The following is a 54,064-nucleotide window of genomic DNA, read 5'->3' as shown; positions in this document are numbered from 1 at the left end:
CGATGGCGAGCGCATTGGCCGCCGTGGCGCTGTCCGCAGGCCCCACGATCGCCGCCACGGCTCCGGCCGCCGCCGCGCCCGCGACCACGGCCAGCCTGCTGCCCGTCAAGACCGACGCGGCCAAGGGCGCGGTGCTGGTCACCCTGCCGGCGCCGGACGCCGACGGGATCTCCGGCCGCTTCCTCTATCAGCCCAGCCTCAGCGGCGGTCTCGGCGCCACGCCGGTCGGGCTCGACCGCGCCGCCACGGGCGACACCCAGGTGCTGGTCTTCCGCCGCGTCGGCAAGCGCGTGCTGGCCGAGTTCGAGAACTTCGGCTTCCGCGCCCTCGGCGGCACGGTCGAGGAGCAGCGCACGGTGCGCGACAGCTTCCCCGGCTCGGTGGTCTGGTCGGGCGAGGTGGCCGGCGAGACGCCCGACGGCGGCTTCACCGTCGACCTGGCCGGTTTCCTGCTGCGCGACGCCTTCAACATCACCGGCTCGCTGAAGGACGCCAAACAGGGCGGCTTCAAGGCCGCGCCGACGCTCAGCTATGTCGATCTTGGCCATGTCGGCGTGTTCCCCGACAACCTCGAGTTCGAGACCCGCCAGACCTTCACCGCCGACGATCCGGGCGGCGAGGTCTCGGGCATCGTTCCCGACGCCCGGGCGGTGACCTTCGGCGTCCATCACAGCTTCATTCGCCTGCCGGGACCGGGCTTCACGCCGCGCGCCTTCGATCCGCGCACCGGCACCTCGGCCCAGGTCCTGTTCGCCGACTACGCCGTCGGTCTCGACCAGCCGACCGTTCAGCGCCTGGTGCGCCGCTTCCGGCTGGAGAAGACCGACCCGACAGCGGCGAAATCGCCGGTCAAGAAGCCGATCATCTTCTACGTCGACCGTGGCGCGCCCGAGCCGGTGCGCGGCGCCCTGGTCGAGGGCGGCCGCTGGTGGAACCAGGCCTTCGAGGCCGCCGGCTATATCGACGCCTTCCGCGTGGAGCCGCTGCCCGAGGGCGTCGACCCGATGGACGCGCGCTACAATGTCGTCAACTGGATCCACCGCCAGACGCGCGGCTGGTCCACCGGCACGACGGTGGTCGACCCCCGCACCGGCGAGATCGTGCGCGGCGTGGTCCAGCTGGGCTCGCTGCGCATCCGCCAGGATCGGATGATCTTCGAGGGGCTGCTGGGCGCGGACAAGACTGGGAAGGGCGGTCAGGATGATCCGATCCAGATCGCGCTGAATCGCATCCGCCAGCTTTCCGCCCACGAGATCGGCCACGCCATCGGCCTGTCGCACAATTTCGCCGGCAGCGTCTACGGCCGCGCCTCGGTGATGGACTACCCCGCGCCGCTGGTGAAGATCGACGGCGACCGCCTGGACCTGTCGGACGCCTACGCCAAGGGCGTGGGGGCCTGGGACGCCTTCGCCATCGACTGGCTCTACTCGGAAGGCGCGCCGGGAAGCGACGAGGCCGCGCGCCTCGACAGGCTGGCCCGCGACGCCCAGGCCAAGGGCTATCGCTATGTCTCGGACGCCGACGCCCGGGGCGCGGCCTCGGCCCAGCCCTATGGCGCGCTGTGGGACAACGGCGCCGATCCGGTGGTCGAGCTCGACAACGTCATGGCCGTGCGTCGTATCGCCCTGTCGCGCTTCGGCCTGGGCAGCGTGCCGGCCGGTTCGCCGGCCGCCGACCTGCGTCGGGCGCTCGTGCCGATCTATCTCTTCCATCGCTACCAGGTCGAAGCGGCGGTGAAGTTCGTCGGCGGGGTCGACTACGGCTATGCGGTGGTCGGCGATGGTCGCGAGGTCTCGCCAGCCACGCCGGCCCCTGACCAGCGCCGCGCCCTGGCGGCCCTGGTCCGCACGCTGGACCCGGCGGCGCTGGACCTGCCCGATCCGCTGTTGTCGCTGCTGTCGTCGGGCATGTCCGGCTCGCGCGACAAGGCCTACGCCATCGAGATCTTCCCGACCTCGGGCGCGTCGGTCTTCGACCTGCCGACGGCCGCCGAGACCGCCGCCGACCTGCCGCTGTCGCTGCTGCTGACACCTGCGCGCCTGAATCGCCTGGTCGAGCAGAAGCGCCGCGATGCGCGGCAGCTGGACGTCACCGAGACGGTCGACGCCCTCCTGGCCGCCGTGGCGCCCGGCGGTGCGCAGGCCGAGGGGCGCACAGGCGAGCTGCGCCGTCGGGTGCGTGCGCGCCTGGTCGGCGATCTTGTCGCCGTGCTCGACGACAAGACCCTGTCGCCCACCGCCGCCGCCCAGATCGACGCGGCCCTGCTGCGCTACGCCAAGGCCCTGGCCGGCTGGAAGGGGCAGGGGGCGGAAGCCGACCAGGCCGCCCGCATCTCGCGCCTGCTGACCTCCGGCGATCGCAAGGCGCTGGCGGCTCCGCGCGCCGGGGCGGTGGAAACCTTGCCGCCCGGCATGCCGATCGGCGGGGAGGACTGCTGGTTTTGCGCGCCTGGTTCGTCATGAGGAACGGGCGCGTCTGAAAGCGCCCGTTTCGAACGAGGACGACCGCTCATGACCCGCGCCCGCATCCTGCTCGGCGGCCTCTGCGCCGCCGCGCTTTCCACGTCCTTGGCGGCCGCCCAGCCGCTGGCGGTGGTCAACGCCGAGATCTTCGACGCCACGGGCGCGGCGCCGTATCGCGGGACGCTGGTGGTCGACAATGGGCGGATCCTGGCGGTCGGCCCGAAGGTGAAGGCGCCCAAGGGGGCGACGATCGTCGACGCCAGGGGCGAGGCGCTGATCCCCGGCCTGTTCGACGTCCACACCCACTGGACGCCCAACGGCGTTCCCGACGTCACGCCCAAGATCGCCGACGCCTATGTGGCCGCCGGCGTCACCTCGGTGAACGACTTCCACCAGCAGCCCGAGAGCTTCGCGCCGCGCCGGGCGTGGCTGGGGACCCTGACCGCGCCGCACGTCAATTTCGTCGCCCGCATCAGTACGCCGGGCGGCCACGGCGCCGACTGGGCCGACCAGGCCACCACCCGCTGGGTCGACACGCCGGAAGGCGCCCGCGCCGCCGTCGAGGCGATCGCCGCTTACAAACCCGACGCCATCAAGGCCTTCACCGACGGCTGGCGCTATGGCAGCGCGCCCGACAACACCACCATGGACGCCTGGACCCTGAAGGCGCTGACCGAGACGGCCCACAAGTACGGCCTGAAGGTGCTGACCCACACGGTGACGGTCGAGCAGGGCAAGGTGGCGGCGAGCAGCGGTGTCGACGTCATCGCTCACAGCCTTCAAGACGAGCCGCTGGATGCCGGCACGATTGCTTCCATCAAGGCCTCGGGCCTGTTCTACGCCCCGACCCTGGCGGTCTATGAGCCGGTGAAGCCCGGCGCCAAGCCGCCGGCCGATCCCGACAGCCCGCGCGCGCGCCAGAGCCGCCTGAAGTTCGGCTACGCCCTGTCCAACACCAAGGCGCTGTTCGACGCCGGCGTGCCGCTGGCCCTGGGCACGGATGCGGGCATGACCGGCACGCCGCACGGCTCCTCGACCCTGCGCGAGCTGGAGCTGCTGGTGCAGGCCGGCCTGACGCCGAGCCAGGCCCTGACCATCGGCACCGCCGGCAGCGCCAGGGCCATGAACCAGCTGGCCGACCGCGGCACGCTGGAGGCCGGCAAGCGGGCCGACTTCGTGCTGGTGTCCGGCAAGCCGTGGGAGACCATCTCCGACGTCCGCAAGGTCGAGCGCGTCTTCATCGACGGCAAGCTATCCTACGGCCCGGGCGCCAAGCGCTCGGCCGCCAACGACCGTATCGCTCCGCCGGCGGTGAAGGCCCAGGCCCTGGTCGACGACTTCGAGCGCGCCGACGGCCGCACCAGCCTCGACACGCTGCGCCTGGACGATTTCGACGGCGGTCGCGACCGCAGCCTGGAGGTGTCGCAGATCATCGAGCGGGAGGGCGGCGGCAAGATCCTGAGCGTCGGCGCGCGCATGGCCAGCAAGGACGACGCCTCGGCCGGCGTCCTGCTGCCCCTGACCCGGGGCTCGGTGGTTCCGACCGACGCCACGGCCTTCAAGGGTCTCAAGCTCGCCGTGCGCGGCGATGGCGGCGCCTATGTCGTCAGCCTGGTGGGCGCCACCGGCCGCTGGACGACCAAGGTCGAAGCGGGCCCGCAATGGAAGACCATCGAGCTGCCGTTCTCGGGGTTCAAGCCGGCGGGGCGGGAGAAGACCGCCTTCACCGGGACCGACCTGCTGCAGGTCGGCGTCGAGGGCGAGCGCCCGGCCGGCGCCAAGCTGTGGTTCGAGCTCGACGACGTGACTTTCTACTAGCCGGGGAGGGCGTGGCGGTTTGACGCGGCGGGCGCTGGAAGGCTAAGGCCAACAAGCGTTTGGCGGGCGACGGGGATCCCGAATCCCCGTCATTACCGCGATTTAAGTGGTCTAGCGGCGGTGCGGGGCTCAAACCGTTACCAAGCAAGGTCGCTTATCGACCGAACGGAGACCGCCGATGGCCCGCATGGGCATGACACTCGCCGCCGCCCTGGTCATGGGTCTGACGACCCTGGCCGGCCAGGCCCAGGCCAAGGCCTCGATCGAGGACAAGGACGTGGCGCGCCTGGTGTCTCTGGGCGGGGTGTGCGTCAGCTGCGATCTGGCCGGCCGCAAGATGACCGGCGCCAAGTTCAATGGCGCCAACTTCGCCAGGGCCAACCTGATCGGCGCCGACCTGCGCGGCGCGGTGTTCTACGGCTCCAATTTCGCGGCGGCCGACCTGACCCGCGCCGACCTGCGCGGCGCCGAGATGCGCGCCGCCAATTTCCAGGGTGCCAACTTCAACGGCGCCCGCCTGTCGGGCGTGGAATCGGCCGGCGCCAACTTCCAGAACGCCAACCTGTCGCGCGCCGACATGACCTCGTCGGAGATGCATGGCGCCAACATGGAAGCCGCCACGATGATCGACGCCCGGCTGGCCAATGCCGAGCTGAACGGTTCGAACCTGTCGTCCGTGAACGCCCGCGGCGCCGACTTCTCGAACGCCGAGATCAACGGCTCCAACCTCAGCGGCGGCCGCTTCGACCGCGCCCAGTTCCGCAACGCCTCGCTGACGGCTTCGCACCTGCGCGGCGGCAGCTTCGCCGGCGCCGATTTCAAGGGTGCGGACTTCACGGCCGTGCGCTTCCAGGGCGTCGACCTCAGCGGCGCGCGCGGCCTGACCCAGGACCAGCTGGACGAGGCCTGCGGCGAGGCTCGCCTGCCGCCGGGCCTGTCGCTGAAGAGCTGCACAGGCCGGGTCAAGCGGATCACCGTCATGCGCGGCATGCCCGCCCCGCCGGCGCCGCCGGCCCCTCCCGCCGCGCCGTCTCCGCCCCGCCGCTGATATTCGCGCGTGAGGGGTCTTTCTCGCCTGCGGAACGTGCGGACGAGACAGGCGTTTCGCGACATGGTGAACGCTATGCGGGCTAGGGGCCTCGTGGCGATTGCGCGACAGCAGAGGTTGTGAGATCAAGGCGCACGGCGCGGGGGGACACCATGCCTGAGCATGACTTGAGGGAGGGGCAATCCATGCCCCTGCCCAGCTATTTGAGCTATTTGATGTACCAGACCGAGCAACATCGGCGGGCGATGGCCGCCGACCATGTTGCGCGTCACGGTCTGTCGTTTCCGAAGTGGGTGGCGATGCTGTCGCTGGCCCGGTTCGGCGAGTGTTCGATGACGCGGCTTTCCAAGCTTTCGGCGGCCGACCGCACGACCCTTACCCGGTCGATCGACGGCCTGATCCGCGACGGCCTGGTCGAACGCGGCGGGGCGCCGAATGATCGCCGCAAGGTGGTCGTGCGTCTCACGGACGCCGGGGCGGCGTTGCTGCAACGGATCCGCGACGAGCTGACGCCGCTGCACCAGGAAGCCTGCTCCGAACTGAGCGCGGACGAGCAGTCGGCCCTGGCCTTCTATCTGAAGAAGATGCTGGGCGGCCTGATCCCCGAACCCGACTGGAAGGACGAAATCCTCTCGTTCGGGCCGCCGATTCCGCGTCTGGCCTGAAGAAGCCTCGACAACATCCAGGGCGCAATCTCCGGTTAAGGGGCTTGCGCCTTAAGGTGGCGCCCTGCGGTTGCTAGGGCCGCGCGAGGAGAGCTTCACAACATGAACGTCAGACAGGTCGCCGAGCACATCCAGTCTTACGCCGATGGCGGCACGGGCTTCGCCGTGCAGGCCTCTGGTTCCACCTATCGGATGATGCACTGGGAGGCGATGGTCCAGGATGGCGGCCAGGGCTCGGCCGACATCGTTCTGGCCAATCTTTTCGGAACCATCGTCGCCGGTCAGCTCACCCAGTTGAACCAGGGCGAGGGCGTCTTTGTGGTCGAGCAACAGGCCGACGGGGCCCGCTTGGGCGTAGGCGTCGTCCAGCCCGACTAGACGCTGCGCGCGGTCAGTCGTCGTGACGGACGCGGCCGCGCATCGACTTCACGCCCGACCGCTTCGTCTTCGTCTCAAGCCGCTTGAGCTTGCTGGAGTAGGTCGGCTTGGTCGGGCGGCGGGGCTTGGGCTTTTCGGTGGCGCGGCGGATCAGCTCGACCAGCCGCTCGCGGGCGTCCTGGCGGTTCAGCTCCTGCGAGCGATGGCCTTGGGCGAACAGCACCAGCACGCCGTCCTGGGTCATGCGGCTGCCGCCCAGCGCGGTGAGGCGGGCCTTGATATCGTCGGTCAGGGACGGGGAGTTGGCGACGTCGAAGCGCAGCTCGATCGCCGTCGAGGTCTTGTTGACGTGCTGGCCGCCGGGGCCCGAGGCGCGGGCGGCCTTCTCGACCAGCTCGTCCTCGTCGATGCGCAGCCAGGAGGTGATCTCGATCATCGGACGACCACGCGCCTTGCCTTGACCACGGCCTGGTCGAGCGCCTGGAGGAACTTGCTGCGGTCCTGAGGGCCGAAGGCCTTGGGGCCGCTGGTGACCTCGCCCATCGAGCGCAGGTGCTCGCCGATGGAGCGGCTGGCCAGGGCCGAGCCGATCATGTCGCTCGTGAACACCCGGCCGTTGGGCGCGATCGCCTGGCCGCCGGCCTTCAGCACGCGGTCGGCCAGGGGAATGTCGTTGGTCACCACCACGTCGCCGGGACCGGCGCGCTCGGCGATCCAGTCGTCGGCCACGTCGGGGCCGGCGTCGACCACGATCTGCTCGATGGCGGGGGTGGCGGGGACGCGGATCCAGCTGTTGGAGACGACATAGGTCTTCAGGCCGTTGCGGGCCGCGACCTTGTAGGTCTCGTCCTTCACGGGGCAGGCGTCGGCGTCGATGTAGATCGTCGTCATCCGCGCCCTATAGCACGGGTTGCAGATTGTCAGGCCAGAGCCAGTAGTGCGGGAATGACCTCGTCCTTCAGCAGCGGGGCCAGGGCCATGCCTGCCGGCGGGAAGGCCGGGTCGATCCAGGCCAGTTCCTCGATCTCGGCCTGGGCGGCGATGCCGCCCTCGACTACGGCGAGGTAGGTCGCCGACTGCACCGTGTACCCCGCCTCGTTGGCGGCGGGGGCGCGGAACCGGCCCAGCAAGGTCGCCGAGACCAGCCGGCAACCCAGTTCCTCGTCGAGCTCGCGGGCCAGGACCGTCAGGTCGTCCTCGCCGCCGTCGCGCTTGCCGCCCGGCTTCATGAAAATCGCCGTGCCGCGCTTGCGCACCAGCAGCATGCGGCCGTCCTGGTCGCGGATGACGGCGGTGACGATGTCGAGGACCTTGCTCATGCCCGCCAGACTAGCGGATTCGGGACCCTCAGGGCTCGACGGCCGCCAGGATGTGCTCGGTCAGCAGGCGCTCGGTGATGGCGTGCGGCTGGCGGACGTCGAAGTTCACCGTGGTGACCACCGCGACGATTCCAAGGTCGGGCACGATGGCTACCTTGTTGCCGCCCGTGCCGCTCATCGCCCAGACCTTGTGGCCGCCCAAGGTCTGCAGCCAGATCAGGTAGCCGTAGTCGGTGTCGGGCCGCGCGTTGGCGTGCGGTGAGGTGGCGGCCTGGACGAAGGACGCAGGCAGCACCTGCCGACCGTTCCACTTGCCGCCGTCGAGATAGAGCTGACCCAGCTTCAGCAGGTCGCGACTGCGCAGGCCAAGCCCGCCGCCGCCCTGCGCCAGGCCCAGCGGCGAGACCTGCCAGCGCTCGCCTTCGATGCCCAGCGGACCAAACAGCGCCTCGCGGGCGAAGACGGGCAGGGGCTTGCCGACTGCGCCCTGGACCACCGCCCCCAGCGTCGTCACCCCCGCCGTGCAGTAGGAGAAGCTGCGGCCGTAAGGCGCGTCGGCGGGCTTCTGCACCCATTCGGGAAAGCCGCGCACCGGCAGGTCGAGATAGAAGCCGACCCAGTCCTCGATCAGGTACATCCGCTCTTCGTTGCCACGCGAGAACTGGTTGTCGTCGTCGCATTCGGCGATGGAGCTCATGGTCATCAGGTCCTTGACCGTGACCTTGTCCTTGCGCGGATCGGGCGCGGCGGCGGGCGGACGGCTTTTCAGGTAGGGCTTGATCGGCGCGTCGACGCCAGGGATCGCGCCGCGATCGATCGCCGCGCCGGCCAGCATGGCGGTGACGGTCTTGGTCACCGAGCGGGTGTTGCGTCGCGCTTCCGCGCCGCCGTCGGGCTTGCCGTCGTCGTAGTAGGCCTCGAACACCAGCTTGCCGTGGCGGGCGACCAGCACGCTGGTGATCTTCTGGAACTGGCCGGCCTTGATGGCGACCGACATGGCCTCGAGCTTGGAGGCCGACAGTCCTTCGGCAGTGGGAGTGGTGGTAGGGGTGTCGGGAGCGGCCGAGGCGGTCGACAGCGGCGCCAGGGCCAGGGCGGCGGCGAACAGGAAGCGTTTCACGACAGGCGACTCCGACGGCTTACGCAGTCAAGCTAGGGCGTGGTCGCGGCCGCGTCTTGGACGCCTGAAACATCGGGCCGTCTGGCGGCGCGGGGGCTGCAAAGGCGTGCGAACTCCCCGGGTGTCACGCCATAGGCCTGGCGGAACTGCCTGTTGAGGTGGCTCTGATCGCAGAAGCCCGCCGCCAGGGCGATCTCGCCGATCGGCAGGCGGCCTCGCATCAGCAGGTCGGCGGCGCGTTCGAGCCTCCGCGCGCGCAACCGCTCGCCCGGCGCGGCGCCCAGCCAGCGGCGATAGCCGCGGGCTAGATGCACGGGATGCACTCCGGCGGCGCGGGCGAGGTCGGCGACGCCGATCGGCTGGTCGAAGGCGTCGGCCAGATAGCTTTCGGCCAGGTCCAGCCAGGGCGGCCGGTGATCGCCGTCGCGAGGCGGCGCCAGAGCCTCTGCGGCCAGTTCGAGGCTCAGCCCTTCCAGCGACAGCGGCTCGGCGTAGGCCGAGAGCAGCGAACGGGTGAGGCGCAGCGCCGCGCGGCGGGCGACGGGGCCGGTCAGTCGCAGGGCGTCGATCGCCGCGCCGCCGTCGGCCAGGGTTCGCCAGTCGCCGGCGGCGAAGCTGACGGCCAGGAAATAGCCGCCGGCTTCGACGAACCGGTCGCGATGGACCACGCCGGGCGGATTGTAGACGAGGACCGGCCCCTCGGTTTCCGGGCCCCAGGCCGTGGTTTCATAGCGGCCGTGGGTGGCCAGCACGAAATGGGCGTCGTCGTGGCTGTGCTCGTCGACGTGCTCGGCGCTCATGGTGGCGGCCAGATGGGCCAGCCGCACGCCGGGCAGCCGACGCTCGATCGTCGGCGCGCCGTAGAACCGTCCTGGTGCGAAGGCGGTTCTCGGCGCGGCCATCTCAGCCCAGCTTCTCGGCCGCCCAGGGCGCGAAATAGGTGATGATCCCGGCCGCGCCGGCGCGCTTGAAGGCGGCCAGGCTTTCAAGGATCGCGCGGTCCTCGTCGATCCAGCCATTGGCGCCGGCGGCCTTGATCATCGCGTACTCGCCCGACACCTGGAAGGCGTAGGTGGGCATGCGGAACTCGTCGACCAGTCGGCGCAGGATATCGAGATACGGCAGGCCCGGCTTGACCATGACCATGTCGGCGCCCTCGGCGATGTCGAGGGCGACCTCGCGGATGGCTTCCTCGATGTTGGAGGGATCCATCTGGTAGGTCTTCTTGTCGCCCTGGCCCGCCGAGAGTTTCGCCGAGCCGATGGCGTCGCGGTACGGGCCGTAGAAGGCCGAGGCGTACTTGGCGGCGTAGGACATGATCATCGTGTCCTGCCAGCCGTCGGCCTCCAGCGCGCCGCGCAGACGGCCGATGCGGCCGTCCATCATGTCGGATGGCGCCAGGATGTCGGCGCCGGCGGCGGCCTGCATCAGGCCCTGTTCGATCAGCCGCTCGATGGTGGCGTCGTTGAGGATCTTGCCGCCCTCGACCACGCCGTCGTGGCCGTGGTCGGTGAAGGGGTCCAGCGCTACGTCGCACATGATGCCGACCTCGGGGGCGGCGTCCTTCATGGCCTTCACGGCGCGGGGGATCACCCCGTCGGGATCGGCGGCGATCGAGCCGGTCGCGTCCTTCCGCGACGGGTCGATGTGGGGGAAGATGGCGATGGCCGGGATGCCCAGGTCGCGGGCGCGGACGGCGGCCTTGGCGGCTTCCTTGACGCTGAGGCGCTCGACGCCGGGCATGGAGGCCACCGGGACGGTTCCTTCGCCCTCGTGCACCACCATCGACCAGATCAGGTCGGACGGACGTACTTCCGTCTCGCGGACGAGGCGGCGGGTCCAGTCGGCCTGGCGCAGGCGGCGCAGGCGCGTGGCGGGGTAGGGGGCGAGCGGCGGAACGGTCATGCGAAGGGTTTCGCGCGCGACGCCGGTCGAGGCAAGGCGTTAAGGCCCTTAAGGGGCTATTCGCCGGTCTTGCTGGCGCGCACCTGCTGCACGCCGTCGACGCGGGTCCAGACCTGGGACTTGCAGAACAGGCCGCCCAGGACGCAGCCCTTGGCGCGCATGGTGCGGGCGTCGATGAACTCGGCGGTCCCGTTCAGGGTCACCTTCAGCGTCGGAACGAAAACCCGGCCGCGCATGTTTCCGTTGCCGGTGGGCGCGAAGTCGCGCAGCACCTGCTGGCCCACCAGGGTGTCGTAACCGCTCTTCTTGGCGTCGGCCTCGGCCTTGCGGCTGGCATAGACGACCCAACCGCACATGCTCGGACCGCAGTCGGTGATGTGCAGGCGGATGTTGTCCTTCGGGTTGCGCCACACGCCAAGATTCTCGGCGTGAGCCGGCGCGGACACGAACGTGAACAGGGCCGCGACCGCGGCCAGAGCGGTAATGAACTTAGACATGGGAACCGAGACGACGCCTCCGATGGGCGTGATCTGATACCGACGAGGTGTCGGATCAAGGGAGGTGCGACCTTTCGCACCCGTTTTCGCTGCGGCGCCGCATTCAAATTCGCCAACTGAGATATGATTGACACACTTGGCTGCTCAGGGCAGGTCAGCGGTCAAGAAGGTGAGGGCGGATATGCCCCGCATGGGAGGAAGTGGCGCATGGATTTCGCGCTGAACGACGATCAACGCGCCATTCAGGATATGGCCTCGGGCTTCGCCGCAGAACGGCTTGCCCCGCATTCGGCCCAGTGGGACGAGCACAAGCACTTTCCCGTCGACGTGCTGCGCGAGGCCGCGGGCCTGGGTTTCGCGGGCATCTACGTCAATGACGACGTCGGCGGCAGCGGGCTGTCGCGCCTGGACGCCTCGATCATCTTCGAGGCCCTCAGCTACGGCGACGTGCCGGTGGCGGCCTACCTGACCATCCACAACATGGCCTCGTGGATGATCGACCGCTTCGGCTCGGAGAGCTTGCGCCAGCGCTATCTGCCGCGCCTGACCACCATGGAGCTGATCGCCAGCTACTGCCTGACCGAGCCCGGCTCGGGTTCGGACGCGGCGGGCATGCGCACCACCGCCCGCCTTGAAGGCGACCACTACGTCCTGAACGGCGGCAAGGCCTTCATCTCCGGCGGCGGCGTGTCGGACGTCTATGTGGTCATGGCCCGCACCGGCGGTGACGGTCCCAAGGGCGTCTCGGCCTTCGTGGTCGAGAAGGGAACGCCGGGCCTCTCCTTCGGCGCCAACGAGCGCAAGATGGGCTGGAACGCCCAGCCCACCGCCCAGGTCAATTTCGACGACTGCCGCGTGCCGGTCGCCAACCGCATCGGCGGGGAGGGCGAGGGCTTCCGCTTCGCGATGATGGGTCTGGATGGCGGGCGCCTGAACATCGCCTCGTGCTCGCTGGGCGGCGCGCAGTTCGCGCTCGACACGGCCAAGGCGTACCTCGAGACCCGCAACCAGTTCGGCCGGCCGCTGAAGGACTTCCAGGCCCTGCAATTCAAGCTGGCCGACATGGCCACCGAGCTGGAGGCCGCCCGCCTGATGGTGCGCCGCGCCGCCCATGCGCTCGACAACAGGGATCCGCAGGCCACCAAGCTGTGCGCCATGGCCAAGCGCTTCGCCACCGACGCCGGCTTCCAGGTCGCCAACGACGCCTTGCAGCTGCACGGCGGCTACGGCTACCTGCAGGACTATCCGCTGGAGCGCATCGTCCGCGACCTGCGCGTCCACCAGATCCTGGAAGGCACCAACGAGATCATGCGCGTCATCATCGCCCGCGAGATGTTCCGGCAGTGACGGCCGTTCCCGAGACAGGGAGCAAGAGGGCCGGGGAGCCGGCTTGGTCCTGGCCCGCCTTGGCGGCGTCGGCGGGGACCTACGGCGGATGCATTGTTCTAATGGCCCTGGTCATCGCGCCGTTCCGGCAGGGGCTGGACGGCGACACGATCGCGGCGACGGCGTCCGCGCCGTTCGCGGACATCCTGGCGGACGCGCTCGTGCTGGCCTTGTTGTTCGGCGTTCCGGTGATGGCGCTTGGGTGGTGGCTGAACCGTCGCTGGGGCGGCGGCCGCCTCGCGTTCGGTTTCTTCGTCGCGGCCACGCCGACCCTGCTGGTGGTCGCCGCGAAGGTTCTGATGGCTGCGTCGGCCGGCATGGAGCAGCCGTCGAACCTGATCCCGTTCCAGCCTTCGGCCTGGACCTATCTGCCCAACTGGCTTGAGGTGGCGGGGACGGCGCTATCGTGTCTTTTCGCCGCCCTGGTCTATACGACGCTCGCGCAAGCGAAGCGGAGTTCCAGGGCCCCATGATCTATCTTTGCCGCCACGGCCAGACGCAGTTCAACCGCGAGGGTCGCTTCCAGGGGCAGACCGAGTCGGACCTGACCGCCTTGGGCCGCGCCCAGGCCCGCGCCATGGGCGAGCTGCTGGCCGACCTGATCGCGCGCGAGCCGTCCGACGACTGGCGGATCGTCGCCAGTCCGCTGCGCCGCGCGCGCAACACCGCCGAGGCCATCGCCGAGCGCACCGGCCTGTCGTTGTCGTTTGACGATCGCCTGCTGGAAATCAGCGTCGGCGAATGGTCGGGCCGCCTGCGCGAGGACATCCGCCGTGACAATCCCGAGCTGTTCGCCAGCTACGAGTGGGCGTTCCGGGCGCCGGGCGGCGAGACCTTCGAGGACGTCACCGCTCGCGTCGCCGGCTGGCTGGCCGACCAGGCCCCGGAAGCCGAGCGCCGGCTGATCGTGGTCAGCCACGGGGTCGCCGGCCGCCTGCTGCGCGGCGCCTATGCCGGCCTGTCGCGCGCCGACACCCTGGCCCAGGAGGTGCCGCAGGACGCGGTCTACCGCCTGCTGGCCGGCCAGATCGACCGCTTCGACTGCGCGCCCGTCGAAGACCCCGAATTCGCCTGAGAACCCAGATGACCGAAGCCCGCGAAGTCCTCGTCAGCGTCAAGAAGAACGTCGGCCGGATCACCCTGAACCGGCCCAAGGCGCTGCACGCCCTGACGCTGTCCATGTGCGAGACGATGATCGAAACCTTGCTGGCGTGGCAGGCCGATCCCGAGATCGACATGGTGATGATCGACCATTCGGGCGAGCGCGGCTTCTGCGCCGGCGGCGACATCCGCATGCTGGCCGAAAGCGGGGCGGGCGACGGCGTCGAGGCGCGGAAGTTCTTCCACACCGAGTATCGGCTGAACCATCTGCTGTTCCACTACGACCGGCCGGTCGTGGCGATCATGGACGGCGTGGTCATGGGCGGGGGCGTCGGCATCTCGATGCCGGCCCACTACCGGATCGCCACCGAGCGCACGACCTTCGCCATGCCCGAAACCGGCATCGGCCTGTTCCCCGACGTTGGCGGCGGCTGGTATCTGCCGCGGCTGCCGGGCAAGGCGGGGCTTTGGCTGGCCCTGACCGGCGCGCGGATCAAGGGCTCGGACTGCATGCGCCTTGGCATCGCCACCCACTTCGTCGAGTTCGGCGCGGTCGAGGGGTTGAAGAAGGCGATCCTGGCTGACCACCGCCGCATCGACGAGACCCTGCGCATGTACCGCGCCGACGCCGGCAAGGCGCCGCTGGTCGGCTTCGAGCAGGACCTCAACCGCCTGTTCGTCGGCGACAGCGTCGAAGAGATCTTCGAGTTCCTGGAGGCCGACTCCTGTGACTGGGGAAAGGCCCAGCTAGCGGTGCTGAAGACCAAGTCGCCGCAGACGCTGAAGGTCGCCTTCGAGCAACTGAAGCGCGGCGAGGCCATGACCGACTTCGCCGACAACATGGCCATGGAGTACCGGATAGGCTCGCGCGTCGTGCGCCGCCACGACTTCATCGAGGGCGTGCGGGCGGTGATCGTCGACAAGGACAACGCACCCCGCTGGGACCCGCCGAGCATCGAGGCCGTGAACGACGCCGATATCCAGGCGATCTTCGCGCCCCTCCCGCCGGAGGAGGAGTGGACTCCTCTCGCGGACGCCTGACAGCGTTCTGCCGTAGCGGCATTGAAGCTGTCGCTTGGCCTCGCTAGCTTGCCGCCAGCCAAAGAAGAAAGTCCGCCGGAAGGAAGACCATGCGTAAGCCGCTTCTCAGCCTCGTCGCCGCGCTCGCCGTGACCGCGTGCGCCACGACTCCGATGGGGCCCGCCGAGCCGCCGCCTCCGCCGCCCGCCGACGCCCCGGTCTCCATTCCGGCCAACATCATCGCCGCGGTCGACAATCCGCTGCGCCCCGAGGTCGACACCAGGCGCGACGCCGACCGCCTGCCGGCCCAGGTGCTGGCCTTCGCCGGCGTGCGCAGCGGGGCCAAGGTCGCCGACCTGATTCCCGGCACCGGCTACTTCACCCGCATCCTGTCGAAGGCCGTCGGCCCGCGCGGCCACGTCTACGCCTATGTGCCCGACGAGTTGACCAAGCTGGCCAATCGCGAGCCGGCCGTGAACGCCATCGCCGCCGACCCCGCCTACAAGAACGTCTCGGTGGTCCTGAACCTGCTGCCCAACTTCGGCGCGCCCGAGAAGCTGGACCTGGTGTTCACCGCCCAGAACTACCACGACATGCACACCCCGCTGATGGGCAAGCCCGACATGGCGGTGGTCAACCGCAAGGTCTTCCAGTCGCTGAAGCCGGGCGGTGTCTACCTGGTGCTCGACCACTCGGCCCAGCCGGGCTCGGGCCTACGCGACGCCGAGAAGCTGCACCGCATCGACCCCGAGACCGTGAAGGCCGAGGTCACCGCCGCCGGCTTCGTGTTCGAGGGCGAAAGCCGCGTGCTGCGCGACGCCGCCGACAAGCGCAACGTCTCGGTCTTCGACCCGTCGATCCGCGGCAAGACCGACCAGTTCATCTACAAGTTCCGCAAGCCGGCCGGGGCGCGGTAGCGGCATTGCGTCCTTCGAGGCTCGGCTGCGCCTCGCACCTCAGGATGAGGAAGTCATTGCTCTGATTTCCTCATCCTGAGGCGCCCGCGTAGCGGGCCTCGAAGGACGCACGGCCTCGAAGATACAAATCACAAGGACCGCGCCCACGTAGGCGCGGTTCGCATTTAGGGAGCGTAACGATGACCCGCATCGCCTTCATCGGCCTGGGCAACATGGGCGGCGGCATGGCCGCCAACCAGGTCAGGGCCGGCCACGCCGTGGCGGCCTTCGACCTTTCGGCCAAGGCGCTGGAAAAGGCGGTCGGCGCGGGCTGCGTCGCCGCCGCCTCGGTGGCAGAGGCTGCAAAGGACGCCGAGATCGTCATCACCATGCTTCCCGCCGGTCCGCACGTGCGCTCGGTCTATGGCGAGCAGGTGCTGGCCAATGCGCCGAAATCGGCCCTGCTGATCGACTGCTCGACCATCGATGTCGACAGCGCCCGGGCGGTTGCTCAGCAAGCGAGGACGGCGGGGTTCCGCTTCGCCGACGCGCCGGTGTCGGGCGGCATCATGGCCGCTGAAGCTGGCAGCCTCGCCTTCATGGTCGGCTGCGACGACGCCGATTTCGCCGCCGTCGAGGCGGCGCTGAAGCCGATGGCGCGGGCGGTGATCCACGCCGGCGGCCACGGGGCGGGGCAGGCGGCCAAGATATGCAACAACATGCTGCTGGGCGTCTCGATGCTGGGAACCTGCGAGGCCTTCGCCCTGGCCGAGAAGCTGGGCCTGGCCGCCGACCGCTTCTTCGAGATCGCCAGCCAGTCGTCGGGCCAGTGCTGGTCGGTGTCGACCTACTGCCCGGTTCCGGGGGTGGGGCCCAGCACGCCGGCCGATCGCGGCTACGAGGGCGGATTCGCCACGGCCATGATGCTGAAGGACCTGAAGCTGGCCCAGGAGGCGGCCGCGCGCGCCGGCGCCAGCACGCCGATGGGGGCGCAGGCCGAGGCGATGTATGCGCTGTTCGACGCCAACGGCTTCGGCGGCAAGGACTTTTCCGCCGTCCTGCAACTGCTGCGCGGGCGTATCGCGGAGCTGGTTTGAACAAGGCAGGGTTGCGATCGGCGGTTATAGAACCAATCGATGCGACACCACGCCCAATTCCAATTTGTAGGTAGAGGCCCTTAGGTGGACACTATGCCTGCGTGGTGCGAAAAGCCGTGCCAGAAGAAAAGGACCGTAGAGCTTCGGTTCGACGGGTAGAGACCAGCATGGACTACAAAGCCGCGTTCACCGCCGCTGTCTCCCAGATCCGCGACGAGGGTCGCTATCGGGTCTTCGCCGACCTGAAGCGCCATCGCGGCGCTTTTCCGCGCGCCACCTGGACGCGCGCCGACGGCGGCGAGAGCGAAGTCGTGGTCTGGTGCTCGAACGACTATCTCGGCCAGGGCCAGAACCCCGTCGTGCTGGACGCCATGCACCAGGCGATCGACGACCACGGTTCGGGCTCGGGCGGCACCCGCAACATCTCGGGCACCAACCACCACCACGTTGAGCTGGAAGCTGAGCTCGCCGACCTGCACGGCAAGCAGGCCGCGCTGCTGTTCACCTCGGGCTACGTCTCCAACGAAGCCACGCTCAGCGTCCTGCAGAAGATCCTGCCGGGCCTGATCATCTTCTCCGACGCCCAGAACCACGCCTCGATGATCGCCGGCATCCGCAACGGCGGCGGCCCGCGCCACATCTTCCGCCACAACGACCTGGCGCACCTCGAGGAACTGCTGGCGACCGCCCCGGCCGACGCGCCCAAGCTGGTGGCGTTCGAGAGCGTCTATTCGATGGACGGCGACATCGCCGACATCGGCGCCACGGCCGCCCTGGCCAAGAAGTACGGCGCCATGACCTATCTGGACGAGGTCCACGCGGTCGGCATGTACGGCCCGCGTGGCGGCGGCGTCGCCGAGCGCGATGGCGTGATGGACCAGATCGACATCATCGAGGGCACGCTGGGCAAGGCGTTCGGCGTCATGGGCGGCTACATCACCGGCGACGCCGAGGTGATCGACGCCGTGCGCCTGATGGCCTCGGGTTTCATCTTCACCACCTCGCTGCCGCCGGCCCTGACCGCCGGCGCCCTGGCCAGCGTGAAGTGGCTCAAGCAGCACCCCGAAGTGCGCGACGCCCACCAGGAGCGCGCCGCCACCCTGAAGAAGATGTTCCAGGACGCCGGCCTGCCGGTGATGGAGAACGACAGCCACATCGTTCCGGTGCTGGTCGGCGATCCGGTCCACACCAAGCTGATCAGCGACATGCTGCTGGCCGACCACGGCGTCTACGTGCAGCCGATCAACTATCCGACCGTGCCGCGCGGCACCGAGCGCCTGCGCTTCACGCCCACCCCGTTCCACACCGACGACATGATGCGCAAGCTGGTCGGCGCGATGGAAAAGCTCTGGGCGCACTGCAACGTCGCTCGCATGGGCGGCCACGCGGCTTAAAGCACGCGCCTTGGGTTTCGATCTGGGTTACCTGCGCGAGTTGGCCGAGGATGCGTGCGAGCATCCCGGCTGGTCGGGCGCGGCCGACTACTTCCGTCTTCGTCACCAGGGCCTGCGCCGCGAGGCGCTGGAAGCGCTCGACGCCTTCGTCGCCGGGGCTGTGAGCTGGCCGCTGGCCGACCGCGTCGCCTTCGCCGCCTGGATCGGCGAGAAGCGCCTTGCCTATCGCGGCCAGCCTGAAGCCGTGCTGCCCGTTCCGCTGTTTCGCCTGCTGGTCCGCCCGACCCTGGAAGAGTGGGCCCAGGCCAAGCCGGCCGATCCCTGGCCGCTGGTCTGGCTGGCCCGGCTGTCGAGCGGCGGCTCGACCTGGCACGCGTCGCCCGCGCCGTTCTTGCGCGAGGCCTTGGCTCGCGATCCGCTATGCGTTGCGGCGAGGGTGGATCTGGTCCGCGCCATCCTGGCCGACATCGCCTTCCACCAGCACGAATTGCCCGGCGCCTATCTGGGCGACGCCGCCCTCGACCTCTCGGCCCTCGACGAGGTCGAGGACCTGCTATCGGCGGCCGACGAGGACGCACGGTTCGATATCGGGCCGGAGATCGCCTGGGCTCGGGCCGAAGCGAGGGGGTGGCTGGAGCGGGAAGGGGCGGGCTAAAGCCTCTCCGCGTGGCGGTTTCCCGCCACGTCGCCGCTGCGCGCGAAGGCGGCTTGGGGCTGGATGCGCCCTCGTGCGCAGGAGAGTCGCCCCGTGAAGACCATCGTGATCACCGGCAGCAGCCGCGGCATCGGCTTTGGCCTCGCCGAAGCCTTTCTCGAACGCGGCTGCCAGGTCGTGATCTCGGGCCGCAATCCGCAGGTGCTGGCCGAGGCCCTGGCCAAGCTGGAAGCCACCGGCGGCGCGGTCGCCGCCCAGTCCTGCGACGTCAGCAAGGTGGCCGACCTGGAAGCGCTGTGGAACACGGCCGTCGAGCGGTTCGGCTCGGTCGACATCTGGATCAACAACGCCGGCTCGGTGTCGCCGCGCGTGCGCCTCGACCAGGTCGAGGAAGCCGAGATCGACGCGGTGGTCGCCACCAACCTGCTGGGCGTCATCAAGGCCTCCAAGCTGGCCATGATCCGCATGCTGGCCCAGCCGGGCGGCGGGGCGATCTACAATTTCGAGGGCTTCGGCAGCGACGGCATGACCGCCTCCGGCTTGACGCTCTACGGCGCCACCAAGCGTGCAGTGACCTATTTCACCAAGTCGATGGGCAAGGAGCTGGACGGCACCAACGTGCGCATGGGGACGATCAGCCCCGGCATCGTCGCCACCGACCTCTTGCAGTCGGAGATGCGCGACGCCTCGGACGCCGACCGGGCCAAGTCGATGAAGCTCTACAACATCCTCGGCGATCGCGTGGAGACGGTGGCGCCGTTCATCGCCGACGGCGTGCTCAAGGGCGAGGCCACGGCCGCGCCGGTGCGCTGGCTGACCATGCCCAAGGCCATGGGGCGGTTCATGACCGCCGGCTTCAAGAAGCGCGATATCTTCTCGGCGGCGTGAGGCTTCGGGCTTCACACCCATGCCCCCAAATTTCGTCATCCCGGAAAGTCCGCAGGGCTTATCCGGGACCCAGGGGGACTGGGCGTCGCGCTTGCAACGGCCTCTTCAGAGGTCGGTGGCCCCCTGGGTCCCGGCTCTACGCTGCGCTTCGGCCGGGATGGCGACCACTGGGGCAAGAAGGAATGAAGAAGGAAGGCTTTAGGCCCTCCGGCGCACGCCCTTGCCCAGGCCGATCTGCTTGGCGAAGTCCGAGCGGCGCGCCGCGTAGGCCGGCGCGACCATCGGATAGTCCGACGGCAGGCCCCACTTGCGGCGATAGTCCTCGGGGCTCATGTCGTAGTGCGAGCGCAGGTAGCGCTTGAGCATCTTCAACTTCTTGCCGTCCTCGAGGCAGACGATGTAGTCGTGCTGCACCGAGCGCGAGACGGGCACGGCGGGCTTCTGCTTCTCGGCCGGCTTGGCGGCGGCCGGTTCGCCATGCAGGCCCAGCAGGGTGCCGTGCACGGTGCGGATCAGGTCGGGGACGGCCGTCTGGGAAATCTTGTTCTGGCCGACATAGGCCGCGACGATGCTCGCGCTCAAGGCCAGCAGTTCGGTGTCGTCCGAGAAATCCGACCCCGTTTCGTCGTGTGAAGCCGCCATACGCATCCCGCCCGTTCTGTTCGTTTGCACTCAAAAACGCTCGGCGCGGCGGCAACACCCCGCCGAGGTTCGTCACCAACGCATGGTTATCGTCGCGGTTCCGTCATTGATCGCGGCGCGAAGGACGCTAAAGAGAGCGCCGTCGACTCCCGCTTGCGGGAGCGCGCCGCCCAAAGCCCAGCCGCCCGCCCCAAGGAGCTGCCGATGACGACCACCACCGACCTGACCAAGTTCTTCGGCGCCGATCTCGCGACCGCCGACCGCGACATCTTCGATCGCATTGGTCGGGAGCTGGGTCGTCAGCAGAACCAGATCGAGCTGATCGCCTCGGAAAACATCGTCTCGAAGGCGGTGCTCGAAGCCCAGGGCTCGATCCTGACCAACAAGTACGCCGAAGGCTATCCGGGCAAGCGCTACTACGGCGGCTGCGAATGGGTCGACGAGATCGAGACCATCGCCATCGAGCGCGCCAAGCAGCTGTTCGGCGCGGCCTTCGCCAACGTCCAGCCGCACTCGGGCTCGCAGGCCAACCAGTCGGTGTTCATGTCGCTGCTCCAGCCGGGCGACACCTTCATGGGCATGGACCTGGCCGCCGGCGGCCACCTGACCCATGGCTCGCCCGCCAACCAGTCGGGCAAGTGGTTCAAGCCGGTGTCCTACACCGTGCGCCAGCAGGACCAGCTGATCGACTACGACAACGTCGCCGAAGTGGCCCAGCGCGAGAAGCCCAAGCTGATCATCGCCGGCGGTTCGGCTTATAGCCGCGAGATCGACTTCGCCCGCTTCCGCGAGATCGCCGACAGCGTCGGCGCCTACCTGATGGTCGACATGGCCCACTTCGCGGGCCTGGTGGCCGGCGGCGTGTTCCCCAATCCCGTCCCGCACGCCCACGTCGTCACCACCACCACCCACAAGACCCTGCGCGGCCCGCGCGGCGGCATGGTGCTGACCAACGACGAAGCCATCATCAAGAAGGTCAATTCGGCCGTGTTCCCCGGCCTGCAAGGTGGCCCGCTGGAGCACGTCATCGCCGCCAAGGCCGTGGCCTTCGGCGAGGCGCTGCAGCCCTCGTTCAAGGAATACGCCGCCCAGATCATCGCCAACGCCAAGGCCCTGGCCGACGCGCTGGGCAAGTCGGGTGTCAACATCGTCTCGGGCGGCACCGACAGCCACCTGATGCTGGTCGACCTGCGTCCCAAGGGCGTGACCGGCCGCGACGCCGAGCACAGCCTCGAGCGCGCCCACATGACCTGCAACAAGAACGGCGTGCCGTTCGACACCGCGCCGTTCACGATCACCTCGGGCATCCGCCTGGGCACGCCGGCCGGCACCACCCGCGGCTTCAAGGAAGCCGAGTTCACCCGCGTGGGCGAGCTGATCGGCGAGGTCGTCAACGGCCTGGCCGCCAACGGTCCGGAAGGCAACGCCGCGGTCGAGGCCAAGGTGCGCGAGGAAGTCCTGGCCTTGACGGCCCGGTTCCCGATCTACAACTAATGGCCTAAGGCCGCAGGGGAGGGCCCAAGATCATGCGCTGCCCATTCTGCGGCCACGCCGAAAGCCAGGTGAAGGACAGCCGCCCGTCGGAAGACGGCGCGGCCATCCGCCGTCGCCGCCTCTGTCCGGAGTGCGGCGGCCGCTTCACGACCTTCGAACGCGTCCAGCTTCGCGAGCTGATCATCGTCAAGCGGTCGGGTCGTCGCTCGCCGTTCGACCGCGACAAGCTGATGCGCTCGATCTCGCTGGCCACCCGCAAGCGTCCGATCGAGGGCGAGCGGGTCGAGCGGATGGTCAACGGCATCGTCCGCCAGCTGGAAAGCCAGGGCGAGACCGAGCTCCAGTCGTCGGTCGTTGGCGAAATGGTGATGAAGGCCCTGAAGTCGCTCGATGACGTGGCCTACGTCCGCTACGCCTCGGTTTATCGCGATTTCCGGGAGACCAGTGATTTCGCGAAGTTTTTGGGCGAAGAAGGCTTGAGCGACGTCGCCGAAGACGAGCTATAGGCGCATCCTACGATTCGATTTTTCGGGTCGGCGTGTGACGGCCCTGTGAGGCCTCCCGTCCGCCCAGGAGTTCAGAGGCATATGGTGGAAGACAGGATTCGTCTGCTGATCGTCGAGGGGCGCCGTTATTCGGGCCTGTCGGACGCGCTGCTGGCCGGCGCCGTGCAGGCGATCGAGGCCCAGGGGGCGGAGTACGAGGTCGTCACCGTTTCCGACGCCCTGCAGATCCCGGCCGCCATCGCCATCGCCGAAGAGGCCGGCAAGGGCCCGTCGGGCGTGCGTTACGACGGCTACATCGCGCTGGGCGCCGTCGTGCGCGGCGAGACCTACCACTTCGAGATCGTGTCCAACGAGACCGCTCGCGGCCTGCAGGACCTGGCCGTCGGAAAAAGGTTGGCCATTGGTTACGGCGTGTTGACGGTTGATGACGAGGATCAGGCCTGGAATCGCGCACGCCTCTCGCAGGGCGACCGCGGGGGCCAAGCCGCTCGGGAATGCCTGGAGATCGTGGGTTTGAAGCGTCAGCTGTCGGGACAAGCGCGATGAGCAAGCGCATCCAGCCCCGTTCCGTTTCGCGTCTGGCGGCCGTGCAGGCCCTCTACCAGATGGAAGTCTCCGGCGCCGGCGTCGACGCCGTGGTCCGCGAGTTCTCCGAGCACCGCTTCGACCGCGCCGTCGAGGACACCGAGGGCGCCCAGCTGGCCCAGGCCGACGAGTCCTTCTTCGCCGACCTGGTGAAGGGCGTCGTCTCCAAGCAGGCGATCATCGACCCGGCCATCGTGCGCCGCCTGGCCTCGGGCTGGAAGCTCGAGCGCCTGGACGCTACCGCCCGCGCCGTGCTGCGCGCCGGCGCCTACGAGCTGATGAACCGCCCGGACGTTCCGACCGAGGTGGTGATCGACGAGTACGTCGAGATCGCCAAGTCGTTCTTCGAGGGGCCGGAAGCCGGCTTCATCAACGGCGCCCTGGACGCCATCGCGCGTGACGCCCGAGTCTGACGACGACTGGTTCGACGATCCCGCCCCGGCCGTGGCGCCGGCGGCGGAGGACGACGAGTCGTGGTTCGACGACGTCCCTCCGGCGGCCGCGCCGTCGGGCCCGGACGAGTTCGAGCTGATCGCGACCCACCTGCGTCCTCTGACCAACGGCGACCCCGTCGCGCTCGACCTGCTGGACGACGCGGCGGTGCTGCCCTCGCGCCCCGGCTACGACCTGGTGATCACCAAGGACGCCATGGTCGCGGGCGTGCACTTCCTGGCCGGCGAGGATCTCGACATCGTCGCCCGGCGCCTGCTGCGCACCAATCTGTCCGATCTCGCCGCCAAGGGCGCCGAGCCCTACGGCTATTTCCTGGCTGTCGGCTGGCCTTCAGGCACGACGGTCGAGGACCGCGAAACCTTCGCCCGCGGCCTGGCCGAGGACGGCCAGGCCTACGGCGTCAATCTTCTGGGCGGCGACACCGTCACCACCTCCGGCGCCATGGTCGTCTCGGCGACCCTGCTGGGCTGGGTGCCGCAAGGGGCGGCCGTCCTGCGGCGCGGCGCCAAGGCCGGCGACCGCCTGATGGTTTCCGGCAGCATCGGCGACGGCTGGCTTGGCCTGCTGGCCCACTGGGGCGAGGTCGAGGATCCCGACGGCGGCCTCGTGCGCCGCTATCGCACGCCCGCGCCGCGCCTGGCGCTGCGCGAGGCCTTGCGCCAGTTCGCCCACGCCGCCGCCGACGTCTCCGACGGCCTGTTGGCCGACGCGGGCCACATCGCCAAGGCCAGCGGCCTGCAGGTCAAGGTCGACCTCGACCGCCTGCCGCTGTCGACCGGCGCCCGCAAGTGGCTGGAAGCCCAGCCCGAGCGCGGCGAGGCCCGCATGTCCCTGGCTTCGGGCGGCGACGACTACGAGGTCGTCTGCGCCGTTCCCGCCGCCGACGTCGCCGCCTTCCAGGCCGCCGCCTTCGCCGCCGGCCTGCCGGTGCGCGACATCGGCGAGTTCGTCGAGGGCGAGGGGGTCTGCGCCCTGTTCAAGGGCAAGGACATCACGCCCCAGCGGCTAGGCTGGCTGCACGGCTGACGTCGCCTCGGTAGCGAAACCTCAAGCCTTCTCGGTTAACAGGCGGGCATGACCTCGACCGCTCTGTCCCGTCGCGCCCTGCTGGCGCTTGCCGCGCCGCTCGCGCTGTGCGCCGCGCCCGCCTTCGCCTCCGGCAAGGAGAAGAAGAAGGAAGGCGGGGAGGGCGAGAAGGAGAAGGAAGATCCGGTGATCAAGCTGGGCTCCATGGCCCTGCCGATCGTCGCCGAGGGGCGCCTGATCAACTACATCTTCGTCGAGTTGTCGCTGACCTTGCCGCCGGCGGGCGACGTCACCGCCTTCGCCGGCAAGGAGCCGCTGCTGCGCGACGCGCTGGTGCGCGCGGCGCACAAGCAGCCGCTCAACAAGCCCGGCAGCTACGTCCTGCTCGACGATGGCAAGGTGAAGGCCATCGTCATGCGCGAGGCCGTCGCCCTGGTCGGCAAGGGCAAGGTCGCCGCCGTGACCATCGGCAAGCAGACGCCGCGCAACTTCGTGCCGTTCCCCAAGGCGGCGCCGAAGGCCGCGGCCAAGCCGGCGTCGCCGCCCGCCGATTCGGCTCCGATCATCCCCTGAAGCTTCGCGAACGCCGTTCTCGCAAGCGGTTGCGCGCTAGGCTTGTGGATGTCAGTGTTTCCCCCTGGCGCCGATGTCGGGGCCAGATCAGGGAGCTTCGAGGGGGAATGAGGCCCTAAGGCCCGCCCGCCGCTCCTGGCCTGGGGCGCTTGTCGATCCTCCATGCCGGGAACCGCGACCCCTCGTGATTGAAACACGAAGGGGCACAACACCCATGAGTTCTTGGCTTTACGTAGCCATCGGCGCCGGGCTTCTGGCGGTGCTGTATGGCGCGGTTCAGACCGCCAGGCTTTTGAAGGCCTCGCCGGGCGATGCGAAGATGCAGGAAATCGCCGCGGCCATTCAGGAAGGCGCCCAGGCCTATCTGAACCGTCAGTACACGACCATCGCCATCGTCGGCGTCGTGGTCGTGGCTTTGCTCGCGTTCTTCTTCAAGGGCTGGGAGCAGCCCGTCGGCTTCGCGCTGGGCGCGATCCTCTCGGGCCTGGCGGGGTTCGCCGGCATGCTGATCTCGGTGCGGGCCAACGTGCGCACCGCCCAGGCCTCGTCCGAGAGCCTGGCCAAGGGCCTGTCGATGGCCTTCACCTCGGGCGCGGTCACCGGCATGCTGGTGGCGGGCTTCGCGCTGCTGGGCGTGGCCGGATACTACACCCTGCTGCTGTCGGTCGGGCATGAGGGCGCCGATCGGGTCGTGATCGACTCGCTGGTGGCGCTGGGCTTCGGCGCCAGCTTGATCTCGATCTTCGCCCGCCTGGGCGGCGGCATCTTCACCAAGGGCGCCGACGTGGGCGGCGACCTCGTCGGCAAGGTCGAGGCCGGCATTCCCGAGGACGACCCCCGCAACGCCGCGACCATCGCCGACAACGTGGGCGACAACGTCGGCGACTGCGCAGGCATGGCCGCCGACCTGTTCGAGACCTATGCGGTGACCACGGTCGCAACCATGGTGCTGGCGGCGATCTTCTTCACCGGCACCGACGTCGTCGGCTCGATGATGATCCTGCCGCTGGCCATCTGCGCGGTGTGCATCGTCACCTCGATCGTCGGCGCCTTCTTCGTCCGCCTGGGCAAGAAGAACAACATCATGGGGGCCCTCTATCAGGGCCTGATCGTCACCGGTCTGCTGTCGATCCCGGCGGTGTGGTGGGTGATCCACCAGCTCGTCCCGGACGCCATCGACCTGGACGGCCGTCTCTTCACCGCCGACAACCTGTTCTACTGCGGTCTCGTGGGCCTGGCGGTGACGGCGCTGATCGTGGTGATCACCGAATACTACACCGGCACGGGCTTCCGGCCGGTGAAGTCGGTGGCCCAGGCCTCGGTGTCCGGTCACGGCACCAACGTCATCCAGGGCCTGGCCATGTCGCTGGAGTCCACGGCCCTGCCGGCCCTGACCATCATTGTCGGCATCGTCGTGACCTATAACCTGGCGGGCCTCTTCGGCATCGCCATCGCCACCACCACCATGCTGTCCCTGGCCGGCTTCATCGTCGCTCTGGACGCCTTCGGTCCGGTCACCGACAACGCTGGCGGCATCGCCGAGATGGCCGGCCTTCCTCCGGAAGTCCGCGTCACCACCGACGCCCTGGACGCGGTCGGCAACACCACCAAGGCCGTCACCAAGGGCTACGCCATCGGTTCGGCGGGCCTGGGGGCGCTGGTGCTGTTCGCGGCCTATACCGAGGACCTGAAGTTCTTCTCCGAGAACGCCGCCCCCGGCAGCTTCTTCGACGGCATGGGGGCGGTCAGCTTCGACCTGTCCAATCCCTATGTCGTGGTCGGCCTGCTGTTCGGCGGCCTGCTGCCGTTCCTGTTCGGGGGTCTGTCGATGACCGCCGTGGGGCGCGCGGCCGAGTCGGTGGTGGCCGAGGTCCGTCGCCAGTTCCGCGAAAACCCGGGCATCATGACCTACGAGACCAAGCCCGAGTACGGCAAGGCCGTCGACATCCTGACCAAGGCCGCCATCCGCGAGATGATCGTGCCAAGCCTTCTGCCGGTGGTCTCGCCGGTGGTGCTGTTCTTCGTCATCAACGCCATCGCCGGCAAGGTCGACGCCTTTGCCTGTCTCGGCGCCATGCTGATGGGGGTGATCGTCACCGGCCTGTTCGTCGCCATCTCGATGACCAGCGGCGGCGGCGCCTGGGACAACGCCAAGAAGGTGATCGAGGAAGGCTTCACCGACAAGGACGGCGTCCTGCACAAGAAGGGCGGCGAAACCCACAAGGCCGCCGTCACCGGCGACACCGTCGGCGATCCCTACAAGGACACCTCGGGTCCCGCCGTGAACCCGATGATCAAGATCACCAACATCGTGGCCCTGCTGCTGCTGGCGGTGCTGGCCCACGGCTGATCTCGATACCGGCCTGAACGAGAACACCCCGGAGCCGCCGCTCCGGGGTGTTTTTCGTCTGGGGAGCTTCAGTAGACCTCTTCGGGATCGAAGTCGTAGACAGGGTCGGCCCCGCCGCCCGGGGCGTTCGGAGCGGGCTGGGCGCCGCGTCGCTCGTCGCCGGCGAAGTCGTGGTCGATGCGGCGTCGGCGGCAGGGGCCGAAATAGGCCTCCGTGCGGACGAAATCGCGGGGGTTGTTGATGACCTCGTTGATGCGATGCATGACCCCGCGCGCCGTCAGCGGCTTGGCCAGGAACTCGGTCACCCCGGCCATCCGCGCCTCGTCGAGGCTGCGGCGGGTGGCGTGGCCGGTCATCATGATGATCGGCGCGTACGGGTTGGGGCTGGCCTGCGAATTGCGGATCCAGTGCACGAATGACAACCCGTCCACCGGCTGCATCATCAGGTCGGTGAACACGATGTCGACCTCGCGTTCGGAAAACAGCTTCAGCCCCTCGACGCCGTCGCCGGCCTCGAGAATGCGCCGCACCCCAGCGGACTTCAGGATCGCGGCCAGGATGCCGCGCATGTTGGCGTTGTCGTCGACGATGAGCATCGTCAACGCCCGCAGATCGAGCGCGCTCACGACCATCTCCCCCAGAGCAACCGACGCCAGGGTTGGGGCCCCGCGTCGATCAGACGGGAAGGTTGTGACGGGCGTGCTTGAGGAAACGTTGATACGGCGACAAAAAGTCGCACGAAATCACGCGCTTATAGTCAAGCTTTGGTAAGGTTGAAGTGTCGGTTAACCGACTTGATCGTCAGTCTAGCGACGGTCGCCGGGGCGGGTGCCGGGAACGCCCTCGTCGTCCTGAGGCAGCATGCCGCCGCGACCGACGGTGCCGAGCAGCTGCTCGAGCACGGTCATCTCGCGACCGCGGGTCGGGGTCTCGCGGCCGTTGTAGGCGATGACCTTGCCGTCCTTCAGGGTGAAGGTGTCGACCGAGGCGACCTTCTCGTCGGCCGTGTTGAACTTGATGGCCACGACGTCGCGCTTGATCACGCGCGGCTTGTAGAAGGCCACGCGGTCGGTGGTCTGCGAGATGTAGTACCAGGCGTCGCTGTCGAAGGTGGAGACCGCCGACGGCGTGCCCAGCTTCTCGCGGACGGTGGACTTGCTGTCCTCGCCAATCTTCATGTCGGCCGGCTTGGCCTCGATGGCCTGGAAGCCGGAATAGCTCGTCAGCGGCGTGCAGCCTCCGACGACGGCGGCGAGGCCGATGGCGGCGGCGGCGAAAACGGCGGGGCGAGACATTGAGGCTCCGGAACCGGAAGAAGGCTGGACTTTGACCTATCGCCCGCGCGGGCTTAGTTCAATGGCCCGCGTGGATGCTCAGGCCATCTAGTGGCGGCTCGCGGCGAAATAGAGGCGTGGAATGTTTCTGGATTGGCTAATCAAGCCCAGGCCCGCGACGCTGGCGGGGGAAAAACTCTATGCATCGGCGACGGCCCAGGCCCGATCGTCACGATTCTACGCGCAGCTGGGCGTTCGCGACTCGATGGAGGGCCGGTTCGAGCTCTTCACCCTGCACGTTGTGCTGGTGATCGAGCGGCTGAAAGGGCAGGGCGAGGCTGCGGCCGAGACCTCGCAGGCGGCTTTCGACTCCTACGTCCGCGGTCTCGACGACGCCTTCCGTGAAATCGGCGTGTCCGACACCGCCGTCGGCAAGAAGATGAAGAAGCTGGCCGGCGCCTTCTACGGCCGGCTGAAGACCTATGACGAGGCCTTCGCGACGTTGCCGGACTGCGCCGAACTGGACGCCGCCCTGGCCCGCACCGTGTTCGAGGAGCGCGGCGAGGGTGACGTCGCGGCCGTTAGCGCCTATGTGCGGTCGGCGCGCGAAGCTCTGGCGGAGCAGTCGCTGGACGCCCTGCTGAACGGAGAAGTGCAATGGCCGAACGTCTGATTGATCCCTGGCCGAGCACCGTCACCCTGGCCCGCGTCGACCGCGGCGGGGTGGACCTGAAGCTCGCGCCCGACGAAACCGTGCGCAAGGCCATCGCCAAGCAGCTGGGCCTGGTGTCGCTCGACCTGCTGGAGGCCCAGGTCTATCTGCGCTCGTGGATGGACGGCGCCGAGGTGTCGGGCGTGCTGCGCGCCCGCGTCGTACAGACCTGCGGCGTCACCAGCGAGGACTTCGAGACCCCCATCGACGCTCGCTTCAGCCTGCGCGTGCTGCCGGCCAACAGCGAGCACGCCCCACAGGACGAGGGCGGCGAGCTGGGCCTCGAACCCGACGGCGACGATCCGCCCGACGTGCTGGAAGGCGAGGCGATCGACGTCTCGGGCTATGTCATCGAACATCTGGCGCTGGAGCTGGACCCGTTCCCGCGCAAGCCGGGCGCGGTGTTCGTGCAACCGCCCGAACCGGTTGAGCTTTCTCCCTTCGCGGCGTTGAAGGGGCTTAAAACGAAGGGCGACGAGGGCTGAGTTGGCCCTTACGCCTTCCGGCGTGATATCACGCCGGGGAATCATCGGCCGCGTCGCGACCGTCTAAGGAGTCGATAGCGCCTCGTGCCCAAGCCTGTAGTCATCTCGATCGACGCCATGGGCGGGGATCACGGTCCGTCCGTGGTCGTTCCGGCGCTGGAGATCGCGGCCAAGACCCTGCCCGACGTGCGCTTCCTGGTGCACGGCGACGAGGTCGCGCTGAACGCCGAACTGGCGCGCGCGCCCGCCGCGCGGGCGGTCTGCACCGTCGTCCATACCGACAAGTCCATCGCCATGGACGAAAAGCCCGCCCAGGCCATGCGCCGGGGCAAGGGCTCCAGCCTTTGGAACGCCGTCGAGGCGATCCGTTCGGGCGAGGCGGCCGCCTGCGTCTCGGCCGGCAACACCGGCGCCCTGATGGCGATCTCCAAGCTGATCCTGCGCATGAGCGCGGATCTGGAGCGCCCGGCCATCGTCGCCTCCTGGCCGACGATGAAGGGCATCTCGGCGGTGCTGGACGTCGGCGCCAATGTCGAGAGCGACGCCGAGCAGCTGGTCGAGTTCGCCATTATGGGCGCGGCCTTCCATCACGCCGTGCATGGCTCGGAACGTCCGACCGTTGGCCTGCTCAATGTCGGCTCCGAGGAGCAGAAGGGCCATGAGGAGGTGCGCGAGGCGCATCGCATCCTGCAGGACAGCCCGCACTTCGACTTCGACTATCGCGGCTTCGTCGAGGGCACCGACATCGCCTACGGCACGGTGGACGTGGTCGTCACCGACGGCTTCACCGGCAATGTCGCCCTGAAGACAGCCGAGGGCCTGGCGCGGTTCTTTGGCAATGAGATCAAGCAGACCCTGACGGCCGGCCCGCTGGCCATGCTGGGCGCGCTGATCGCCTCGGGCTCGCTGAAGAAGATGAAGCGGCGTCTGGACCCCGGCCGGGTCAACGGCGGGCCGCTGCTTGGCCTCAACGGCATCGTGGTGAAGAGCCACGGCGGCGCCGACGCCAATGGCTTCGCCTCGGCCGTCCGAGTGGCGGTGGACCTCGCGCGCAGCGACTTCACCGCCGAGATCGATCGTAATCTGAAGCGTCTGACCGCGGAAAAAGACCAAGCGGCCAAGGACGACGGCGCCGACGGCGCCGAAACCCAGGGAGCCGCCGAGTGAGCGTAGTTCGCAGCGTGGTGACCGGCGTCGGGGCCTACCTGCCGCCGCAGATCGTCACCAACGAAGAGCTGTCAAAGATCGTCGACACGTCCGACGAGTGGATCGTCGAGCGCACGGGCATCCGTCAGCGCCACAAGGCCGCCGACGATCAGGCCGTGTCGGACCTGGCCGTGGAAGCCGCCAAGCAGGCGCTGGAGCGCGCCGGCAAGACCGCCGCCGACGTCGACCTGATCATCGTGGCGACCACCACGCCCGACCTGACCTTCCCGGCCACCGCCGCCATCGTCCAGCGCAAGCTGGGCGCGGGCGTCGGCATCGCCTTCGACGTCCAGGCCGTTTGCTCGGGCTTCGTCTACGCCCTGTCGGTGGCCGACGGCTTCATCGCCCGCGGCAACGCCAAGTGCGCCCTGGTGATCGGCGCCGAGGCCATGACCCGCCTGATGGACTGGACCGACCGCGGCACCTGCGTGCTGTTCGGCGACGGCGCCGGCGCGGTGGTGCTGGAGCCGCAGGAAGGCGAGGGGACCACGGCCGATCGCGGCATGCTGGGCTTCGCCCTGCGCGCCGACGGGACCAAGCAGGACCTGCTCTATGTCGACGGCGGTCCGTCGACCACGGGCACGGTGGGCAAGCTGCGGATGCTGGGCAACCAGGTCTTCAAGCATGCGGTGATCAACATCTCAGAGGCCATCCACGCCGCCGCCGAGAAGGCGGGGGTGACGGTGCCCGAGGTGGACTGGTTCATTCCGCACCAGGCCAACCAGCGAATCCTGCAGGGCGTGGCCAATCGCTGCGGCATCGACGAGGAAAAGGTGATCTCGACGGTGGCGCTGCACGCCAACACCTCGGCCGCCTCGATTCCCTTGGCTTTCGCCCACGGGGTCGCGGACGGCCGGATCAAGCCTGGCGACCTGCTTCTGCTGGAAGCGATGGGCGGCGGCCTGACCTGGGGCGCCTGCGTCCTGCGCCTTTGATGGTCACGGACGAAGCTTGACCTTGGGTTGGCGCACGGCCTGCTTCAGCATATGAAGTAACCGGCTTGACCCTTTGACTTCATGCGGTATTCGCGGCATGCAGTCTCAAGTTGACGAGGTCTTGTCGCGTGGGATCGGGGCTTTCGTGCGCCCCTTTTCGCGAGGCGGACCGATTGGCGCGGGCTGTGCTGAGTTCGCGCATTGAAGCGTATAGGGGGCGTTATGAAGGGTTCGACTCTGACCCGGGCTGACCTCTGCGAGGCTGTCCACGAGGAAGTAGGCCTGACTCGTCAGGACTGCGCCGGTCTCGTCGAGCGCACCCTGGATCTCGTGGCCGAGGCGCTCGAGAAGGGTGAGACGGTCAAGCTTTCCGGATTCGGCGTCTTCCAGGTCCGCGAGAAGCGGGCCCGGATGGGGCGCAATCCCAAGACCGGCGAGCCGGCCGAGATCGAGCCGCGGCGCGTTATCGGCTTCAGGGCCTCGCAGGTCATGAAGGCGCGCATCGACAGCGCTTTGGACGACTAAGGAGTCCGTGCGGTGGCGAAGGGGCCGAACGCCTTCCGCACGATTTCAGAGGCCGCCGAGGAGCTCGGCGTCCCCCAGCACGTCCTGCGTTTCTGGGAGACCAAGTTCTCTTTCATTCGCCCGATGAAGCGGGCTGGCGGGCGGCGCTTCTACCGCCCGCAGGACATCGCCGTGCTGAACGGCGTGCGCGCGCTGCTGCACGCCGAGGGCTACACCATCAAGGGCGTCCAGAAGCTGCACCGCGAGCAGGGCGTGGCCCATGTGATCGCCGCGGGCCTGGGCCAGAACGGCGCGGCCTTCCTCGAATCTCCACTCGATGAGTCGTTCGGCGATTCGGCGGCCGTTTCGCCGCCCAGTCCCGAGCAACGTCGGCGCCTGACCGAGGCGCTGGACGACCTGACCAGCATCAAGGCCCGTCTGGACGGGCTTTTGACGCGTTCCTGAGGACTGTGGAAAACCACTAGATTTCCGATTGCCGAGGCGAAGAGCGGCGCCTATAAGGGCGCTCCTTCCGCGTCGGAGCGTGGCGCAGCCTGGTAGCGCACTTGACTGGGGGTCAAGGGGTCGCAGGTTCGAATCCTGTCGCTCCGACCATTCTCTCTTCGGAGAGAACACCGCGGAAGAAACGCAAAGGCCGCCCTTCGGGGCGGCCTTTTTCGTTTCCGGATTATCGCTGGCCGACGTCCAGCGGCTTGTCCGCCTTGCCCATCCAGGTGATCAGCGGGATGACCGGCAGCACCCAGCCCATGCCCAGCGCCACGAAATAGATCAGGTGCACGGCGCGGTTCAGCGGCAGGTGGTCGTAGAGGCTGGTGAAGGCCCAGATCCAGCCGAGCAGGATCGCGACGACGCCGAGCGAACCGATCAGCTTGCGCAGGCGCGCCGGAATGAGGGGAGCGCTCACGCGGATCTCCGGAAGAGGCCGAGCACGGCCAGGAACAGGGTGGCGCCGACGGCCGAGACGACCAGGCTGCCGAGAAAGCCGGGGATGGCCAGGTGCAGGCGCTGGGCGATGAACGCGCCGATGAACGAGCCGATCACGCCGATCAGCAGCTTGATGAACAGGCTGTGGCGACGGGCCAGGGCCAGATCCGCGATCCAGCCGGCCAGGATGCCGATCACCACGGCGCTGAACACGCCCACGCCGCTCATTGCACATCCCCCTGGAACGCGCTGCGCCCCCGCAGCGGGCTCACCATGCCACGGCCAGTCGTGCGCGTCATGGTTCCCTTAAGGCGACCGCAGGCATGGACAGCGGAGCTGTGGCGGGGGTAGGGGTCTAGCCGCCCCATTTAGGCCCAGAACAGGCGTTTTTTCGGCTTCATGACTTCCTTCCTGCGTTCCGACCGTTCCGCCCCCGTCGCCATCTGGCTGTTCGTCGTGGCGGTGCTGGTCTTCGCCATGGTCGTCGTCGGCGGCGCGACGCGCCTGACCGACTCGGGACTGTCGATCACCCAGTGGAAGCCGATCATGGGCGCCCTGCCGCCGATGTCGGAGGAGGCCTGGCGGGCCAATTTCGAGCTCTACAAGCAGATCCCCCAGTACCACCTGGTGAATCCCGACATGACCCTGGAGGCCTACAAGGGCATCTTCTGGTGGGAGTGGGCGCACCGGTTGCTGGGCCGCGTTGTGGGCGTCGCCTTCGCCGTTCCGTTCGCCTTCTTCCTCGTTCGCCGCATGCTGCCGCGCCGCCTGATCTGGCGCTGCGGGGCCATGCTGGCCCTGGGCGGCCTGCAGGGGCTGGTCGGCTGGTGGATGGTCTCTTCGGGCCTGTCGGAACGGGTTTCGGTCGCGCCCGAGCGGCTGATGGTCCACCTGGGCCTGGCGCTGGCGCTCTTCGTGCTGCTGATCTGGACCGCGCTGGACGCCTGGAACGGCGCGCCGCGCGTCGAGGAGCGCAGCGACTGGCGTGGCTGGGCCCTGGCTTTTCTGGGCGCGGTGTTCTTCCAGAGCCTGCTGGGCGCGCTGGTGGCCGGCAACGACGCCGGCCTCGTCTACAACGACTGGCCGTTGATGAACGGCGCGCTGCTGCCCGACCAGTACGCCGGTCACGGCCTGTGGGGCACGCTGGCCCACAGCCAGGGCGCGGTGCAACTGCACCACCGTCTGATGGCCTATGCCGTCTTCGCCGCCGCGATCGCCATCGCGGCCGGCGCGGCGCGGGCCCGTCGTCTGCCGCATGAAGCCAAGATCGCCGCCTACGTCCTGCTCGGGGTCGTGACGGTGCAGGCCGGTCTGGGCGTCTGGACCCTGATGGCCGCCGTGCCGCTGAGCCTGGGCGTCCTGCACCAGGCCGGCGCGGCCGTGCTGCTGGGCGTGGCGACCGCCTTTGCCTGGCGTGTCCGCCGGCCGTAACCAATCTCCGAAATATCCCCGCGAAAGCGGGGTTCTAAGGGAGAAGGTCGGCGCTTCGCTTCAGCCCATTTCCATGGCGCTCGAAGAACTGTCACGAAACTCCAGCAGAGCACGCGCGACGTCCCTGCTGGAGACTGCCCCGTGATCCGCGCTTCCTCGTTCCTGGCCGGCGTCTGCGCCCTGGCCCTGCTGCCCGCCTTCGCCCACGCCGCCGACGCTTCGCCGGCCCAGGCCGCCGACCCGTACTACAAGTCCGGCCAGGCCGCGCTGGCCAGGGCCATGGCGGTGACCCCCAACACCGGCCGCGCCAAGAACGTCATCCTGTTCCTCGGCGATGGCATGGGCATCTCCACCGCCGTGGCCGGGCGCATCTGGCAGGGCCAGCAGAAGGGCGTGGACGGCGAGTCCAACGCCCTGTCGTTCGAGAAGCTGCCCTTCACCGCGCTCTCCAAGACCTATAGCCACGACACCCAGGTCACCGACAGCGCCGCCGGCATCACCGCCATCACCACCGGCGTGAAGACCCGCAACAAGGTCATCGGCCTGACCGGTGAGGCCAAGCCCGAGAGCTGCGCCAGCGAAGCCGCCACCAGCGTGACCACCATCGCCGAGATCGCCAAGGCCCACGGCCTGTCGGCCGGCGCGGTGACCAACACCCGCATCACCCACGCCACCCCCGCCGGGACCTTCGCCCACACCGCCTATCGCGACTGGGAAGGCGACGGCGACATGCCGGCCGAGGCCCTGAGCGGCGGCTGCAAGGACATCGCCCGCCAGCTGGTCGAGGCCCCGGCGGGCGTGCGCCTCGATGTCGCGCTGGGCGGCGGCCGCTCGCGGTTCCTGCCCGAGGCCAAGGGCGGCAAGCGCGCCGACGGCCGCGACCTGACCGCCGAATGGACCAGGGCCAAGGGCGCGGCCTATGTCTCGACCGCCGATCAGCTGAAGGCCATCGATCCGGCCAAGACGGGCCCGGTGCTCGGTCTCTTCGCCGGCGAGCACCTGCCCTACGAGGTCGAGCGCGCCCAGAGCGGGCAGGGCGTGCCCTCGCTGTCCGACATGGCCACCAAGGCCGTCGACATCCTGTCGAAGAACCCCAAGGGCTACTTCCTGCTGGTCGAGGGCGGCAAGATCGATATGGGCAGCCACCTCAACAACGCCAGGCGCACCCTGACCGAGACCGCGGCCTTCTCCGACGCTGTCCAGGCCGTGCTCGACAAGGTCGACCTGAAGGACACCCTGGTCATCGTCACCGCCGACCACAGCCACGGCCTGGTGATCTCGGGCTATGCCGCGCGCAACGCTCCGATCCTGGGCCTGGCGGGCAACGAGGGCGAACCGGTCGTGGCCGGCGACGGCAAGGCCTATACGGTGCTGAGCTTCGCCACCGGTCCCGGCGGCGTCGAAGGGAGCAACCTGCGCGCCGACCCGGCCAAGGAAGACCTCGACGAGGTCGACTACCACCAGCAGGCCGTGGCTCACCTGCCCAGCGCCGCCCACGCCGGCGAGGACGTCGGGGTCTATGCCGACGGTCCGGGCGCCTACCTCGTCCGCGGCGTGGTCGAGGAGAGCTACATCTTCCAGGTCATGCGCCACGCCTTCGGCTTCGACGCCGCCAAGTAGGCGAAGGGACAGCCTCATCCAGGGAAAGGGCGGGCGGCCTCGGACGCTCGCCCTTTTTCTTGCTCGGGCGTGGAAAGCGAATGGATGTGGTATTTGAATACCGTATCGCTCAAACCCTTGTGCTGCAAGGCTTTCCGAACTTTCTGCATGCGCAATGTTGACAGGCGGCCAACCCTTGGGTATCAGCCGCCCCTCACGCGGACGGAACCACTTCCTCGGCTCCCGACGCACAAGAATTACGGATCAATCCCATGCAAAAGACCACGGCTTCCCTGAAGCCCGCCGAGGTCGAGAAGAAGTGGATCGTGGTCGACGCCAAGGACGCCGTTGTCGGTCGTCTGGCGACGTTCATCGCCATGCGTCTTCGCGGCAAGCACCGTCCCGACTACACCCCGCACGTCGACTGCGGCGACTTCGTCGTCGTGATCAACGCCGACAAGGTGAAGTTCACCGGCAAGAAGCTGGACGACAAGGTTTACTACCGTCACACCGGTCACCCGGGCGGCATCAAGGAAACCACCCCGCGCAAGGTGCTGGGCGGTCAATTCCCCGAGCGCGTCCTGAACAAGGCCGTCGAGCGCATGCTGCCGAAGGAGAGCCCGCTGGCTCGCAAGCAGCTGACGCACCTGCTGGTCTATGCCGGCGCTGAGCACCCGCACCAAGCGCAAAGCCCGGAAGTCATCGACTTCGCCGCGCGCAACGTCAAGAACACCCGGAGCGCCTAAGTCATGTCCGAAGCTCAAGGTTTTGACGCGCTGGCCGGCCTGTCCAGCAACCCGCAAGCGGCCGCTCCGGCCGAGCCGAAGATCGACGCCCAAGGCCGCTCGTACGCGACCGGCAAGCGTAAGAACGCCATCGCGCGCGTCTGGATCAAGCCGGGCACCGGCAAGATCACGGTCAATGGCCGCGACCAGGAAGTCTACTTCGCTCGCCCCGTGCTGCGCATGATGATCGCCCAGCCGCTGCAAGTGACCGAGCGTCTCGGCCAGTTCGACGTCGACGTCACCGTCGAAGGTTCGGGCCTGTCGGGTCAAGCCGGCGCCATCCGTCACGGTCTGTCCAAGGCCCTGACCTACTACGAACCGGCCCTGCGCCCGGTCCTGAAGCCGCACGGCTTCCTGACCCGCGACAGCCGCGTCGTCGAGCGTAAGAAGTACGGCAAGGCCAAGGCCCGCCGCAGCTTCCAGTTCTCGAAGCGCTAAGCGCGTCGTCGCACGCGTTTTGGAAGAGGGCGCTTCGGTTATCCGAAGCGCCCTTTTTCTTGTGAATTCCGATCGGGCCGGACAGCGCCCGAATGCATGCGCCGGTCACATGGCGCTGCAAGACTGGGCCCGACGCGAAGCGGCCCAGGCCGAGGAGTTGGCATCATGGCGAACACCCCCAAGGTCTTCATCGACGGCGAAGTCGGCACCACCGGCCTGCAGATTCGCGAGCGCCTGATCGGCCGCACCGATCTTCAGCTGATCTCGATCGATCCCGAGCGCCGCAAGGATCCGGTCGCCCGCGCCGAGATGCTGAACGCCGCCGATGCGGTGATCCTGTGCCTGCCCGACGACGCGGCCAAGGAAGCCGTCGGCCTGATCGAGAACCCGCTGGTCAAGGTGATCGACGCCTCCAGCGCCCATCGCACCAACGCCGACTGGACCTACGGCTTCCCCGAGCTGGACAAGGAACAGCGCAAGAAGATCGCGGCTTCGAAGCGGATCTCCAACCCGGGCTGCTACGCCACCGGCGCCATCGCCCTGACCCGTCCGCTGGTTTCGGCCGGCCTGCTGTCTTCGGACCTGCCGGTCTCGTTCAACGGCGTCTCGGGCTACACGGGCGGCGGCAAGGCGATGATCGCCGAGTTCGAGGACGAGAGCTCGCCGACCTACACCAAGGTCGCCTATCGCATCTACGGCCTGTCGCTGACCCACAAGCACGTGCCCGAGATCCAGAAGCACGGCGGCCTGCTGTCGCGCCCGATCTTCACGCCCGCCGTGGGCCGCTACGCGCAAGGCATGCTGGTCGAGCTGCCGCTGCACCTTGGCCTGCTTGAAGGCTCCTGCTCGCTGGGCGACCTCCACGCCGCGCTCGCCGCCCACTACAAGGGCGAAAGCTTCGTCGAGGTGGCTTCGCTGGACGAGGCCAAGTCGTTGACGACCCTCGACCCCGAGGGGCTGAACGGCACCAACCGCCTGAAGCTGTTCGTCTTCGGCTCCGACACCAGCGGCCAGGCCCGCCTGGTGGCCCTGCTCGACAACCTGGGCAAGGGCGCCTCGGGCGCCGCGGTGCAGAACCTCAACCTGGCGCTCGGCCTGGACGAGAAGGCTGGGCTCTGAAGCCAGATCCTTCTCCCGCAAGGAGAGAAGGGCAGGGTCAAGCCCGCCAGCGATAGTGCCCGGCGGGCTTGTGCAGCTTGAAGATCCACAACGCCTCTTCGCGGGCGCCGGCGCCGATATTGTGCACCACGCGCACCTTGTCGGGACCTTGCACCACCACGCCGATGTGCGGGCGGCCGTTGCCGAACAGCCGCCAAGTCAGCACGTCGCCCGGCAGGGGATCGGCAAAGCCGTCGCCCGAGCGGGCGTCCTGGCTGGCGCGCAGCTTCGCGCCCTGGCGATCCAGATAGGTCTCCAGGTTCAGCACCCGGCGATGGTCGATGTTGGCGTCGGCGCTCTTTTGGCCCCAGGCCCGCTTGGCCGGATAGGCCGAGAAGGATCGGGTCATGTCGGCGTGGATGCGTTCCTGCAGATCGACGTTCCAGGCGTCGCGGGCGGCCCGCACCAGCACGTCGGCGCAGACGCCGGTCGAGCGCAGCACGTCGCCTCGCGGATAGCCGATCGCGCGATAGCTGGGGTCGTAGTCCAGGGTCACGCCGATCTGGGTGCGCGCCGCCTGGGCCAGTTTAAGGCCGTCGCCGCGCGCGGCCGCGCCCAGCCAGGGGGCGGCGGCCAGAAGGCCCAGCGTGGTGCGACGAGAAAGGTCGAGCATGGCGACAAGCTCCGCCGTGATCGGGGCGAGTTTTGGGCGAACGCTGGTCTTGCTGGCGTCAAATTTCATCCAGAAGGCGAGGGCCTGGCCCTTCGGCGGCGAGCGTGTCGCGCGGATTGCGCAACGGGCAAGAGGTCAGCGACAGGCAGCCGCAGCCTATGCAGCCGTCGAGCTGGTCGCGCAGCTGGGTCAGGCGGCGGATGCGCGCGTCCAGGTCGTCGCGCCAGGCCGCCGACAAGTCACGCCAGTTCTGCTGGCTGGGCGCGCGATCGTCGGGCAGGGCGGCCAGCGCCTGCTTGATCTCGTTCAGCGGCATGCCGGTGCGCTGGGCGACCTTGATCACCGCCACCCGCCGCAGCATGCCGCGCGGATAGCGTCGCTGGTTGCCTTCGGTGCGCAGGCTGCGGATCAGGCCCTTGGCCTCGTAGAAGTGCAGGGCCGAAACCGCCACGCCCGCGCGCTTGGCCAGTTCGCCGACGCTGAGCGTCTGGAAGGCGGAGGGGCAGTCGGACATGGCGCTTGACCTCAAGTTTGCTTGAGGTTTTACAGGGGGAGCTCCGCAACCGGCAACGCCTTCCTGGAGCGCCTCCCCATGACCTTCGCCGCCGCCACGACCGCCGTCGCAGCCGCCGCTGTCGCCAGCCCCGTCGAGCCCAGGGCGGCGCGCCCCGAGCCGGTGGTCAATATCAGCGTCATCCGTCCGAAGACCGGTCAGTTCGAGGCCTTCCTCGAGCTGCAACTGGCCCAGCACCTGCGCTTGCGCGGCCAGGTGAAGGGCCTGCGCGGCGTGCGGCTGTTTCGATCAGAGCAGGGGCTGGTGCTGATCTCGGTGTTCGACACCCAGGCGGACGCTGACCTCTTCCGCGAGGATCGGCGCTTCACCGAGCACATGGCCCGGGTGCGGCCGCTGATCGAGAAGTCCGAGACAGGCGTATTCGCCGAGGCCTATGCGGTGGGTATGGTCTGAAAAAACCTCCCCCTCCTGGGGGAGGCGGCCTCAGGCCGGTGGGGGAAGTTTTCAGCTTTCGAGGCGCGGGCCGGTTTACGGCCACGCCCCCCACCGATCGCTGCGCGATCTCCTCCCCCAGAGGGGGAGGTTCTCTAAGCCGCTTCCGCGTTCGAGCGCACCCGCACGAAGCTGCCCGGGGCGTCCTCGAAGGCCTTCAGCGGACCCTTGGAGGGATCGCGGGCCGGGACCAGCTTGCCGGACTTGGCCTTCAGCCAGTCGGCCCAATGCGGCCACCACGAACCGGGGTGCTCGACCGCGCCGGCGATCCAGCCGTCGACCGAGCCAGGCAGGTGCTCGTTGGTCCAGTGCTGGTACTTCTTGGCGTCGGGATGGTTGATCACGCCGGCGATGTGGCCCGAACCGGCCATGGTGAAGGTCACCGGGCCGCCGAAGGCGCGCGCGCCGCGATAGACACTGCGGTAGGGCGCGATGTGGTCGTCCTTCGACGACTGCACGTAGATGGGCGTCTTGACCTTCGACAGGTCCAGTACCTCTCCGCCCAAGGTCAGGCGGCCATGGGTCAGGTTGTTGTCCTTGTAGAAGTTGCGCAGGTAGAACAGGTGCAGCGATTTGGGCATCCGCGTCTGGTCGGCGTTCCAGAACAGCAGGTCGAACGGGCGCGGTTCCTTGCCCATCAGGTAGTTGTTGATGAAGAACGACCAGATCAGGTCGTTGCCGCGCAGGGCGTTGAAGGTGTCGGCCATCGACTGGCTGGGCAGGAAGCCGCCCTGCTGGTCCATCCGCGCCTCGATTTCCTTCAGCCAGGCCTCGTCGGTGAACAGCAGAAGGTCTCCGGCCTCGGCGAAGTCCTGCTGGGCGGCGAAGAAGGTGGCCGAATTGATGCGCTTGTCGCCCTTGGCGGCCATGTGGGCCAGGGCGCATGACAGCAGCGTGCCGCCGATGCAGTAGCCGACGGTGTTGACCCTATCGACGCCGCACTGGGTCATGACCTGTTGGCTGGCGTCGTAGATGCCTTCGAGCATGTAGTCTTCGAAGGTCTTGGCGGCCAGGCGGGTGTCGGGATTGACCCACGAGGCGACGAACACCGTGAAGCCCTGGCCGGTCAGCCAGCGGATCATCGAGTTCTCGGGCCGCAGGTCCAGGATGTAGAACTTGTTGATCCAGGGCGGGAAGATCAGCAGCGGGATCTCGTGCTGCTGCTCGGTGGTCGGGTCGAACTGGATCAGCTGCAGGATGTCGTTCTGGTAGACCACCTTGCCGGGGGCGGTGGCGACGTTCTCGCCGACCTTGAACTTGGCCAGATCCGTCTGGCTGATGGCCAGCTGGCCGCCGCCGCGCTCGAGGTCGGCGGCGAAGTTCTCCATGCCGCGCTTCAGGCTCTCGCCGTTGGTGTGCATCACCTCGCGCAGGGCGGCGGGGTTGGAGATCAGGAAGTTCGACGGCGAGAAGGCGTCGGTCAGCATCTTGGTGAAGAACTCGACGCGGCGCTTGGATTGCGGGTCGACGTTCTCGGCTTGGGCCACCAGGCCGTTCAGCCAGTTCGACGTCAGCAGGTAGGACTGCTTCATCATGTCGAACACGGGGTTGGACGACCAGTCGGGGTCGGAGAAGCGCTTGTCGCCATGGGCAGGGGCGATCACCGGCTTGGCCTCTTCGCCGACGGCGCGGCGGGCCGCCGACTGCCAAAGCTCCATGTAGCCGCTGAAGAGGTCGGCCTGGGCGCGCAGCAGCCGGTCCGGCTGCGACGCAAGGCTGCCGATCACCTCGTTGAGGGCGGGCCCCACATGGAACGGGTCGGGCGACAGGGCGGCGGGCCGGTCGGCCTGACGCAGGGCGGCCTCGGCGATCGCGCCTTGCGCGGTGACGGCCGCGCGGGCCAGGTTGGCCGACAGGGCCTCCATCATTCGCCGCTGCTCCTCGGTCAGCAGCGCGGTGAAATCGGGGGCGCCGGAGGCGGCGGCCGATTCGGGCTTGGGATCGGGCTCAGGGGACGGAGGAGGGGGCTTTGGCGTCGTGGCGGCCGTCTTGCGCGGTGCGGAAGGCTTGCGAGGCTTGCCCGCCGTCTTGACGCTCTTGCCCGCGTCCTTGCCGTCGCCCTTGGCCATGCGCGTTCCTTCCGCCTGAATGTCGCTTATCGACCGCCGATTCTCGTTCGGCGCCTTCCGCTCGCCGCGATCATCGCATAAGACCTGAGACAAGATGAACGGCCAAACCGGTAAAATCGTACGTTTCGGCGCCTCGCTCGCGGTCCTCTCGGCCGTGCTGTCGGCCTGCGCCTCGTCGCCGTTCACGCCGCCGCCCGTCGACGCCACCTCGCCGGTGGCCGCCGGCGCCGAAGCGGCCGCCAATGAGCGGGGCAAGATCCCGAGCCTGGCCAGCATTCCGGCCGTGCCGACCGACATTCCCAAGCCCGGCGAATACAAGGCCCAGGTCCAGGCCGAGCAGGCCGCCGCCGCTAAGCTCCGTCGCGACACCGCGCCGGAGACCTTCGCCCTGACCGACACCGAAGGTTTCGCCGCCCGCGCCCAGCGCGCCGGGCGCGTTCCGCCGTCGGAAATCCCGACCGTCGCCGATCGCGCCGAGACCGAAGCCTTCGCCAAGGCTGCTCGTGGCCGAGCTACCCCGCCTCCGTCCAAGCCCCAATAGGGCGACGGAGGCATAATTTTCCTTGAACTGGCTTGGCTAGGCCCCGCTGGGGGTCTATCCATGCCCGACTTTTCGCTCCTGCAGCGCCAGAGGGCGCACGAGCCATCATGACCGCCGACTTTCACCGTATCCGCCGCCTGCCGCCTTACGTCTTCGAAGAGGTCAACCGCATCAAGGCTCGCCTGCGCGGCCAGGGCGTCGACATCATCGACTTCGGCATGGGCAATCCGGACATGCCCACGCCCAAGCACATCGTCGACAAGCTGATCGAGACCTCGCGCGACCCGCGCGCCGGCCGCTATTCGGCCTCGAAGGGCATCCCCGGCCTGCGCAAGGCCATGGCCGGCTACTACGACCGCCGCTTCGGCGTGAAGCTGAACCCCGACACCGAGGTGATCTCGACCCTCGGCTCGAAGGAGGGCTTCGCCAACCTCGCCCAGGCCCTGACGGCCCCCGGCGACGTCATCATCTGCCCGAACCCGGCCTATCCGATCCACGCCTTCGGCTTCATCATGGCCGGCGGCGTCATTCGCCACGTGCCGGCGCTGAGCCCCGAGCAGTACCTCAGCAACATCAGCCGCGCGGTGAAGCACTCGGTGCCGCCGCCGTCCGTGCTGATCCTGTCCTATCCGTCGAACCCGACGGCCCAGACCGTCGACCTCGACTTCTACAAGGACGCCGTGGCGCTGGCCAAGAAGCACGACCTGCTGGTCATCAGCGACGTGGCCTACGGCGAGATCTATTTCGAGGACAACCCGCCGCCGTCGATCCTGCAGGTCGAGGGCGCCAAGGACATCGCCGTCGAGGTCAACTCGCTGTCGAAGACCTACGCCATGGCCGGCTGGCGCGTGGGCATGGTGGTCGGCAACGCCCGCATCTGCGCGGCCCTGGCGCGCGTGAAGTCCTATCTCGACTACGGCGCCTACACGCCGGTGCAGGTCGCCGCCGCCGCGGCCCTGAATGGCCCGCAGGACTGCGTCGAGGAGATCCGCGGCATCTACAAGGGGCGTCGCGACACCCTGGTCTCGTCGATGAAGCGCGCCGGCTGGGACATTCCCAACCCGCCCGCCTCGATGTTCGCCTGGGCGAAGATCCCGCCGCAGTTCGAGGCCGCGGGCTCGATGCTGTTCTCGCGCCTGCTGATCGAGGAGGCCGGCGTCGCCGTCGCCCCGGGCATCGGTTTTGGCGAGTACGGCGAGGGCTATGTCCGCATCGGCCTCGTCGAGAACGAGCACCGCATCAAGCAGGCCGCGCGCAACGTGAAGAAGTTCATCGCCAACGCCGACCAGATCCTGGCCAAGGCTCACAACAGCCTCGAACAGGCCTGACCCGACCACGACGACTTCGCCCTGGCCCCGCCCAGGGCGCGGGTCTCCACCGCACGCCGCCACACTGGCCCTCGTCCCCAGGTTCGCCGAAGGAGAGGGCGGTCCCGCAAGGGGCCACCGGACCACGAGGAACCGCACCATGACTCAGAAAACCTGGCGCGTCGGCGTCGCGGGCCTCGGCACCGTCGGCGGCGGTCTCCTGCAGTTCCTCGCCGCCCGCCCGGACTTCGCGCCGGCTGGTGATCGCGCCGAAGTGGTCGCCGTCTCGGCCCGTTCCAAGTCGCGCCCGCGCACGGTCGACATCTCGGGCCTTGAATGGTTCGACGATCCGGTCGCCCTGGCCAGTTCGCCGAACGTCGACCTGTTCGTCGAGCTCGTCGGCGGCAGCGACGGCCCGGCCAAGGCCGCGGTCGAGGCCGCCCTGAAGCTGGGCAAGCCGGTGGTGACCGCCAACAAGGCGCTGATCGCCGAGCACGGCGCGGAGCTCGCCGCGCTGGCCGAGGCCAACGACGCGCCGCTGCTGTTCGAGGCCGCCGTCATGGGCGGCACGCCGGCGGTGAAGATGCTGCGCGAGGCCATGGTCGGCGACGACGTCGTCTCGGTGGCCGGCATCCTCAACGGCACCTGCAACTACATCCTCTCCGAAATGGAGAAGACCGGCCGCGACTTCGGCGACGTGCTGCGCGAGGCTCAGGCCTTGGGCTACGCCGAAGCCGATCCGACCATGGACGTCGGCGGCTTCGACGCCGGCCACAAGATCACCATCCTGGCCGCCCTGGCTTTCGGCTGCGCCCCCAACTACGAGGCCGCCGAGATCGAGGGCATCAGCGAGGTCGAGCTGCTCGACATCAAGCTGGCCAAGGACCTGGGCTATCGCATCAAGCTGATCGCCGGCACCTCGAAGACCGAGGGCGGCGTGGCCGTGAAGGTCCATCCGACCCTGATCCCGCTGGAGCATCCGCTGGCCCAGGCCGGCGGCGCCCTGAACGCGCTCTTCATCGAGGGGACGCGCATCGGCCGCATCTTCATCCAGGGGCCGGGCGCCGGCGCGGGCCCGACGGCGGCCGCCGTCGCCGCCGACATCGCCGACGTGATGACCAGGGCCGCGCGGCCGGTGTTCCAGGCCCCGGCCGGCGCGCTGAAGCCGTTCGTCGCCGTCGATCCCGCCAAGTCTGTGGGCAAGGCCTATCTGCGGATCATGGTGCGCGACGTGCCCGGCGCCATCGCCGCGATCTCCGAAACCCTGGCCGAATGCGGCGTCTCGATCGACGCCTTCCTGCAGAAGCCTGTCGAAGGGGCGGGCGGCGTGCCGATCGTGCTCGTCACCCATGCGACTCCCGAATCCAAGCTGCTCGACGCGATTAGCCGCATCGAAAAGCTGCAGGCCGTGCTAGAGCGTCCCCGTCTTCTGCGCGTCGCGCGCAACTAGAGATCGCGAGCAACAAGCGGTCCAGGTGTGGAAGACATTGGGAAATTAGCCTCGCCACGGGCTGGGAGACACTGATGAGTTCTAACACCCTGGACCGTTCTCTGGTCCTGGATGCGGTCCGCGTGACCGAAGCCGCCGCCATCGCGTCGTGGACCATGGTCGGCCGGGGTGACGAGATGGCCGCCGACCAGGCGGCCGTCGACGCCATGCGCAATGCGCTCAACGAGCTTTCCATCGACGGCGAGATCGTCATCGGCGAGGGCGAGCGTGACGAGGCGCCGATGCTCTATATCGGCGAGAAGGTGGGGCGTGGCGGCCCGACCGTCGACATCGCGCTCGATCCGCTGGAAGGCACGACCCTGACGGCCAAGGCCATGCCCAACGCGCTGGCCGTGATGGCCTGGGCGCCCAAGGGCACGCTGCTGAACGCCCCCGACACCTATATGGACAAGATCGCCTGCGGGCCGGGCTATCCGGCCGGCGTGATCGATCTCGACAAGTCGCCGGCCGACAACGTCAAGGCGCTGGCCGCGGCCAAGGGCGTGGAGCCGTCGCAGATCACCGTTTGCGTGCTGGACCGTCCGCGTCACGCCGAGATCATCTCTTCAGTCCGTTCGGCCGGGGCTCGGGTCAATCTGATCACCGACGGCGACGTGGCCGGCGTCATCAACACCGCCGATCCCTCGACCGGCATCGACCTCTATCTCGGCTCCGGCGGCGCCCCCGAGGGCGTGCTGGCCTGCGCGGCGCTGAAGTGCGTCGGCGGTCAGTTCCAGGGCCGCCTGATCTTTCGCAACGCCGACGAGCGCGCCCGCGCCGCGCGCTGGGGCGTCACCGAGTTCGACAAGAAGTACGACCTGCATGAGATCGTGCGGGCCGACGCCATCTTCGCCGCCACCGGCGTCACCTCCGGCGCCCTGCTGGACGGGGTGGGGTTCAAGGACGGCTTCGTCCATACCCACAGCCTGGTGATGAATTCCTCGACCGGGGCCGTGCGCGAAGTGCGCATGAAGCGCCGAGTCTAGGCTTTCTGGGGCCGGCTTTCGCCGCCGGCCCGCTCCCGCCCGTAATATTGTCGTACTAGTCTGCGAGTCGCTCGCGCCGCGGCGACTGATCGCCGCCCCGTATAGTTCGAGGCCTTTTCCATGACCGCCCTGATCGATCTCGCCAGCCATCTCGCCGGCGATCCCTCCAGCCCCGCGGTCAAGACCGTCGTCACGCAAATCGCCGCCGCCTGCGCTCGTATCAGCCGCGTGGTGGCCGGCGGGGCCATTCTCGGCAATCTCGGCGCGGCCGGGATCACCAACGTCCAGGACGAGGAGCAGAAGAAGCTCGACATCCTGACCAACGACCTGTTGAGCGACGCCCTGAAGGCTTGCGATCCGGTCGCCGGCATCGCCTCCGAAGAGCTCGAGCATGTCGAGACCACCGGCCGCCAGGGCGGCTATCTGGTCACCTTCGATCCGCTCGACGGCTCCAGCAACATCGACGTCAACGTCTCGGTCGGCACCATCTTCTCGATCCTGCCGGCGCCGGAAGGGCGCGAGCCGACCGAAGCCGACTTCCTGCAGCCCGGCCGCCACCAGGTCGGCGCCGGCTATGCCGTCTACGGTCCGCAGACCATGCTGGTCCTGACCCTGACCTCGGGCGTGGTGGGCTTCACCCTGTCGGCCGACGATCGCTGGCTGTTGACCCACGCCGCGTCGACCATTCCGGCCGACACCGCCGAGTTCGCCATCAACATGTCGAACCAGCGCCACTGGGCCCCGCCGATCCGTCGCTATGTCGACGGCTGCCTGGCCGGCAAGGAAGGCCCCAGGGCCAAGAACTTCAACATGCGCTGGGTGGCCTCGATGGTCGCAGACGTGCACCGCATCCTGATGCGCGGGGGCATCTTCATGTACCCGTGGGACGCCCGCGAGCCGGGCAAGCCGGGCAAGCTGCGCCTGATGTACGAGGCCAATCCGATGGCGCTGATCGTCGAGCGCGCCGGCGGCAAGGCCACCGACGGCGTCACCCCGATCCTGGACCTGGCGCCCAGCAAGCTGCACCAGCGCGTGCCGGTGGTGTTGGGTTCGGCCAATGAAGTCGACCAGGTGGCCAAGGAAACGGCGGCCGGATGATGGTTCGCGCCCTCTCCGAAAGGGGAGGGCGCGCCCGTCAGCGGGCGAGGGCGGCTTTCGAGCGCAGGGCCGTCGCGGTCGCCAGGATCGAGCCGATCAGCATCAGTTCGCCGGCGTTGCCGAGCCAGAACACGCCGCTGCCGGCGCTGCCGAACATCGCCAGGGCCCCCAGGCACAACCATGGTACGCCCGCTCGCCGCCACAGCAGGACGCCGACGCCGATCAGCACCAGCACCGTCACGATCGACGGGATGGGCGGGCTGGCGGCCGCGTGGGCGTAGCGCAGCGTGCCGCCATACTCCTTGAGCACCAGGTTCAGGTTGAAGATCTCGGTATAGGCGCCGAGCGCAACGAGCAGGGCGGTCAGGACCCACACCCAGGCGCGCAGGCGCAGCCTGGCGATCCAGAACACGATCGGGATCAGCAGAGGGGTCAGCAGGCCGTGCGCGACGTAGCGCGGCACCGACAGGCCGACGAGCAGGTCGCCCGCGCCGACCAGGGCTCCGGCGGCGATGATGGCGTTGTCCCAGCACAGCGCCAGGATGATGACGGTCAGCGGCCAGATGCGGAGCGAAGCGGCATACGCACTGGCGGCCAGCATGCCGGCGGCCATCAGCCAGAACACGAGGGTCATAACGCGGGCGCTCCGTCCGATTCGCTGTCTCTATTAATGGTCGAGGTTAGAGCGGCCATGATTATTGGCGTTCCCGGCGCGCGAAGTCGTCGCCACACGATCAGGGGCATGCGATCGAACGGGGGCGTCCGTTTTCGCCGCACCGGCGTGTCATGGATCGAATCCCGTAAAGCAGATAGGGTCGACCAATGCCCCAAGATGCTGATTTCAGGCTGGTTTAGCCCATGGCTGCCGACGGTCACGCCGTACCCGCCGCCGCCGAGGCCTTCCTGGGCGTCGAGCGCTCCCTGTCGGGTCGCGCCTGGCGCGAACGTCTCGCCGACGCCGCCGTCGTTCGTGACATCGCCAGGCTGCATGGCCTTTCCGAGCCCCTGGCCCGGGCCCTTGCCGCTCGGGGGATCGGGCTGGACGGCGCGCGCGACTACCTGCAGCCGACGCTGAAGTCGCTGTTCCCCGACCCGTCCAGCTTCACCGACATGGATCGGGCCGCCGAGATCCTGATCGACGCCCTGGAGCAGGGGCGCCCGACCATGGTGTTCGCCGACTATGACGTCGACGGCGCCACCAGCGCCGCCCAGTTGGTGCGCTGGTTCCGGCACATGGGCGTCGAGCTGCCGATCTACATTCCCGATCGCCTGAAGGAGGGCTACGGGCCCAGCCCGGCCGCCTTCAAGACCATCCGCGAGACCGGCGCCGAACTGGTCGTCACCCTCGATTGCGGCGCGGCCGCCTATGACGCCATAGCCAGCGCCGCCACGATCGGCCTGGAGGTCGTGGTCATCGACCACCACCTGATGCGCGAGGACCCGCCGGCCGCGGCCGCCGTGGTCAACCCCAACCGTCCCGGCTGCCAGAGCGGGCAGGGGGTTCTGGCCGCCGCCGGCGTCACTTTCATCCTGCTGGTGGCCCTCAATCGCGAGGCCCGCAAGCGCGGCCTGTTCGGCGAGGGACGGCCCGAGCCCGACCTGCGCCAGTGGTTGGACCTGACCGCCCTGGGCGAGGTCTGCGACGTCACCCAGTTGGTCGGCTTCAACCGCTCGCTGACGGCCACCGGCCTGCGGGTGATGTCCAACTGGGCCAATCCGGGCCTGAAGGCCCTGCTGGAGGTGGCCAAGGGGCAGGGGGCGGCCAGCGTGTTCCATGCCGGCTTCATCCTGGGGCCGCGAATCAACGCCGGCGGCCGGATCGGTCGCTCCGACCTCGGCGCGCGCCTGCTTTCCACCGACGATCCGATCGAGGCCCGGGCGCTGGCCGAGGAACTCGACGCCCTCAACACCGAGCGCAAGGCCGTCGAGGCCGCCGTGGTCGAGGAGGCCGTGGCGATTCTCGAGCGCAGCAGCAACTTCAATCCCGACGCCCCGGTCATCGTCGTGGCCGGCGAGGACTGGCATCCGGGCGTCGTGGGCATTGTCGCCAGCCGCCTGCGCGAGCGCTATCGCAAGCCGACCCTGGTCATCGGCATCGACCGCGCGGCGGGAATCGCCAAGGGCTCGGGCCGGTCGCAGCCGGGCGTGAATCTGGGCCGGGCCGTGCAGGCCGCCTTCGAGGCTGGGATCCTGATGGCCGGCGGCGGGCACGCCATGGCCGCGGGCCTGACCGTGCGGCCCGATTCGATCCCCGAACTGCGCGCCTTCCTGGAAGAAGCCCTGGCCGGCGAGATGGAAGCCGTCGGGGCCGAGTCGGTCGAGATCGACGCCCTGGTGCAGCCGCGCGCCGCCAATCGGGGCCTCTGGACCGAGTTCCAGCAGATGGCCCCGTTCGGCCCCGGCAATGTCGAGCCGACCTTCGCCCTTGCCGGCGTGCGCCCCGAGCGGGTCATGGCCCTGCGTGGCGGTCACGTGCGAGTCGACCTCGTCGGGCCTACGGGCGACCGCATCAAGGCCGTGTCCTGGCGTTCGGCCGAGACCGATCTGGGCCGCAGGCTGCTGGCGGGCGGTGGCGCGCTGCACGTCGTTGGCCGCCTGAAACCCGATGATTACATGGGCCGGGAAGGGGTCCAGCTAGAGATCGAGGACGCTGCGGATCCCCGCATGTGGACGGAATAAAAAAATCGCATCTGACCGCTTGCGCTCTCCGGGGAGCCTTTGTATATCCCCGGCTCCTCGCGGCGACGCGGTCCCTTCGTCTATCGGTTAGGACGCCAGATTTTCAATCTGGAGAGAGGGGTTCGACTCCCCTAGGGACTGCCAGTCGCGAGGCGTCTACTTTGAACTACTGCGGATTACCTTGCTTCTGTGAAGCTTAGTGGTCCCTTCGTCTATCGGTTAGGACGCCAGATTTTCAATCTGGAGAGAGGGGTTCGACTCCCCTAGGGACTGCCAACCGCAGAGTTCAGAGTTTCCCATACGACACAGAAGGCGCGACTAAACGTCGCGCCTTTCGTATTGCGCGCTCTCCACATCATTTGGCCATTGACGGCCATCCCTCCCCGAGAACAGTGTTATTCTTGTGGCGCTCGCTCCTTTGGGCTGTTTGGGCGAGCCAGAGGGGCGGAATGTCTGGTTACGACTTGGATGCATCGGGCGTGCACGAAGACCTCGTGCGTATCAGCGGCCGTGTGAAATGGTTCGACGTCGGCAAGGGCTACGGCTTCATTGTCCCCGACGATCCGGGCCAGACAGGCCTGAAGGACGTCCTGCTTCACGTCACCTCCCTGCGCAATTGCGGCCGTGAATCGGCCCTCGAGGGCTCGGTCATCGTCTGCGACGTGGTCAAGCGGCCCAAGGGCTGGCAGGTCAGCGAGGTCGTCGACCTCGACGAGACCTCGGCGCCTTCGCCGCTGGAACGCCCGCGGCGCACCTTCGACGAAGCCGCGCCCCGGCGCGAGGGGCCTCGCAGCTTCGGAGGCGCGTCCCGCCAATCCCTGACGCCGGCCGGTCCGCCCGAGCGAGCCAAGGTCAAGTGGTTCAACCGCACCAAGGGCTATGGCTTCGTCGTCCGCGACGAGGCGCCGGGCGACATCTTCGTCCACATCGAAACCCTGCGCCGCGGCGGGCTGGAGGATCTCCAGCCGGGCGACGACGTCATGGTTCGCTTCGCGCAGGGTCCGAAGGGGCTGGTCGTCGCCGAGATCACCGCCGCCTGACGTGGCTTTTACGACCGGTGAGGGGCGGGTAGGGTCCTTGCCGGCTCCATGGTTCTGGCGAGGCTTTCTTGGCCCTTCTTGATGATCCGCGACGGCGCGACGCGCTGCGGCTTCTGGTGGGCGCCGTCCCGGCGCTCGGAGTCGCCGGTCCGGCCCTGGCGGCCGGTCCGCGGCTCGAGCCGCTGGAGCTCGTCACCGGCCGCGGCGTCGTCCGTTTCCAGGTCGAGATCGCCGCCACCGAGGCCGAGCAGCGCAAGGGGCTGATGTTCCGCAAGTCGCTGGCCCCGGACCGCGGCATGCTGTTCGTCTACAAGAAGCCGCAGCGGGCGGCCTTCTGGATGAAGAACACCCTGATCCCGCTCGACATCCTCTACATCGGCCCCGACGGGCGGATCCTGTCGATGGTCCGCAACGCCCGCCCGCTCGACGAGACGCCGCTGCCCTCGGGCGGTCCCGTGCTCGGCGTGCTGGAGATCGCCGGCGGCCGGGCGGGGCAGCTCGGCGTGCTTCCCGGCGATCGCGTACGGCACAGGATCTTCCCCAAGGGCTGAGCCGCGTTGAAAATCCCGCCCGCGCAGGCTTGCGTTTCGACCCCAAAGCCGAGTAGGAGCAACCCCTTGCTGGTGTCCGGAGCGTAGCGCAGCCTGGTAGCGCATCTGTTTTGGGAGCAGAGGGTCGCAGGTTCAAATCCTGCCGCTCCGACCACCGGCAGCGCCTTTTGGAGAGGTCCATGCTCGCCCGCATCTATCGTCCCGCCAAGAACGCCATGCAGTCGGGCAAGGCCAAGACCAAGGACTGGGTGCTGGAGTTCGAACCGGCCTCGGCCCGCAAGCCTGACCCGCTGATGGGCTGGACCCAGTCCAGCGACATGAACGGCCAGGTCCGCCTGACCTTCGAAACCCGCGACGAGGCCATCGCCTACGCCCAGCGGCACGAGATTTCGTTCCAGCTATTCGAGCCGAAGGTTCCCAAGCGGATCATCAAGGCCTACGCCGACAACTTCGCGACCAACCGCAAGCAGCCCTGGACCCACTAAAGGGTCCGGAACGCTGGGCCGGCGAGCGCGCGCCCTTAGCTCAGTTGGATAGAGCATTCGCCTTCTAAGCGAACGGTCGCAGGTTCGAATCCTGCAGGGCGCGCCAGCGGTCTTCCGTCTTCATTGCGCGTTCGCGCATTTGCTTGAGTTCTCGCTGATTTTCCTCAGTGAGCGTCGGGTGGCGGCGCCTGGCCCTGTGGTGCGGGCCGGTAGAACGGCGCCATCACCAGGGCGGCCAGGAACATCCACGACATCAGCCGGAAGGCGTCGTTGAAGGCCAGGGTGGCGGCGTGCCGGGCCACCAGTCGCGCGAGCTCGGCCTGGGCAAGTCCCATCGCCTGGGCGGCGTCGGGCGTCCGCTCGGCCATCTGGAGGGCCAGGGCGGCGACGAAGTCGGGCGCCTGGCTTCCGGCCCGGCCGAGGTTCTCGCCGATGTGGGCGGCGGCGATCCGGGTTCCGTCGCTGAGCCAGGTGTTGACCACGGCGATGCCGATGGCTCCGCCGAGGTTGCGCATCAGGTTGAACAGGCCCGAGGCGTAGCGCAGTTCGGCCATGGCGAAGCCGCCCGGCGCGACGTCGAGCGCTATCGCGCCGCCGCCGTCTCGGCCCAGTCGGACGCCGACCGCAGCCGCGCCCAGTACGCCGTCAGTCTCGGCCAGAGCGGCGTGACCCGGGCCAAGCGAGCCAGCCTGCTGGCGGCCGTGGCGCAGGCGCAGGCCGACGTGGCGCGCGCCGAAGCGACCCTGGCCCTGGCCCGCCAGGATCAGGGGCATACGGTGATCGTCGCGCCGATCGACGGCGTGGTCGGTGACCGCAAGGTCGAGCCCGGCGACTATGTCCAGCCCGGCTCGCGCTTGCTCAGCGTGGTGCCGATGCGAGCGCTTTATGTCACCGCCAACTTCAAGGAGACCCAGGTCGAGCGGATGGTCCCCGGCCAGGCCGCGACGATCAAGGTCGACGCCTTGGGCGGCAAGGCCCTGACTGGCCGCGTCGAAAGCTTCGCGCCCGGTTCGGGGTCGCGTTTCTCACTGCTGCCGTTCGAGCCGGGCACAGGCAACTTCACCAAGATCGTCCAGCGCGTGCCGGTGCGCATTCGCCTCGACCCGGGCCAGCCGGAACTGGCCCATCTGCGGCCGGGCCTGTCGACGACCGTCAAGGTGCGGCTGGCCGGCTGAGCCCGCGGAGAGTTCCATGCGATCGATATCGAGTTTGATCATGCTGGCGCTGGCCGGCGCGGCTGGCGCCATCGCCGCTCGGTCGTTGGCGGGCCGGGCGAGGTGAAGGTGGATTTCGGCGTCGTCGATGTTCTCGACCAAGCGCCGCCAAGTGAAAGCAGCGCGGTCTTGACCCAGACCATTGGCCTGGAAACCTCGGGTTACAGCCGGCACGGCGACCCGTGTGGACCACGCCTGCTGCCGACCGTCAGTACGGGTTTCTAGAGGTCGCGGGA

At 68.5% G+C, this 54,064-nt stretch carries 59 protein-coding genes, 5 tRNA genes and 1 pseudogene (1 of these 65 running past the window's edge); 48 read left to right on the top strand and 17 right to left on the bottom strand.

Annotation, left to right across the window (positions count from 1 at the left end; genetic code table 11):
• The 5 genes from DDF62_RS09240 to DDF62_RS09220 all read left to right on the top strand — a co-directional run.
• On the top strand, positions 1-2,462 hold the 3' portion of the coding sequence (locus DDF62_RS09240; RefSeq protein WP_116488847.1) for a zinc-dependent metalloprotease. It extends 43 nt beyond the left edge of the window; the window shows 2,462 of its 2,505 coding nt (coding positions 44-2,505); its start codon lies off the left edge, out of view; it ends in the stop codon at positions 2,460-2,462.
• A gap of 48 nt (positions 2,463-2,510) precedes the next feature.
• The gene (locus tag DDF62_RS09235) at positions 2,511-4,280 is read left to right on the top strand and encodes a CIA30 family protein (protein ID WP_116488846.1); all 1,770 of its coding nucleotides are present in this window, start codon (positions 2,511-2,513) and stop codon (positions 4,278-4,280) included.
• Positions 4,281-4,467: 187 nt separating this feature from the next.
• Positions 4,468-5,328, top strand: a complete 861-nt coding sequence (locus DDF62_RS09230; protein WP_341871564.1) for a pentapeptide repeat-containing protein — start codon at positions 4,468-4,470, stop codon at positions 5,326-5,328.
• A gap of 185 nt (positions 5,329-5,513) precedes the next feature.
• Positions 5,514-5,993, top strand: a complete 480-nt coding sequence (locus DDF62_RS09225) for a MarR family winged helix-turn-helix transcriptional regulator (RefSeq protein WP_244286773.1) — start codon at positions 5,514-5,516, stop codon at positions 5,991-5,993.
• Between the two features lie 102 nt (positions 5,994-6,095).
• On the top strand, positions 6,096-6,371 hold the full coding sequence (locus DDF62_RS09220) for a hypothetical protein (protein WP_116488843.1): 276 nt from the start codon (positions 6,096-6,098) through the stop codon (positions 6,369-6,371).
• A 13-nt stretch (positions 6,372-6,384) separates the two neighbouring features.
• On the opposite strand, the gene arfB is transcribed toward DDF62_RS09220, so the two are convergent.
• The 7 genes from arfB to DDF62_RS09185 are packed head-to-tail and all read right to left on the bottom strand — an operon-like array spanning position 6,385 to position 11,212.
• Positions 6,385-6,807 carry an alternative ribosome rescue aminoacyl-tRNA hydrolase ArfB gene (arfB, locus tag DDF62_RS09215; protein ID WP_116488842.1) on the bottom strand — a complete coding sequence of 141 codons (423 nt, stop codon included), beginning with the start codon at positions 6,805-6,807 and terminating at the stop codon, positions 6,385-6,387.
• A complete protein-coding gene (locus DDF62_RS09210) occupies positions 6,804-7,262 on the bottom strand; it encodes a YaiI/YqxD family protein (protein ID WP_116488841.1) in 459 nt (152 codons plus the stop codon). The genes arfB and DDF62_RS09210 overlap by 4 nt, the downstream gene beginning before the upstream one ends.
• Before the next feature lie 29 nt (positions 7,263-7,291).
• Positions 7,292-7,690 carry an NUDIX hydrolase gene (locus DDF62_RS09205; RefSeq protein ID WP_116488840.1) on the bottom strand — a complete coding sequence of 133 codons (399 nt, stop codon included), beginning with the start codon at positions 7,688-7,690 and terminating at the stop codon, positions 7,292-7,294.
• Between the two features lie 28 nt (positions 7,691-7,718).
• Complete coding sequence (locus DDF62_RS09200; RefSeq protein WP_116488839.1) at positions 7,719-8,810, bottom strand: serine hydrolase domain-containing protein; 1,092 nt, start codon at positions 8,808-8,810, stop codon at positions 7,719-7,721.
• Between the two features lie 32 nt (positions 8,811-8,842).
• Positions 8,843-9,712 (bottom strand): helix-turn-helix transcriptional regulator, encoded by an 870-nt coding sequence (locus DDF62_RS09195; RefSeq protein ID WP_116488838.1) that lies wholly within the window; start codon positions 9,710-9,712, stop codon positions 8,843-8,845.
• A gap of 1 nt (position 9,713) precedes the next feature.
• Positions 9,714-10,715 (bottom strand): porphobilinogen synthase, encoded by a 1,002-nt coding sequence (gene hemB / locus DDF62_RS09190; RefSeq protein ID WP_116488837.1) that lies wholly within the window; start codon positions 10,713-10,715, stop codon positions 9,714-9,716.
• A gap of 56 nt (positions 10,716-10,771) precedes the next feature.
• A complete protein-coding gene (locus tag DDF62_RS09185) occupies positions 10,772-11,212 on the bottom strand; it encodes a DUF2147 domain-containing protein (RefSeq protein WP_116488836.1) in 441 nt (146 codons plus the stop codon).
• Positions 11,213-11,419: 207 nt separating this feature from the next.
• On the opposite strand from DDF62_RS09185, the gene DDF62_RS09180 reads away from it, so the two are divergent.
• The 9 genes and pseudogenes from DDF62_RS09180 to DDF62_RS09140 all read left to right on the top strand — a co-directional run bounded on the left by DDF62_RS09180 (position 11,420) and on the right by DDF62_RS09140 (position 19,649).
• A complete protein-coding gene (locus DDF62_RS09180; protein ID WP_116488835.1) occupies positions 11,420-12,559 on the top strand; it encodes an isobutyryl-CoA dehydrogenase in 1,140 nt (379 codons plus the stop codon).
• 101 nt (positions 12,560-12,660) lie between these two features.
• Positions 12,661-13,071, top strand: coding sequence for a hypothetical protein (locus tag DDF62_RS09175; protein ID WP_133244905.1), 411 nt, complete (start codon positions 12,661-12,663; stop codon positions 13,069-13,071).
• Positions 13,068-13,673: a histidine phosphatase family protein gene (locus DDF62_RS09170; RefSeq protein WP_116488833.1), complete on the top strand. Its 606-nt coding sequence runs from the start codon at positions 13,068-13,070 to the stop codon at positions 13,671-13,673. The genes DDF62_RS09175 and DDF62_RS09170 overlap by 4 nt, the downstream gene beginning before the upstream one ends.
• An 8-nt stretch (positions 13,674-13,681) precedes the next feature.
• Positions 13,682-14,740: an enoyl-CoA hydratase/isomerase family protein gene (locus DDF62_RS09165; protein ID WP_116488832.1), complete on the top strand. Its 1,059-nt coding sequence runs from the start codon at positions 13,682-13,684 to the stop codon at positions 14,738-14,740.
• A gap of 89 nt (positions 14,741-14,829) precedes the next feature.
• Positions 14,830-15,636 carry a class I SAM-dependent methyltransferase gene (locus DDF62_RS09160; RefSeq protein WP_116488831.1) on the top strand — a complete coding sequence of 269 codons (807 nt, stop codon included), beginning with the start codon at positions 14,830-14,832 and terminating at the stop codon, positions 15,634-15,636.
• 173 nt (positions 15,637-15,809) lie between these two features.
• Positions 15,810-16,712: pseudogene (mmsB, locus tag DDF62_RS09155) on the top strand (3-hydroxyisobutyrate dehydrogenase); the annotation flags it as partial.
• A gap of 167 nt (positions 16,713-16,879) precedes the next feature.
• A complete protein-coding gene (gene hemA / locus DDF62_RS09150; RefSeq protein ID WP_116488829.1) occupies positions 16,880-18,106 on the top strand; it encodes a 5-aminolevulinate synthase in 1,227 nt (408 codons plus the stop codon).
• Between the two features lie 10 nt (positions 18,107-18,116).
• On the top strand, positions 18,117-18,761 hold the full coding sequence (locus DDF62_RS09145) for a hypothetical protein (protein WP_116488828.1): 645 nt from the start codon (positions 18,117-18,119) through the stop codon (positions 18,759-18,761).
• 93 nt (positions 18,762-18,854) lie between these two features.
• Positions 18,855-19,649 carry an SDR family NAD(P)-dependent oxidoreductase gene (locus tag DDF62_RS09140; protein ID WP_165832215.1) on the top strand — a complete coding sequence of 265 codons (795 nt, stop codon included), beginning with the start codon at positions 18,855-18,857 and terminating at the stop codon, positions 19,647-19,649.
• 198 nt (positions 19,650-19,847) lie between these two features.
• Here DDF62_RS09140 and DDF62_RS09135 read toward each other — a convergent pair whose 3' ends face one another.
• Positions 19,848-20,291 carry a Ros/MucR family transcriptional regulator gene (locus DDF62_RS09135; protein WP_116488826.1) on the bottom strand — a complete coding sequence of 148 codons (444 nt, stop codon included), beginning with the start codon at positions 20,289-20,291 and terminating at the stop codon, positions 19,848-19,850.
• 204 nt (positions 20,292-20,495) lie between these two features.
• Here DDF62_RS09135 and glyA point away from each other — a divergent pair, with 204 nt between their 5' ends.
• From glyA to DDF62_RS09100, 7 genes are all read left to right on the top strand, one after another.
• The gene (gene glyA, locus DDF62_RS09130; protein ID WP_116488825.1) at positions 20,496-21,785 is read left to right on the top strand and encodes a serine hydroxymethyltransferase; all 1,290 of its coding nucleotides are present in this window, start codon (positions 20,496-20,498) and stop codon (positions 21,783-21,785) included.
• Positions 21,786-21,817: 32 nt separating this feature from the next.
• Positions 21,818-22,291 carry a transcriptional regulator NrdR gene (nrdR, locus tag DDF62_RS09125; RefSeq protein ID WP_101714276.1) on the top strand — a complete coding sequence of 158 codons (474 nt, stop codon included), beginning with the start codon at positions 21,818-21,820 and terminating at the stop codon, positions 22,289-22,291.
• A gap of 81 nt (positions 22,292-22,372) precedes the next feature.
• Entirely contained in the window at positions 22,373-22,837 is a 465-nt protein-coding gene (locus DDF62_RS09120) for a 6,7-dimethyl-8-ribityllumazine synthase (RefSeq protein WP_101719709.1), read from the top strand.
• The gene (gene nusB / locus DDF62_RS09115) at positions 22,834-23,289 is read left to right on the top strand and encodes a transcription antitermination factor NusB (protein ID WP_116488824.1); all 456 of its coding nucleotides are present in this window, start codon (positions 22,834-22,836) and stop codon (positions 23,287-23,289) included. Before DDF62_RS09120 ends, nusB begins: the two co-directional genes overlap by 4 nt.
• Positions 23,273-24,355 carry a thiamine-phosphate kinase gene (thiL, locus tag DDF62_RS09110; protein ID WP_116488823.1) on the top strand — a complete coding sequence of 361 codons (1,083 nt, stop codon included), beginning with the start codon at positions 23,273-23,275 and terminating at the stop codon, positions 24,353-24,355. Before nusB ends, thiL begins: the two co-directional genes overlap by 17 nt.
• A 48-nt stretch (positions 24,356-24,403) precedes the next feature.
• The gene (locus DDF62_RS09105) at positions 24,404-24,928 is read left to right on the top strand and encodes a hypothetical protein (protein ID WP_116488822.1); all 525 of its coding nucleotides are present in this window, start codon (positions 24,404-24,406) and stop codon (positions 24,926-24,928) included.
• Between the two features lie 214 nt (positions 24,929-25,142).
• Entirely contained in the window at positions 25,143-27,278 is a 2,136-nt protein-coding gene (locus DDF62_RS09100; protein ID WP_116488821.1) for a sodium-translocating pyrophosphatase, read from the top strand.
• 68 nt (positions 27,279-27,346) lie between these two features.
• Here the strand turns inward: DDF62_RS09100 and DDF62_RS09095 are convergent, their stop codons facing one another.
• Together DDF62_RS09095 and DDF62_RS09090 are read right to left on the bottom strand one after the other, a co-directional pair.
• The gene (locus tag DDF62_RS09095) at positions 27,347-27,904 is read right to left on the bottom strand and encodes a response regulator (RefSeq protein WP_116488934.1); all 558 of its coding nucleotides are present in this window, start codon (positions 27,902-27,904) and stop codon (positions 27,347-27,349) included.
• Between the two features lie 180 nt (positions 27,905-28,084).
• Entirely contained in the window at positions 28,085-28,573 is a 489-nt protein-coding gene (locus tag DDF62_RS09090; protein WP_116488820.1) for an outer membrane protein assembly factor BamE, read from the bottom strand.
• Between the two features lie 121 nt (positions 28,574-28,694).
• On the opposite strand from DDF62_RS09090, the gene DDF62_RS09085 reads away from it, so the two are divergent.
• From DDF62_RS09085 to DDF62_RS09055, 7 genes are all read left to right on the top strand, one after another.
• The gene (locus DDF62_RS09085; protein ID WP_116488819.1) at positions 28,695-29,225 is read left to right on the top strand and encodes a ubiquinol-cytochrome C chaperone family protein; all 531 of its coding nucleotides are present in this window, start codon (positions 28,695-28,697) and stop codon (positions 29,223-29,225) included.
• Entirely contained in the window at positions 29,210-29,749 is a 540-nt protein-coding gene (locus tag DDF62_RS09080) for a YceD family protein (RefSeq protein ID WP_116488818.1), read from the top strand. The genes DDF62_RS09085 and DDF62_RS09080 overlap by 16 nt, the downstream gene beginning before the upstream one ends.
• A gap of 84 nt (positions 29,750-29,833) precedes the next feature.
• Entirely contained in the window at positions 29,834-30,916 is a 1,083-nt protein-coding gene (gene plsX, locus DDF62_RS09075; protein WP_116488817.1) for a phosphate acyltransferase PlsX, read from the top strand.
• Positions 30,913-31,890 (top strand): beta-ketoacyl-ACP synthase III, encoded by a 978-nt coding sequence (locus DDF62_RS09070; protein WP_116488816.1) that lies wholly within the window; start codon positions 30,913-30,915, stop codon positions 31,888-31,890. The genes plsX and DDF62_RS09070 overlap by 4 nt, the downstream gene beginning before the upstream one ends.
• Positions 31,891-32,112: 222 nt before the next feature.
• Entirely contained in the window at positions 32,113-32,415 is a 303-nt protein-coding gene (locus DDF62_RS09065) for an integration host factor subunit alpha (RefSeq protein WP_058346906.1), read from the top strand.
• A gap of 12 nt (positions 32,416-32,427) precedes the next feature.
• On the top strand, positions 32,428-32,859 hold the full coding sequence (locus DDF62_RS09060) for a MerR family transcriptional regulator (RefSeq protein WP_116488815.1): 432 nt from the start codon (positions 32,428-32,430) through the stop codon (positions 32,857-32,859).
• A gap of 73 nt (positions 32,860-32,932) precedes the next feature.
• Positions 32,933-33,009: transfer RNA gene (locus tag DDF62_RS09055), tRNA-Pro, on the top strand.
• Positions 33,010-33,082: 73 nt separating this feature from the next.
• Here DDF62_RS09055 and DDF62_RS09050 read toward each other — a convergent pair.
• Positions 33,083-33,325, bottom strand: coding sequence for a DUF2842 domain-containing protein (locus DDF62_RS09050; RefSeq protein ID WP_244286781.1), 243 nt, complete (start codon positions 33,323-33,325; stop codon positions 33,083-33,085).
• Entirely contained in the window at positions 33,316-33,567 is a 252-nt protein-coding gene (locus DDF62_RS09045; protein ID WP_101719722.1) for a GlsB/YeaQ/YmgE family stress response membrane protein, read from the bottom strand. Before DDF62_RS09045 ends, DDF62_RS09050 begins: the two co-directional genes overlap by 10 nt.
• Positions 33,568-33,738: 171 nt before the next feature.
• Here DDF62_RS09045 and DDF62_RS09040 point away from each other — a divergent pair, with 171 nt between their 5' ends.
• The 5 genes from DDF62_RS09040 (at position 33,739) to argC (ending at position 38,711) form a co-directional block, all read left to right on the top strand.
• On the top strand, positions 33,739-34,770 hold the full coding sequence (locus DDF62_RS09040; RefSeq protein WP_116488813.1) for a COX15/CtaA family protein: 1,032 nt from the start codon (positions 33,739-33,741) through the stop codon (positions 34,768-34,770).
• Positions 34,771-34,911: 141 nt separating this feature from the next.
• Positions 34,912-36,390 carry an alkaline phosphatase gene (locus DDF62_RS09035; RefSeq protein ID WP_244286772.1) on the top strand — a complete coding sequence of 493 codons (1,479 nt, stop codon included), beginning with the start codon at positions 34,912-34,914 and terminating at the stop codon, positions 36,388-36,390.
• Between the two features lie 251 nt (positions 36,391-36,641).
• Entirely contained in the window at positions 36,642-37,115 is a 474-nt protein-coding gene (rplM, locus tag DDF62_RS09030) for a 50S ribosomal protein L13 (RefSeq protein ID WP_116488812.1), read from the top strand.
• 3 nt (positions 37,116-37,118) lie between these two features.
• A complete protein-coding gene (gene rpsI / locus DDF62_RS09025) occupies positions 37,119-37,592 on the top strand; it encodes a 30S ribosomal protein S9 (protein ID WP_101714260.1) in 474 nt (157 codons plus the stop codon).
• A 165-nt stretch (positions 37,593-37,757) separates the two neighbouring features.
• Entirely contained in the window at positions 37,758-38,711 is a 954-nt protein-coding gene (gene argC, locus DDF62_RS09020) for an N-acetyl-gamma-glutamyl-phosphate reductase (protein ID WP_116488811.1), read from the top strand.
• A gap of 37 nt (positions 38,712-38,748) precedes the next feature.
• Here the strand turns inward: argC and DDF62_RS09015 are convergent, their stop codons facing one another.
• Positions 38,749-39,363 carry a DUF1287 domain-containing protein gene (locus tag DDF62_RS09015; protein ID WP_116488810.1) on the bottom strand — a complete coding sequence of 205 codons (615 nt, stop codon included), beginning with the start codon at positions 39,361-39,363 and terminating at the stop codon, positions 38,749-38,751.
• 58 nt (positions 39,364-39,421) lie between these two features.
• Positions 39,422-39,877, bottom strand: coding sequence for a redox-sensitive transcriptional activator SoxR (gene soxR, locus DDF62_RS09010; RefSeq protein ID WP_116488809.1), 456 nt, complete (start codon positions 39,875-39,877; stop codon positions 39,422-39,424).
• Between the two features lie 78 nt (positions 39,878-39,955).
• Between soxR and DDF62_RS09005 the strand changes: the two genes are divergently transcribed.
• A complete protein-coding gene (locus tag DDF62_RS09005) occupies positions 39,956-40,330 on the top strand; it encodes an antibiotic biosynthesis monooxygenase (protein ID WP_116488808.1) in 375 nt (124 codons plus the stop codon).
• Positions 40,331-40,464: 134 nt separating this feature from the next.
• On the opposite strand, the gene DDF62_RS09000 is transcribed toward DDF62_RS09005, so the two are convergent.
• On the bottom strand, positions 40,465-42,438 hold the full coding sequence (locus DDF62_RS09000) for a class I poly(R)-hydroxyalkanoic acid synthase (RefSeq protein WP_425267036.1): 1,974 nt from the start codon (positions 42,436-42,438) through the stop codon (positions 40,465-40,467).
• 94 nt (positions 42,439-42,532) lie between these two features.
• Between DDF62_RS09000 and DDF62_RS08995 the strand changes: the two genes are divergently transcribed.
• From DDF62_RS08995 to DDF62_RS08975, 5 genes are all read left to right on the top strand, one after another.
• Complete coding sequence (locus tag DDF62_RS08995) at positions 42,533-42,979, top strand: hypothetical protein (protein ID WP_116488807.1); 447 nt, start codon at positions 42,533-42,535, stop codon at positions 42,977-42,979.
• 107 nt (positions 42,980-43,086) lie between these two features.
• Positions 43,087-44,307 (top strand): LL-diaminopimelate aminotransferase, encoded by a 1,221-nt coding sequence (locus DDF62_RS08990; protein ID WP_116488806.1) that lies wholly within the window; start codon positions 43,087-43,089, stop codon positions 44,305-44,307.
• Between the two features lie 139 nt (positions 44,308-44,446).
• Positions 44,447-45,736 carry a homoserine dehydrogenase gene (locus tag DDF62_RS08985; RefSeq protein ID WP_116488805.1) on the top strand — a complete coding sequence of 430 codons (1,290 nt, stop codon included), beginning with the start codon at positions 44,447-44,449 and terminating at the stop codon, positions 45,734-45,736.
• Between the two features lie 74 nt (positions 45,737-45,810).
• A complete protein-coding gene (glpX, locus tag DDF62_RS08980; RefSeq protein WP_116488804.1) occupies positions 45,811-46,761 on the top strand; it encodes a class II fructose-bisphosphatase in 951 nt (316 codons plus the stop codon).
• Positions 46,762-46,881: 120 nt separating this feature from the next.
• Positions 46,882-47,859 (top strand): class 1 fructose-bisphosphatase, encoded by a 978-nt coding sequence (locus DDF62_RS08975; protein WP_116488803.1) that lies wholly within the window; start codon positions 46,882-46,884, stop codon positions 47,857-47,859.
• A 37-nt stretch (positions 47,860-47,896) separates the two neighbouring features.
• Here DDF62_RS08975 and DDF62_RS08970 read toward each other — a convergent pair whose 3' ends face one another.
• Positions 47,897-48,493, bottom strand: coding sequence for a hypothetical protein (locus DDF62_RS08970; protein WP_116488802.1), 597 nt, complete (start codon positions 48,491-48,493; stop codon positions 47,897-47,899).
• Between the two features lie 224 nt (positions 48,494-48,717).
• Between DDF62_RS08970 and recJ the strand changes: the two genes are divergently transcribed.
• The 8 genes from recJ (at position 48,718) to DDF62_RS08930 (ending at position 52,720) form a co-directional block, all read left to right on the top strand.
• Complete coding sequence (recJ, locus tag DDF62_RS08965) at positions 48,718-50,538, top strand: single-stranded-DNA-specific exonuclease RecJ (protein ID WP_116488801.1); 1,821 nt, start codon at positions 48,718-48,720, stop codon at positions 50,536-50,538.
• 69 nt (positions 50,539-50,607) lie between these two features.
• A tRNA-Glu gene (locus DDF62_RS08960) sits at positions 50,608-50,682 on the top strand.
• Positions 50,683-50,739: 57 nt separating this feature from the next.
• Positions 50,740-50,814 (top strand) — tRNA-Glu (locus tag DDF62_RS08955).
• 173 nt (positions 50,815-50,987) lie between these two features.
• Positions 50,988-51,578 (top strand): stationary phase survival cold shock domain protein CspD, encoded by a 591-nt coding sequence (gene cspD / locus DDF62_RS08950; RefSeq protein WP_116488800.1) that lies wholly within the window; start codon positions 50,988-50,990, stop codon positions 51,576-51,578.
• 104 nt (positions 51,579-51,682) lie between these two features.
• Positions 51,683-52,129: a DUF192 domain-containing protein gene (locus tag DDF62_RS08945; protein ID WP_165832217.1), complete on the top strand. Its 447-nt coding sequence runs from the start codon at positions 51,683-51,685 to the stop codon at positions 52,127-52,129.
• Between the two features lie 77 nt (positions 52,130-52,206).
• Positions 52,207-52,283 (top strand) — tRNA-Pro (locus DDF62_RS08940).
• Positions 52,284-52,308: 25 nt separating this feature from the next.
• The gene (locus DDF62_RS08935; RefSeq protein WP_058346925.1) at positions 52,309-52,614 is read left to right on the top strand and encodes an ETC complex I subunit; all 306 of its coding nucleotides are present in this window, start codon (positions 52,309-52,311) and stop codon (positions 52,612-52,614) included.
• Between the two features lie 29 nt (positions 52,615-52,643).
• Positions 52,644-52,720 (top strand) — tRNA-Arg (locus DDF62_RS08930).
• Between the two features lie 58 nt (positions 52,721-52,778).
• Here DDF62_RS08930 and DDF62_RS26850 read toward each other — a convergent pair.
• A complete protein-coding gene (locus tag DDF62_RS26850) occupies positions 52,779-53,387 on the bottom strand; it encodes a hypothetical protein (protein WP_482764083.1) in 609 nt (202 codons plus the stop codon).
• Between DDF62_RS26850 and DDF62_RS26845 the strand changes: the two genes are divergently transcribed.
• Positions 53,337-53,789 carry a hypothetical protein gene (locus DDF62_RS26845; protein WP_482764082.1) on the top strand — a complete coding sequence of 151 codons (453 nt, stop codon included), beginning with the start codon at positions 53,337-53,339 and terminating at the stop codon, positions 53,787-53,789. The two genes, DDF62_RS26850 and DDF62_RS26845, sit on opposite strands and share 51 nt — an antisense overlap.
• The last annotated feature ends 275 nt before the right edge of the window (positions 53,790-54,064 follow it).

This window comes from Caulobacter radicis (assembly GCF_003094615.1).
Taxonomy (GTDB): domain Bacteria; phylum Pseudomonadota; class Alphaproteobacteria; order Caulobacterales; family Caulobacteraceae; genus Caulobacter; species Caulobacter radicis.
Note: the sequence above shows the minus strand (reverse complement) of the source record. Positions and strands in the feature narration are given on the sequence as shown.

What these genes read in the sequence shown, in the direction of transcription:
- DDF62_RS09235 (WP_116488846.1), top strand. Translation starts at nt 2,511, where the DNA reads ATGACCCGCGCCCGCATCCTGCTCGGCGGCCTCTGCGCCGCCGCGCTT.
- DDF62_RS09230 (WP_341871564.1), top strand. Translation starts at nt 4,468, where the DNA reads ATGGGCATGACACTCGCCGCCGCCCTGGTCATGGGTCTGACGACCCTG.
- DDF62_RS09225 (WP_244286773.1), top strand. Translation starts at nt 5,514, where the DNA reads ATGCCCCTGCCCAGCTATTTGAGCTATTTGATGTACCAGACCGAGCAA.
- DDF62_RS09220 (WP_116488843.1), top strand. Translation starts at nt 6,096, where the DNA reads ATGAACGTCAGACAGGTCGCCGAGCACATCCAGTCTTACGCCGATGGC.
- arfB (WP_116488842.1), bottom strand. Translation starts at nt 6,807, where the DNA reads ATGATCGAGATCACCTCCTGGCTGCGCATCGACGAGGACGAGCTGGTC.
- DDF62_RS09210 (WP_116488841.1), bottom strand. Translation starts at nt 7,262, where the DNA reads ATGACGACGATCTACATCGACGCCGACGCCTGCCCCGTGAAGGACGAG.
- DDF62_RS09205 (WP_116488840.1), bottom strand. Translation starts at nt 7,690, where the DNA reads ATGAGCAAGGTCCTCGACATCGTCACCGCCGTCATCCGCGACCAGGAC.
- DDF62_RS09195 (WP_116488838.1), bottom strand. Translation starts at nt 9,712, where the DNA reads ATGGCCGCGCCGAGAACCGCCTTCGCACCAGGACGGTTCTACGGCGCG.
- hemB (WP_116488837.1), bottom strand. Translation starts at nt 10,715, where the DNA reads ATGACCGTTCCGCCGCTCGCCCCCTACCCCGCCACGCGCCTGCGCCGC.
- DDF62_RS09185 (WP_116488836.1), bottom strand. Translation starts at nt 11,212, where the DNA reads ATGTCTAAGTTCATTACCGCTCTGGCCGCGGTCGCGGCCCTGTTCACG.
- DDF62_RS09180 (WP_116488835.1), top strand. Translation starts at nt 11,420, where the DNA reads ATGGATTTCGCGCTGAACGACGATCAACGCGCCATTCAGGATATGGCC.
- DDF62_RS09175 (WP_133244905.1), top strand. Translation starts at nt 12,661, where the DNA reads ATGGCCCTGGTCATCGCGCCGTTCCGGCAGGGGCTGGACGGCGACACG.
- DDF62_RS09170 (WP_116488833.1), top strand. Translation starts at nt 13,068, where the DNA reads ATGATCTATCTTTGCCGCCACGGCCAGACGCAGTTCAACCGCGAGGGT.
- DDF62_RS09165 (WP_116488832.1), top strand. Translation starts at nt 13,682, where the DNA reads ATGACCGAAGCCCGCGAAGTCCTCGTCAGCGTCAAGAAGAACGTCGGC.
- DDF62_RS09160 (WP_116488831.1), top strand. Translation starts at nt 14,830, where the DNA reads ATGCGTAAGCCGCTTCTCAGCCTCGTCGCCGCGCTCGCCGTGACCGCG.
- hemA (WP_116488829.1), top strand. Translation starts at nt 16,880, where the DNA reads ATGGACTACAAAGCCGCGTTCACCGCCGCTGTCTCCCAGATCCGCGAC.
- DDF62_RS09135 (WP_116488826.1), bottom strand. Translation starts at nt 20,291, where the DNA reads ATGGCGGCTTCACACGACGAAACGGGGTCGGATTTCTCGGACGACACC.
- glyA (WP_116488825.1), top strand. Translation starts at nt 20,496, where the DNA reads ATGACGACCACCACCGACCTGACCAAGTTCTTCGGCGCCGATCTCGCG.
- nrdR (WP_101714276.1), top strand. Translation starts at nt 21,818, where the DNA reads ATGCGCTGCCCATTCTGCGGCCACGCCGAAAGCCAGGTGAAGGACAGC.
- DDF62_RS09120 (WP_101719709.1), top strand. Translation starts at nt 22,373, where the DNA reads ATGGTGGAAGACAGGATTCGTCTGCTGATCGTCGAGGGGCGCCGTTAT.
- nusB (WP_116488824.1), top strand. Translation starts at nt 22,834, where the DNA reads ATGAGCAAGCGCATCCAGCCCCGTTCCGTTTCGCGTCTGGCGGCCGTG.
- DDF62_RS09105 (WP_116488822.1), top strand. Translation starts at nt 24,404, where the DNA reads ATGACCTCGACCGCTCTGTCCCGTCGCGCCCTGCTGGCGCTTGCCGCG.
- DDF62_RS09100 (WP_116488821.1), top strand. Translation starts at nt 25,143, where the DNA reads ATGAGTTCTTGGCTTTACGTAGCCATCGGCGCCGGGCTTCTGGCGGTG.
- DDF62_RS09090 (WP_116488820.1), bottom strand. Translation starts at nt 28,573, where the DNA reads ATGTCTCGCCCCGCCGTTTTCGCCGCCGCCGCCATCGGCCTCGCCGCC.
- DDF62_RS09085 (WP_116488819.1), top strand. Translation starts at nt 28,695, where the DNA reads ATGTTTCTGGATTGGCTAATCAAGCCCAGGCCCGCGACGCTGGCGGGG.
- DDF62_RS09080 (WP_116488818.1), top strand. Translation starts at nt 29,210, where the DNA reads ATGGCCGAACGTCTGATTGATCCCTGGCCGAGCACCGTCACCCTGGCC.
- DDF62_RS09065 (WP_058346906.1), top strand. Translation starts at nt 32,113, where the DNA reads ATGAAGGGTTCGACTCTGACCCGGGCTGACCTCTGCGAGGCTGTCCAC.
- DDF62_RS09045 (WP_101719722.1), bottom strand. Translation starts at nt 33,567, where the DNA reads ATGAGCGGCGTGGGCGTGTTCAGCGCCGTGGTGATCGGCATCCTGGCC.
- DDF62_RS09040 (WP_116488813.1), top strand. Translation starts at nt 33,739, where the DNA reads ATGACTTCCTTCCTGCGTTCCGACCGTTCCGCCCCCGTCGCCATCTGG.
- rplM (WP_116488812.1), top strand. Translation starts at nt 36,642, where the DNA reads ATGCAAAAGACCACGGCTTCCCTGAAGCCCGCCGAGGTCGAGAAGAAG.
- rpsI (WP_101714260.1), top strand. Translation starts at nt 37,119, where the DNA reads ATGTCCGAAGCTCAAGGTTTTGACGCGCTGGCCGGCCTGTCCAGCAAC.
- argC (WP_116488811.1), top strand. Translation starts at nt 37,758, where the DNA reads ATGGCGAACACCCCCAAGGTCTTCATCGACGGCGAAGTCGGCACCACC.
- DDF62_RS09015 (WP_116488810.1), bottom strand. Translation starts at nt 39,363, where the DNA reads ATGCTCGACCTTTCTCGTCGCACCACGCTGGGCCTTCTGGCCGCCGCC.
- soxR (WP_116488809.1), bottom strand. Translation starts at nt 39,877, where the DNA reads ATGTCCGACTGCCCCTCCGCCTTCCAGACGCTCAGCGTCGGCGAACTG.
- DDF62_RS09005 (WP_116488808.1), top strand. Translation starts at nt 39,956, where the DNA reads ATGACCTTCGCCGCCGCCACGACCGCCGTCGCAGCCGCCGCTGTCGCC.
- DDF62_RS09000 (WP_425267036.1), bottom strand. Translation starts at nt 42,438, where the DNA reads ATGGCCAAGGGCGACGGCAAGGACGCGGGCAAGAGCGTCAAGACGGCG.
- DDF62_RS08995 (WP_116488807.1), top strand. Translation starts at nt 42,533, where the DNA reads ATGAACGGCCAAACCGGTAAAATCGTACGTTTCGGCGCCTCGCTCGCG.
- DDF62_RS08990 (WP_116488806.1), top strand. Translation starts at nt 43,087, where the DNA reads ATGACCGCCGACTTTCACCGTATCCGCCGCCTGCCGCCTTACGTCTTC.
- DDF62_RS08985 (WP_116488805.1), top strand. Translation starts at nt 44,447, where the DNA reads ATGACTCAGAAAACCTGGCGCGTCGGCGTCGCGGGCCTCGGCACCGTC.
- glpX (WP_116488804.1), top strand. Translation starts at nt 45,811, where the DNA reads ATGAGTTCTAACACCCTGGACCGTTCTCTGGTCCTGGATGCGGTCCGC.
- DDF62_RS08975 (WP_116488803.1), top strand. Translation starts at nt 46,882, where the DNA reads ATGACCGCCCTGATCGATCTCGCCAGCCATCTCGCCGGCGATCCCTCC.
- DDF62_RS08970 (WP_116488802.1), bottom strand. Translation starts at nt 48,493, where the DNA reads ATGACCCTCGTGTTCTGGCTGATGGCCGCCGGCATGCTGGCCGCCAGT.
- recJ (WP_116488801.1), top strand. Translation starts at nt 48,718, where the DNA reads ATGGCTGCCGACGGTCACGCCGTACCCGCCGCCGCCGAGGCCTTCCTG.
- cspD (WP_116488800.1), top strand. Translation starts at nt 50,988, where the DNA reads ATGTCTGGTTACGACTTGGATGCATCGGGCGTGCACGAAGACCTCGTG.
- DDF62_RS08935 (WP_058346925.1), top strand. Translation starts at nt 52,309, where the DNA reads ATGCTCGCCCGCATCTATCGTCCCGCCAAGAACGCCATGCAGTCGGGC.
- DDF62_RS26850 (WP_482764083.1), bottom strand. Translation starts at nt 53,387, where the DNA reads ATGCCCCTGATCCTGGCGGGCCAGGGCCAGGGTCGCTTCGGCGCGCGC.